At 53.6% G+C, this 57,671-nt stretch carries 44 protein-coding genes (1 of these 44 running past the window's edge); 23 read left to right on the top strand and 21 right to left on the bottom strand.

Going from position 1 to position 57,671, the window contains the following annotated elements; translation table 11 throughout:
- The 3 genes from G497_RS0103030 to G497_RS0103015 form a co-directional block, all read right to left on the bottom strand.
- Positions 1-840: the 5' portion of a branched-chain amino acid ABC transporter permease gene (locus G497_RS0103030; protein WP_027187039.1), read on the bottom strand. It extends 66 nt beyond the left edge of the window; the window shows 840 of its 906 coding nt (coding positions 1-840); it begins with the start codon at positions 838-840; the stop codon falls past the left edge of the window.
- A 260-nt stretch (positions 841-1,100) separates the two neighbouring features.
- Positions 1,101-2,225 (bottom strand): ABC transporter substrate-binding protein, encoded by a 1,125-nt coding sequence (locus G497_RS0103020; protein ID WP_027187038.1) that lies wholly within the window; start codon positions 2,223-2,225, stop codon positions 1,101-1,103.
- Positions 2,226-2,445: 220 nt separating this feature from the next.
- Positions 2,446-3,504, bottom strand: a complete 1,059-nt coding sequence (locus G497_RS0103015) for a CNNM domain-containing protein (protein ID WP_027187037.1) — start codon at positions 3,502-3,504, stop codon at positions 2,446-2,448.
- A gap of 877 nt (positions 3,505-4,381) precedes the next feature.
- Between G497_RS0103015 and G497_RS0103010 the strand changes: the two genes are divergently transcribed.
- From G497_RS0103010 to G497_RS18880, 10 genes are all read left to right on the top strand, one after another.
- A complete protein-coding gene (locus G497_RS0103010; RefSeq protein WP_051257774.1) occupies positions 4,382-5,749 on the top strand; it encodes a peptidase U32 family protein in 1,368 nt (455 codons plus the stop codon).
- A gap of 661 nt (positions 5,750-6,410) precedes the next feature.
- On the top strand, positions 6,411-7,829 hold the full coding sequence (locus tag G497_RS0103005) for a DnaA/Hda family protein (RefSeq protein ID WP_027187035.1): 1,419 nt from the start codon (positions 6,411-6,413) through the stop codon (positions 7,827-7,829).
- Between the two features lie 117 nt (positions 7,830-7,946).
- A complete protein-coding gene (gene dnaN, locus G497_RS0103000) occupies positions 7,947-9,098 on the top strand; it encodes a DNA polymerase III subunit beta (RefSeq protein WP_027187034.1) in 1,152 nt (383 codons plus the stop codon).
- The gene (gene gyrB / locus G497_RS0102995; protein WP_027187033.1) at positions 9,098-11,521 is read left to right on the top strand and encodes a DNA topoisomerase (ATP-hydrolyzing) subunit B; all 2,424 of its coding nucleotides are present in this window, start codon (positions 9,098-9,100) and stop codon (positions 11,519-11,521) included. Before dnaN ends, gyrB begins: the two co-directional genes overlap by 1 nt.
- A gap of 411 nt (positions 11,522-11,932) precedes the next feature.
- A complete protein-coding gene (gene gyrA, locus G497_RS16440; RefSeq protein ID WP_034636367.1) occupies positions 11,933-14,398 on the top strand; it encodes a DNA gyrase subunit A in 2,466 nt (821 codons plus the stop codon).
- A gap of 310 nt (positions 14,399-14,708) precedes the next feature.
- A complete protein-coding gene (locus G497_RS0102980; RefSeq protein ID WP_027187032.1) occupies positions 14,709-15,542 on the top strand; it encodes a tetratricopeptide repeat protein in 834 nt (277 codons plus the stop codon).
- 11 nt (positions 15,543-15,553) lie between these two features.
- Entirely contained in the window at positions 15,554-16,180 is a 627-nt protein-coding gene (locus G497_RS0102975) for an MBL fold metallo-hydrolase (RefSeq protein ID WP_027187031.1), read from the top strand.
- Between the two features lie 152 nt (positions 16,181-16,332).
- Complete coding sequence (locus G497_RS16435; RefSeq protein WP_051257773.1) at positions 16,333-17,082, top strand: flavodoxin family protein; 750 nt, start codon at positions 16,333-16,335, stop codon at positions 17,080-17,082.
- Between the two features lie 4 nt (positions 17,083-17,086).
- Entirely contained in the window at positions 17,087-17,857 is a 771-nt protein-coding gene (locus G497_RS16430) for a ComF family protein (RefSeq protein ID WP_051257772.1), read from the top strand.
- A 331-nt stretch (positions 17,858-18,188) separates the two neighbouring features.
- Positions 18,189-20,888 carry a hybrid sensor histidine kinase/response regulator gene (locus G497_RS18880; RefSeq protein ID WP_051257771.1) on the top strand — a complete coding sequence of 900 codons (2,700 nt, stop codon included), beginning with the start codon at positions 18,189-18,191 and terminating at the stop codon, positions 20,886-20,888.
- Between the two features lie 183 nt (positions 20,889-21,071).
- Here G497_RS18880 and G497_RS16420 read toward each other — a convergent pair whose 3' ends face one another.
- The 4 genes from G497_RS16420 to G497_RS0102930 all read right to left on the bottom strand — a co-directional run bounded on the left by G497_RS16420 (position 21,072) and on the right by G497_RS0102930 (position 26,937).
- The gene (locus G497_RS16420) at positions 21,072-23,690 is read right to left on the bottom strand and encodes a diguanylate cyclase domain-containing protein (protein ID WP_051257770.1); all 2,619 of its coding nucleotides are present in this window, start codon (positions 23,688-23,690) and stop codon (positions 21,072-21,074) included.
- A gap of 91 nt (positions 23,691-23,781) precedes the next feature.
- On the bottom strand, positions 23,782-24,723 hold the full coding sequence (locus G497_RS0102940; protein WP_027187030.1) for a DUF2459 domain-containing protein: 942 nt from the start codon (positions 24,721-24,723) through the stop codon (positions 23,782-23,784).
- Between the two features lie 3 nt (positions 24,724-24,726).
- The gene (gene rfaE1 / locus G497_RS16415) at positions 24,727-25,767 is read right to left on the bottom strand and encodes a D-glycero-beta-D-manno-heptose-7-phosphate kinase (RefSeq protein WP_084515942.1); all 1,041 of its coding nucleotides are present in this window, start codon (positions 25,765-25,767) and stop codon (positions 24,727-24,729) included.
- A gap of 213 nt (positions 25,768-25,980) precedes the next feature.
- Positions 25,981-26,937, bottom strand: coding sequence for a ParB/RepB/Spo0J family partition protein (locus G497_RS0102930; RefSeq protein ID WP_027187029.1), 957 nt, complete (start codon positions 26,935-26,937; stop codon positions 25,981-25,983).
- A 220-nt stretch (positions 26,938-27,157) separates the two neighbouring features.
- On the opposite strand from G497_RS0102930, the gene G497_RS0102925 reads away from it, so the two are divergent.
- A complete protein-coding gene (locus G497_RS0102925) occupies positions 27,158-27,568 on the top strand; it encodes a hypothetical protein (RefSeq protein ID WP_027187028.1) in 411 nt (136 codons plus the stop codon).
- A gap of 249 nt (positions 27,569-27,817) precedes the next feature.
- Here the strand turns inward: G497_RS0102925 and G497_RS0102920 are convergent, their stop codons facing one another.
- From G497_RS0102920 to coaBC, 4 genes are all read right to left on the bottom strand, one after another.
- Complete coding sequence (locus G497_RS0102920; protein WP_027187027.1) at positions 27,818-28,588, bottom strand: ParA family protein; 771 nt, start codon at positions 28,586-28,588, stop codon at positions 27,818-27,820.
- Between the two features lie 202 nt (positions 28,589-28,790).
- Positions 28,791-29,792, bottom strand: a complete 1,002-nt coding sequence (locus G497_RS0102915; RefSeq protein ID WP_027187026.1) for an NAD-dependent epimerase — start codon at positions 29,790-29,792, stop codon at positions 28,791-28,793.
- Positions 29,793-29,796: 4 nt separating this feature from the next.
- Entirely contained in the window at positions 29,797-30,702 is a 906-nt protein-coding gene (locus G497_RS0102910; RefSeq protein WP_156907897.1) for a hypothetical protein, read from the bottom strand.
- A complete protein-coding gene (coaBC, locus tag G497_RS0102905; protein WP_027187024.1) occupies positions 30,684-31,895 on the bottom strand; it encodes a bifunctional phosphopantothenoylcysteine decarboxylase/phosphopantothenate--cysteine ligase CoaBC in 1,212 nt (403 codons plus the stop codon). The genes G497_RS0102910 and coaBC overlap by 19 nt, the downstream gene beginning before the upstream one ends.
- A gap of 365 nt (positions 31,896-32,260) precedes the next feature.
- On the opposite strand from coaBC, the gene G497_RS0102900 reads away from it, so the two are divergent.
- A complete protein-coding gene (locus G497_RS0102900) occupies positions 32,261-33,286 on the top strand; it encodes an SDR family oxidoreductase (protein ID WP_027187023.1) in 1,026 nt (341 codons plus the stop codon).
- A 612-nt stretch (positions 33,287-33,898) separates the two neighbouring features.
- A complete protein-coding gene (locus tag G497_RS0102895) occupies positions 33,899-34,405 on the top strand; it encodes a hypothetical protein (protein WP_027187022.1) in 507 nt (168 codons plus the stop codon).
- 879 nt (positions 34,406-35,284) lie between these two features.
- Here G497_RS0102895 and G497_RS16410 read toward each other — a convergent pair.
- Together G497_RS16410 and G497_RS0102880 are read right to left on the bottom strand one after the other, a co-directional pair.
- A complete protein-coding gene (locus G497_RS16410) occupies positions 35,285-35,761 on the bottom strand; it encodes a (deoxy)nucleoside triphosphate pyrophosphohydrolase (RefSeq protein WP_084515941.1) in 477 nt (158 codons plus the stop codon).
- 279 nt (positions 35,762-36,040) lie between these two features.
- The gene (locus G497_RS0102880; protein WP_027187021.1) at positions 36,041-38,041 is read right to left on the bottom strand and encodes an ABC-F family ATP-binding cassette domain-containing protein; all 2,001 of its coding nucleotides are present in this window, start codon (positions 38,039-38,041) and stop codon (positions 36,041-36,043) included.
- A 535-nt stretch (positions 38,042-38,576) separates the two neighbouring features.
- Here G497_RS0102880 and rfaE2 point away from each other — a divergent pair.
- Positions 38,577-39,092 carry a D-glycero-beta-D-manno-heptose 1-phosphate adenylyltransferase gene (rfaE2, locus tag G497_RS0102870; protein WP_034636323.1) on the top strand — a complete coding sequence of 172 codons (516 nt, stop codon included), beginning with the start codon at positions 38,577-38,579 and terminating at the stop codon, positions 39,090-39,092.
- A 233-nt stretch (positions 39,093-39,325) separates the two neighbouring features.
- Here the strand turns inward: rfaE2 and G497_RS0102865 are convergent, their stop codons facing one another.
- Both G497_RS0102865 and G497_RS16405 read right to left on the bottom strand, forming a co-directional pair.
- Positions 39,326-40,342 (bottom strand): hypothetical protein, encoded by a 1,017-nt coding sequence (locus G497_RS0102865; protein ID WP_027187018.1) that lies wholly within the window; start codon positions 40,340-40,342, stop codon positions 39,326-39,328.
- 1 nt (position 40,343) lies between these two features.
- Entirely contained in the window at positions 40,344-40,916 is a 573-nt protein-coding gene (locus G497_RS16405) for a YajG family lipoprotein (protein WP_051257769.1), read from the bottom strand.
- A 579-nt stretch (positions 40,917-41,495) separates the two neighbouring features.
- On the opposite strand from G497_RS16405, the gene G497_RS0102855 reads away from it, so the two are divergent.
- Positions 41,496-41,801 (top strand): HU family DNA-binding protein, encoded by a 306-nt coding sequence (locus G497_RS0102855; protein WP_281171038.1) that lies wholly within the window; start codon positions 41,496-41,498, stop codon positions 41,799-41,801.
- Positions 41,802-42,033: 232 nt separating this feature from the next.
- Here G497_RS0102855 and G497_RS0102850 read toward each other — a convergent pair whose 3' ends face one another.
- Positions 42,034-42,774: a class I SAM-dependent methyltransferase gene (locus tag G497_RS0102850; RefSeq protein WP_027187016.1), complete on the bottom strand. Its 741-nt coding sequence runs from the start codon at positions 42,772-42,774 to the stop codon at positions 42,034-42,036.
- Between the two features lie 191 nt (positions 42,775-42,965).
- Here G497_RS0102850 and G497_RS0102845 point away from each other — a divergent pair, with 191 nt between their 5' ends.
- From G497_RS0102845 to G497_RS16395, 5 genes are all read left to right on the top strand, one after another.
- Positions 42,966-43,748: a DUF4198 domain-containing protein gene (locus G497_RS0102845; protein ID WP_027187015.1), complete on the top strand. Its 783-nt coding sequence runs from the start codon at positions 42,966-42,968 to the stop codon at positions 43,746-43,748.
- A gap of 272 nt (positions 43,749-44,020) precedes the next feature.
- A complete protein-coding gene (locus G497_RS0102840; protein ID WP_051257768.1) occupies positions 44,021-44,494 on the top strand; it encodes a hypothetical protein in 474 nt (157 codons plus the stop codon).
- Positions 44,495-44,547: 53 nt separating this feature from the next.
- Positions 44,548-45,237, top strand: coding sequence for a cobalt transporter CbiM (gene cbiM / locus G497_RS0102835; protein ID WP_027187013.1), 690 nt, complete (start codon positions 44,548-44,550; stop codon positions 45,235-45,237).
- Positions 45,228-46,007 (top strand): energy-coupling factor transporter transmembrane component T family protein, encoded by a 780-nt coding sequence (locus G497_RS18875; RefSeq protein WP_051257766.1) that lies wholly within the window; start codon positions 45,228-45,230, stop codon positions 46,005-46,007. The genes cbiM and G497_RS18875 overlap by 10 nt, the downstream gene beginning before the upstream one ends.
- Before the next feature lie 20 nt (positions 46,008-46,027).
- Positions 46,028-46,741, top strand: a complete 714-nt coding sequence (locus G497_RS16395; RefSeq protein ID WP_169726961.1) for an energy-coupling factor ABC transporter ATP-binding protein — start codon at positions 46,028-46,030, stop codon at positions 46,739-46,741.
- Between the two features lie 266 nt (positions 46,742-47,007).
- On the opposite strand, the gene G497_RS0102820 is transcribed toward G497_RS16395, so the two are convergent.
- A complete protein-coding gene (locus G497_RS0102820; protein WP_084515937.1) occupies positions 47,008-48,477 on the bottom strand; it encodes an MFS transporter in 1,470 nt (489 codons plus the stop codon).
- Positions 48,478-49,127: 650 nt separating this feature from the next.
- Between G497_RS0102820 and dctA the strand changes: the two genes are divergently transcribed.
- Entirely contained in the window at positions 49,128-50,414 is a 1,287-nt protein-coding gene (dctA, locus tag G497_RS0102815) for a C4-dicarboxylate transporter DctA (protein ID WP_027187011.1), read from the top strand.
- 185 nt (positions 50,415-50,599) lie between these two features.
- Here the strand turns inward: dctA and lepB are convergent, their stop codons facing one another.
- From lepB to G497_RS0102800, 3 genes are all read right to left on the bottom strand, one after another.
- The gene (lepB, locus tag G497_RS0102810) at positions 50,600-51,220 is read right to left on the bottom strand and encodes a signal peptidase I (RefSeq protein ID WP_051257765.1); all 621 of its coding nucleotides are present in this window, start codon (positions 51,218-51,220) and stop codon (positions 50,600-50,602) included.
- The gene (gene lepA / locus G497_RS0102805) at positions 51,220-53,025 is read right to left on the bottom strand and encodes a translation elongation factor 4 (protein WP_027187009.1); all 1,806 of its coding nucleotides are present in this window, start codon (positions 53,023-53,025) and stop codon (positions 51,220-51,222) included. The genes lepB and lepA overlap by 1 nt, the downstream gene beginning before the upstream one ends.
- Positions 53,026-53,476: 451 nt before the next feature.
- Positions 53,477-53,821 carry an Hpt domain-containing protein gene (locus tag G497_RS0102800; RefSeq protein ID WP_169726960.1) on the bottom strand — a complete coding sequence of 115 codons (345 nt, stop codon included), beginning with the start codon at positions 53,819-53,821 and terminating at the stop codon, positions 53,477-53,479.
- 479 nt (positions 53,822-54,300) lie between these two features.
- On the opposite strand from G497_RS0102800, the gene G497_RS16390 reads away from it, so the two are divergent.
- Positions 54,301-54,855 carry an RrF2 family transcriptional regulator gene (locus tag G497_RS16390; RefSeq protein ID WP_084515935.1) on the top strand — a complete coding sequence of 185 codons (555 nt, stop codon included), beginning with the start codon at positions 54,301-54,303 and terminating at the stop codon, positions 54,853-54,855.
- A gap of 415 nt (positions 54,856-55,270) precedes the next feature.
- Here the strand turns inward: G497_RS16390 and G497_RS0102790 are convergent, their stop codons facing one another.
- Positions 55,271-56,785: a flagellar hook protein FlgE gene (locus G497_RS0102790; RefSeq protein WP_027187007.1), complete on the bottom strand. Its 1,515-nt coding sequence runs from the start codon at positions 56,783-56,785 to the stop codon at positions 55,271-55,273.
- Positions 56,786-57,108: 323 nt separating this feature from the next.
- Between G497_RS0102790 and G497_RS19625 the strand changes: the two genes are divergently transcribed.
- Positions 57,109-57,558: a hypothetical protein gene (locus G497_RS19625; protein ID WP_084515930.1), complete on the top strand. Its 450-nt coding sequence runs from the start codon at positions 57,109-57,111 to the stop codon at positions 57,556-57,558.
- Positions 57,559-57,671 lie beyond the last annotated feature (113 nt).

The raw sequence follows: 57,671 nt of genomic DNA, 5'->3' as shown, positions 1-57,671 counted from the left end.
CACCAAAAAGGCGAAGGCGTCTTTCCAGCCCACGGCAAAGTAGGCTGTGCCCAGGGCTTCAATAACCCCCAGCAGCAGGCCCCCCAGCATGGCACCGGGAATGTTGCCAATGCCCCCAAGAATGGCGGCAATAAAGGCTTTCAGTCCATAGTTCAGGCCCATGTCGTGGGTAATTTGCCCGTAATACAGGCCCACCATTACCCCGGCAGCACCGCCAAGGGCAGGGCCAATAAGGAATACCAGGGAGATGATGCGGTTCACATCAATGCCCACCAGTTTTGCCGCGCCCTGGTCAATGGCAACAGCCCGAATGGCTGCCCCCACCCGGGTGCGGTTAATAAACCAGAACAGCAGGAACATGAGCGCCAAAGAAGAGCTGAACAGCAGCACGCGGGTAAAGGGAATTTCCACCCCCATGAGCATGAAGGAAGCCGTGGGCAGCAGGCGCACCGGGTACACCTGCGGGCGTGCGCCATACAGCAGCATCATGGCGTTTTGCAAAAATATGGAAGCCCCAAGGGCGGAAACCACAGCAGAGAGCCTGTCGGAATTGCGCAGGGGGCGGTAGGCGGCGCGTTCCAGCATAACGCCCACAAGGCCCACAAAAATAAGGGCCATAAGCACCAAAAGCCCTGCCCCGGCAAGCCCACCAATAACGCCGGAAAGGCCGAAGGAGGCAAGCAGGGTAAAGCCAAGGTAGGCCCCCAGGGTGAACAGGTCGCCATGGGCAAAGTTAATAAGCCGGAGCACACCGTACACCATGGTGTAGCCCAGGGCGATAAGGGCATAAATACCCCCCACCGCAAGGCCGTTGGTGAGCTGCTGTAAAAATTCTTCCATAACCATTCCTAACAAAAGTAAATTTTATTGGGGGACGCTGTCCCCCAACCCCTGCAAGGGGAATGATTCCCCTTGACCCCCCATTTACGTTTACTTTCCCGCTACGCGGGGAAGTAAACGGTGATGCGGGTTCCAAGGGCATCATGCCCTTGGCGGAGGGGGGTGGGGAGGCAGAGCCTCCCCATTCAAAAGGGGTTGCTCCAGCAGGCCAAAGAGGTTTTGGCATGCTGGAGCAATAAATGCAAGCAGAGCGGTATGAACTATTTCAAGACAAACCTGCCCTGGTTATCCACTTCATACAGGCGGTAAAGGTCGCCTACGCGGTCGCCTTTGGCGTCAAAGGAAATTTTACCTGTGAGGCCGTCATAGTCTTTCAGCTTTGTGTGCAGGAAAGCGGAAACATCTGCGGGCTTGGTGCCCACATTTTTAATGGCTTCTGCCAGCACGTTGAAGGCATCGCCCGCCACCACAGACCAGATGGAACTTGGGGGTGCGCCGTGCTTGGCAATGTAGGCTTCCAGAAAGTTTTTGGCGATGGGGGTGTTCAGGTCGCCGGGCATGGGCGGGGAAATGAAGCGGTAGCCTGCGGCAGCTTCAACACCTGCAATTTTCACAAGGTCAATGTTGTTGGCACCGTCGCCGCCCACCAGGGGCACTTTCCACTTGCTTTCATGCATTTGGCGCAGCAGCATGCCCGCTTCCGGGTAATACCCGGTGAAAAAGATCACGTCGGGGTTTACGCCTTTCAGCTTGGTGAGAATGGCAGTGTAATCGCGCTCGCCGGGTTGCAGGGCATCAAAAAACACCAGGGAAAGGCCCTTGTCTTTTTCAATTTCTGCCTTGGCTTCCTGGGCAAGGCCCTTGGCGTAAGCAGAGTTGTCGTGCAGCACGGCAATTTTTTTAAACCCAAGGCTGTTCAGGGTGGCAACAGCCACGCGGCCCTGTTCGTCGTCGCGCGGGCAGGTGCGGAAAAAGTTGGGCAGCTTTTTAGTGGTAAGGCGCACGGAAGTGGACCCTGTGGCAATTTGCACAGCACCTGCTTCATCATAAATATCTTGTGAAGCTTCGGTCACGGCTGAGCCATAGGTGCCAATAACCAGGTTCACACCCTTGGAAACAAGGCGGTTTGCGGCGTTGGCGGCGGTGCGTGGTTCGCTGCCGTCATCTTCCACCACAATTTCCACAGGGGTGCCGTTAATGCCCCCTTTCTTGTTCAGCTCTTCGGCAAGCAGTTCCACCATGGCGCGCATGTCTTTGCCTTCACTGGCAAAAGCACCGGTAATGGGGGCCATAAGGCCTATTTTGATGGTGCTTGCACTGTGGGCCGTGGGCACGGCAAGGGCCAGGCTGAGTAACACCGTAATGCTGGAAAGAAAGCGCTTCATGTGGACCTCCGGATAGCTTTGGTTGGCAAGACTTTACTGATTTATGGGGAAAATAGCAAACGGGGGGTGGGGGGGAGTATATTTGTAAGAGGGGGGCTTACTAGTTTTGTGCGGCGTGCCGCCCCTTCCGTTTTGGTAAGAGGTGGAAACACGAAGTATTTTGCGGTGTGCCGCTGCGCCAGCTTGTAGTTTCTTTTATTTCATTTCATCCGCTCCGCTCTTATCCTCTCCCTAAACCATCCCCTTTCCCCTTCCACTTTTCCTTGGCATGCGCCTGCAAATCCACCACCGTATCGGTTTCATCCACAATTTCTTCCCCAAGCAACGTCTCAAACACATCTTCCATGGTTACCAGCCCAAGGGTGCTGCCATATTCATCCCCCACCAGGGCAAGGTGTTCCCGGCCTTCAATAAAGGTATGGAACAGGCTGAAAATAGTGCAGTCTTCCAGCACAAAAATCAAATTCCTCTTTATGCTGCTAAGCTGTGTATCTTCTTTACCATCCACTATCAGTTCCAGAATTTCGTCTTTCAGGGCATAGCCCACAATGGAATCGCTGCTGGCTGATTCCAGCAAAGGCACGCGGGAATATGTCAGGCGTTCCTGGGTATCATAAAATTCACGGCAGGTAAGCGTTTGTGGCACGCACAGCAGCACGGGCCGGGGGGTCATCACATCCTTGGCTGTCAATTCTTTAAATTTGAGCAGGTTGTGAATGTAGTCTGCTTCCATTTCATCCAGCTTGCCTTCAGCCTCACCAATTTCTGTCATGGCCAAAAGGTCTGCCCGTGAAAAGACACTCCCGCTGTTTTTGGCCTTGAACAGGTTGGTAACCAGTTGGCACAGCCACACAAGGGGGGCCAGCACCCGCATAAGAATGAACAGGGCATTCACCGTGAACGGCACCAAAGCCCGCCAGTTTTTGGCTGCCAGGGTTTTGGGAATAACTTCCCCCAGCAACAATATAAGAATGGTCATGCTGGCAGGCACCACAAGGCCGGAAATGGTGGGGTAAGAATCGCCCCAAAGGCCCATTGCTGTGCGCCCCACCGCAATAGCACCCACCGTGTTAGCAATGGTGTTCATGGTGAGCAGGGCTGCCAGGGGTTTTTCAATATTCTGGTTGAACTGCTGTAAAATTTGCCCGGTGCGTGTACCTTCTCTTTGAGCAATTTGCATATAGGCCGGGCTAATGCTGAGCAACACTGCCTCCCACATGGAACACAGAAACGAGGCAACAAGGGTGCCTAATACGTACATAACAAGCTCTGTATACATGGGCCTGCTGCCACACGGGCGGGTTAAGGAAACGCTGATTTATTCCGTTTGGCGACTTTCTTCTGCTTGGGCTTCGTTAAAATGAACAGCCAGCAAAGCTGTCTGTTCCCTCCGCCCTCGCTCCACGGCTCGCTACGCTCGCGACTGCCGTTGGCTTTACGTGTTTTTTGAAACAGTCGAGGACAGAAGAGTTGACTCGGCCCGTCCTCGGCCTTCGGCTCCCGCCCTGCGGGCGGTTCCCAATTCCGCTTTCCTGCGGAATTGTCACTCCTGCTTCAAAAAAAGCTTGCGCACAGAGCCTGTGTCCCCGACCTTGCCAAACGAAATAACTGCGCGTTTCCATGATGCGAGTTAATGAGAGCACTTCAAAAATAGACTTTCCCGCAAATAATGCATGACCCCAAGGGAAAATGCAACCTAACCTCAATGGTGAGTACGTGCATATTTGAATTCCCTCTCATTCATAAAAATAAATAATAACAGTTCAGTATAAAGTTACGCACACGTTTTCTACCGTGTTATGCACAATACACAGCCCCTTGCCAATACTTTCCAGTGGCTGTGGAAATGGCTCTTCTCACATGGAAATGGGAAAGAACACCAACTCACATTTTCTATTTAAGTAAATAATATTAGTATAATATAAAGTTATGCACATTTTTTTGCACAATGAAGAAACAATAAAGTAACTCACTACAAACATGTTATGCACACACTTACGCACAATTTTTTTTCAGGGACAAATGGTTGTGCCCGCAGCCGCACTAAAAGCACCTTGCCCTGACCTGTGAAACGTGGGAGAACAGCACACGCCCTTGCGTTATGCACATTTCAAAACCATACAAAAAAACATACTATATCAGCAAAATAGCAAGTTATGCACACTATTAGCAACATACATACGCACACTGTACTGCCCCTGCCGGAACTGCTGGCCCCTGCCGGCAACATGGAAAAATTCCGCACAGCCCTTTTATACGGCGCAAGCGCTGTATACCTTGGGGGCACCGCCTTGAACCTGCGGGCCGCTGCCAATGGCTTTACCATGGCAGAATTGCAAGAAGCTGTGACCCTTGCCAATGCCAGCAATGCCAAGGTGTATTACACCCTTAACGCCATGCCCATGCAGGAACAACTGGCCGCCTTGCCCGGCGTTATTGAACAGGCCGCCCACGCCGGGGTACATGCCTTTATTATTGCAGACCCCGGCGTGCTGCGCCTTGCCCGCACCTATGCCCCTGGTGTGCCCATTCACCTTTCCACCCAGGCCAACACGGTGAATAGTGAAAGCGCCCTGTTCTGGGCCGATTGCGGCGTTACACGGGTGAACCTTGCGCGGGAGCTGACCTGCCGCAATATTCATACCCTAGCCAAAGCAGTAACAGGCAGAATGGAACTGGAAGTGTTTGTGCACGGGGCCATGTGCCTTGCGGTTTCCGGCAAGTGCCTGCTTTCCGCCTGGCTGAACAACCGCCCGGCAAACCTTGGCCAATGCACACACCCCTGCCGCTTTGAATACAAGGCGCTGCACACAGGTGGCTGCGCAGGCCATTGCAGCCCACAGCACACATACGAACAAAGCCACCCCATGGCGGAAGAACCACAACCCTTTGTGACAGTTGCGGAAAAAACACGCCCAAATGAAGCCTTGTGGACGGTGGATGAAAATGAAGGCTATGCCAGCATCTGGTCACCACACGACCTGTGCCTGTTGCCTTACCTGCCATGGTTTGTGCGCCAAAGGGTACATACCCTGAAAATTGAAGGCAGAGTAAAAGGGGCAACCTATGTAGCCCACGTGGTGGACGCCTATAAAACAGCCCTGCTGGCAGCCCATGCAGCCGTTACCACGGGTGCCCCTTTTGTGGCTCAGCCCTTTATGGCAGAACTGGCCTACACCGCCAGCCGCCCTTTAAGCACAGGCTTTTTTGTGCCAGGTGAACGCAAACAGTTTCCCGCCACCGGGGAAGGTGCCCTGGAAAAACCCATTGCTGCCCGCGTGCTGGAAGAAACCAGCCCCGGCACATTTGCTCTAGAACTGAAAGGCACCCTCAGCACCACTACGCCCCTTGAATTTATGCTGCCCGGCATGCAGCGCCCAGAGTTCCAGCCCGGTACGTTTGCCCTGGAAAACAGCAAAGGAGAACGGGTGGCAGCCCTGCATTCCGGCACCAAGGGAGTGTTGCACTGCCCGTGTGCTAATGTTCCTCAGGGTGTTTTTGTGCGTACCGGAGCATTCAAATAATATAGTTATCCTGAACAATGGCCCGGAGAATGCACCCTTGCTTCTACCAATTTGAAATTATTCATAATACTCACAACAGTGCTTTTGGCCCAAGGGAAGGGCACTTTTTTTCACCATGCTCATTTTCACTCTCACCCTGTACACAATAACTAACAGCCAACAGACAAATTTAAGTTATGTTGGCTATCCCCATGCTATTTAACGATAATTTTAAATAATACAATACATAATCTTCTTCCTAAATCTTCACAGCCTGCGTTGTTGTATCTTGCCCCCATTTGTGGTATGATTTTTCTTTAATTCGCAAGGCATGAACGGGTATTGCCAAAGGCCATACCATTTGCCCCGTGTGCATTGAAATACACTCTGGTGAATGCTCATTTTTCCCGCAAAGGACTGCTGCCTTGCTTTCCCGGAAAGCACTGATTGAATAACTTTTGGGGAACCGCTCAGTTTTTTGTTTGGCAAGGCACGAGCTTTTTTTGAAGTTGAAGTGACAATTCCACTTTCCTGCGGAATTGGGAACCGCCCGCAGGGCGGAAGCCGAAGGTCTAGGACAGGCCGAGTCAACTCTTTCTTCCTCGACTGCTTCAAAAAAAGTGAAGTAACGCTGCCAAACGGAAAAATCTGCGTTTCCCTATCCTGGATTTTCCCACTACGTATGACTGCTACCATTCTGAAAAAAAAAATGCGTGACCACCTTGCCCTGTTCTTTCAAGAACAGGCACTTGCCCAATGGTTTGACCCATTGCTGCTTTCCCTGGACACGGAAAACAAGGAACTGCGGGTTTCCTTCCCACATTCTTTTTTCGGGCGCTGGTTTCAGGAATGTATTCGCCCCCAGTTTGAACAGCACGCCGTAGCGGTTATTGCCCCCTTGCACCTTGCCTATGAAGGACAAAATGGCAGCACAGAAGTAAGGGAAAGTACCCAGATACAGCACACAGAAAAAACCAACCAAAAAGCAGGGGAACCGGAAATAACCACCCCCCGTGGGCAAGGCGCAGTTCATTCCGCCCCGGTTACCGGGGAAGAAGGCCAACAACCCGCCCTTTTTGTGGCAGGGCGCATACCCCTGCAAGACCACACCTTTGCTTCTTTTTTGGTCAACAAGAAAAACGACTTTCCCCTGGCAGCCGCCAAAGAAGCGGTTACCAACATCCGCAAGCCCCAATACACCCCTTTTGTGGTGTTCGGGCATAGCGGTTCCGGCAAAACACACCTGCTGGAAGCCATGATAAATGCCATTACCAACGCCTATTCTTCCTTACAGATGTTTTATGGCGACGCAGAAGAATTCATGGCCTTTGCCAAAGCCAATGCAGGGTTAAACACCCCTGGGGGCATTCAAGGGTATTTTATTGACGATGCACAGCGCCTTTTTGATGCCGGAGCCAGCCTGCAAAAACAGGCTGCCAGCTACCTGGACACGCTGTACCGCCACAACAAGGCGGTTACCCTGTGCATGGACGCTTCCCCTGCCGGGCGGGAAAGTATTTTACCCCAGTTGCGCCAGCGCCTTACCAGCGGCCTTGTGGTAAAACTGAAAAAGCCGGATGTGCACGTACGCCGCCTGTATGTGCAGCAAATGAACACTGAATTTCACCTGGGTCTTACCAAAGGGCAAGCCCTTTCCCTGGCCCAGAACGTTACTGATTTTCGCACCATTATCGGCACCCTTACCCGCATTAAGGCTTACAAGCTGCTGGTGGGGGATGAAACCCCCGATATTGAACACATCATAAGCACCCTTGGCTCACAAAACTGCCTTACGCCGCAGGGTATTGTGCGCTGTGTAGCGGAATATTGCGGAACAACGGAACAGCAGGTAACAGGCACGGCCCGCACCCAAAGCGCTTGCACAGCACGGCATTATGCCATGTATTTGTGCCGGGAACTGCTGGGGTTTTCTCTGGTGCAGGTAGGCCGTTTTTTTGGTGGCCGCGACCACTCTTCAGTGGTGTACAGCATTAAAAAAATCAAATCATTACTAGCAAGTAACAATGTTACGCACAATGAGTTGTCAACATTGAAGCAAATGTGCCTTACTCGAGCAGGGGAAATGCAAGAAGACGGGTAACGCACATAGGAACAATGGGAGTGTTCCTGTAATGTTCACTAAAAAATCAATAAAATCAAGCAATAAACTGACTTACGCACAAAGTGTCAGACCCTCTTATTACTACAAGGAGAGTATATGTTAATACAAATACAGAAAGAAGACGTCATCGAGGGTCTTCAAAAGGCTGCCAGCATCATTCCCCAGAAAACAGGAGCAGCCTACCTGCGTTCCATTTGGCTTCGGGCTGAAGGCAACAAATTGGAACTTCTCTCCACTGATTCAAATATTGAATTTAGGGGAAGCTACACAGCCACCGTTAAGCAGGAAGGCCTTTTAGGCGTGCAGGGCAGGGCGTTTGTAGAACTGATTCGCCGTTTGCCTGCAGGTGAAATTACTCTTCGTGCTGATGAAGCCGCTTCAGTGCTGCACATTGAACAGGGTCGCCGCCAATACAAACTGCCCACCAACGACAAAACCTGGTTCCAGAGCTTTTCCGATTTTCCAGAATCCGGCGCTGTTATGTGGTCTGGCGACTTTTTGCAGGAGCTCATTGACCGCGTCAACTTTTGCATTGGTGAAGAAGGCCTGGAAGCTATTGCCTGCATGATTTTAAAGCCCGCTGCCAATGAAAAGATTGAAGCCGCAGGCATGAACGGCCACCAGTTTGCCATGATACGCTTTAGCAACGATGAATTGCGTGGCCTGTTGCCCCCTAACGGCATTCTTATTCAGAAAAAATATTTGAATGAAATGAAAAAGTGGCTGGGCATTGATGAAATTGACGTAAACCTGGATGAAAAGCGGTTGTACCTGCGTACCACGGATAAAAAAGAAAGCCTTAGCCTGCCGCTTTCCGCCTACCAGTACCCGGACTACCACACCTTCCTGGCCCGTTTGGATGCCCCGGAAGTGGCCAGCCTGGAAATTTCCCGCGGGGAAGCACAGGAAGCCTTGCAGCGTATTCTTATTTTTAACACTGAAAGCAACCGCTGCACATACTTCCAGTTGACCCCTACAGAGGTTATTTTAACCGCAGCAGGGCAAGACGTGGGTTCCGCCACGGAAACGCTGGACGTGGCCTACCACGGCGCTGTGGAGCGCATTGCGTTCCCAACCCACAACCTGCTTTCTCTTCTTGACCATTTCAATTCTGCCAAACTTACCCTTTCGCTCACCGGTAGCGAAGGCCCATGCGGCGTGCGTGGGGAAGATGATGCAGAATACCTTGTTATCATCATGCCCATGAAAATTCTGGATGACACCCAGTTCAGTGAGGAACAGGTTTAATGACCCAGGAACCGACTAATACAACCGGCAATTACAATGCAGACAGCATTACCGTTCTTGAAGGCCTTGCCGCAGTACGCAAGCGCCCTGCCATGTACATTGGCAGCACCGATACCCGCGGCCTGCACCACCTGGTGTACGAAGTGGTGGATAACTCCATCGACGAAGCCATGGCAGGGTATTGCACAAAAATTACGGTACGTTTGCACCTTGATGGCAGCTGCTCAGTAGCCGACAACGGCAGGGGTATTCCTGTAGACATTCACCCCAAAGAAGGGGTGCCTGCCCTGCAAGTGGTTTTAACTGTCCTGCACGCAGGCGGTAAATTCGACAACAACAGCTACAAAGTTTCCGGTGGGTTACACGGGGTGGGTGTTTCTTGCGTAAACGCCCTTTCCCAAAAGCTGGAAGTAACAGTACGCCGCGACGGAAAAAAATACTCTCAAAAGTATGCCCGTGGGGTACCACAGGAAACGTTGCAGGAACTTGGCCCGGCCACCGGACACGGCACCACCGTACGCTTTTACCCGGACGAGGAAATATTCGAAACCCTTGAATTTTCCTATGAAGTGCTGCGTAAGCGCCTGGAAGAGCTGGCCTACCTGAACAAAGGGCTGGAAATTGAGTTCGCCGACGAGCGCACCAATGAAACGGAACTGTTCCGCTTTGACGGCGGTATTGAGCAGTTTGTGAAAGACCTTAATGCCGGGGAAGCGTCCATTCACACCCTCATTTACGGGTATGGAGAATCGCAAAATATTGTAGCAGAATTTGCCCTGCAATATAACGCCAGCTACAAGGAAAACACCCTTACCTTTGCCAACAATATTCGTACCAAGGAAGGGGGCACCCACCTTGCCGGGTTTAAAACCGCCCTTACCCGCGCCATTAACAACTACATGAAAAACTCGGACCTGGGAAAGAAGTACAAAATGACTCTTTCCGGCGACGATGTACGTGAAGGGTTAACAGCGGTTATTTCCGTAAAACTGCCCAACCCGCAGTTTGAAGGGCAAACCAAAACCAAGTTGGGGAACAGCGAAGTAGCCGGCCTTGTGGGCGGCATTGTGTACGACAAGCTCTGCACATTCTTTGAGGAAAACCCCAAAGACATCAAGCTGATTATTGAAAAGGCCGTGGACGCAGCCCGTGCGCGTGATGCGGCCCGCAAAGCCAAAGACCTGGTACGGCGCAAAGGGGCCCTTTCCGACAACGCCCTGCCCGGTAAACTGGCAGACTGCCAGAGCAAAGACCCCGCAGAGTCGGAACTGTTCATCGTGGAAGGTGACTCCGCTGGTGGTTCTGCCAAGCAAGGCAGAAACCCCGGCACCCAGGCTATTTTGCCCCTTCGCGGTAAAATATTGAACGTAGAGCGTACCCGCTTCGATAAAATGCTGGCCAACAAGGAAATCAAAGCCCTTATTACTGCTCTTGGGGCAGGGGTTGGCCTTGTGGGCGGCGAATCTGACGTTGACCTGACCAAGTTGCGCTACCACAAAATTGTTATCATGACAGACGCCGACGTGGACGGGGCGCACATTCGCACCCTGCTCCTCACCTTCTTTTTCCGGCAGTATAAAGAACTGGTGGAAAACGGCTATTTGTACATTGCCCAGCCACCACTGTACCGGGCCCATTCTGGTAAATTTGAAAAGTTTATTAAAGACGACCCCACCCTGAACAAGTATTTGCTGGAACGGGTCACCAAAGACACCATTATTCGGGCTGACAACGGTTTTGTGTTTGAAAACGACGGCATTCGCACCCTCACGGCAGACATTTCCTTTATACGCTCCTGTATGCGCGATGCGGAAATGGCCGATATCCCTGAAGGGGTGTTCCTTTCTTTCTTACGCTATGACCGTCTTATTGAGCCTTCCTGGTTTGCTACGGAAACAGCAGAAGCTGCCGCCTTTACTCAATGGGTGGAAACCCAGGGCTTTATGTTGAGCGTTCGTTTTGAAGAAACGGAATTTGAACCCCTGGTACGCCTAGTGTTCGAAGATAAGAAAAGTGGGCACCGCACCCGCATGGCACCAGAGTTTTTCGGTTCACGCATGTACAAGCGCGGCTGGCAGACACGGGCCGATATTGTGAACAACTGCGGCGGCCTGGACTTTGCCCTGGAACGCAAGGAAGGAACCCCCATTCCGGCCAAAGGCCTGTTTGAAGTGGAACGCCTGCTGTTTGAAGAAGCCCGTAAAGGCATCAATATTCAGCGCTACAAAGGCCTGGGTGAAATGAACCCGGAACAACTGTGGGTAACTACCATGAACCCGGAAAACCGCGTGCTGCTGCAAGTGACCATTAACGATGCAGAAGAAGCCGACGACGCCTTTGAAGAACTCATGGGCGACCGCGTGGAAGCACGCCGCGAGTTTATTGAAAGAAATGCCTTGAGTGTTCAGGACTTAGATATCTAGGTGAACTGGGGGAGGGAACCCCAAGGATCCAAACTCCTTGAGTTTCCCTCCCCCAGGAAACACTGATTTTATTCCGTTTGGTGGCGTTGCTCACTTTTTTTGAAAGGGGGCAGGACCGAAGAGTCCAGCCACCCGTTTCAAAAAAAGCTCGCGCCTTGCCAAACGAAAAAACTCAGCGTTTCCACCCTGCAATGATCGACATAATTGCTGCTATAACAGCATGAATATGATAATTTTGCTCCCCATGGCTTCTGGAACCCTTTAAAAATGGGTTCAGGAGGGTGGGGTGCGGGGAGGAAACTCAAGGGCCAAGGGTCCTTGGGGTTCCCTCCCTGCCAAAGCACACAAACCCTTGTTGCTATTACAAAGGGAGGCCCTTTGGATACTGTGAATGACGCCCCGGAAACGGGTTTGGAAACCACCCCTGGGGTGGATATAGAAAAAGAGCTGCGCAAGGCGTACCTGGAATATTCGCTTTCGGTTATTATTGGCCGGGCCATTCCCGACGTGCGCGACGGCTTAAAGCCTGTGCACCGCCGTATTATGTTTGCCCAGCATGAGCTTGGCAACGGCTACAACCGAACCCCCAAGAAATCTGCCAGGGTGGTGGGTGACGTAATTGGTAAGTACCACCCCCATGGCGACACGGCGGTGTATGACGCCCTGGTACGTATGGCGCAGGAATTTTCCATGCGCGACATGCTCATAGACGGGCAAGGTAACTTCGGTAGTATCGATGGCGACTCTGCCGCTGCCATGCGATACACGGAAGTACGTATGTCCCGGCTGGCCGGGGAGTTTCTGGAAGATATTGATAAGGAAACAGTAGCGTTCCGCCCCAACTACGACAACACCCTGGAAGAACCCAGCGTATTGCCCACCAAGGTGCCTAACCTGCTGCTTAACGGTACTTCCGGCATTGCCGTGGGCATGGCTACCAATATTCCCCCGCATAACCTTGGGGAATTGTGCGACGCATTACTGCACATGGTGGAAGAGCCTGAATGTACTGTGCATGACCTCATGGATTTTGTGAAAGGGCCAGACTTCCCTACGGGCGGGTTTGTGTTTTCCGGCAAAGGCCTGGAAGATGCCTATACCACTGGCCGTGGCTCCGTAAAGGTGCGCGGCAAGCTGGAAATAGAGCAGCGTAAAAAGGGCGGGGAAAGCATTGTTATTCGGGAAATTCCTTATGCCCTGAATAAATCCAGCTTGGTGGAAAAAATTGCCTTTTTGGTCAATGAGCGTAAAATTGACGGTGTGACCGATTTGCGCGACGAATCCGACAGACGCGGTATTCGCATTGTGCTGGACTTAAAACGCGGCTCCATACCCGATATTGTCATTAATTCGCTGTATAAATACACCCCGCTGGAAACGTCCTTTGCCTACAACATGATTGCTGTGGTGGGCAACAGGCCGCAACTGCTCAACTTGAAGTCTGCCTTGTTCCATTTTATGGAACACCGGCGGGAAGTGGTTATTCGCCGTACCCGCTACGACCTGAAAAAGTCGGAAGCACGGGCGCATATTCTGGAAGGGCTGCGCATTGCTCTGGATAATATTGACGAAGTGGTGGCACTTATTCGTGCTTCCAAAACGCCGCCAGAAGCTAAAGAACGGTTAATGACCCGCTTCTCGTTTTCCGACGTGCAAGCCCAGGCCATTCTGGACATGCGCTTGCAGCGCCTGACCAACCTGGAACACGAAAAAATTCTTGAAGAATATGCAGAACTCCTGAAGAAAATTGAGTTCTTTAAAAGCATTCTGGAAAATGAAGACGTGCTGCGTAATGAAATTCGCAAAGAAATTCAGGAACTGAAAGATACCTTTGCCACACCACGCCGCACCACCATTGAAATGGATGCGCTTACAGGCATTGATATTGAAGACCTTATCCCCGACGATGATGTGGTGATAACCCTTTCCCGGCGCGGGTACATTAAGCGTACCAGCCTGGATGTGTACCAGCAGCAGCGCCGTGGCGGCAAAGGCATTGCCGGCCTGCAAACAGGTGAGGACGATGTGATTCAAGACTTCCTGACCACTTCCAACCACCAGTATTTGCTGCTGTTTACCAACCGTGGGCGTATGCACCAGTTGAAGGCGCACCAAATTCCGGAAGGCAGCCGCACCGCCAAGGGCGCACACATTGCCAACCTCTTGCCCCTGGAAAAAGACGAGTTTGTGGCCACCGTGCTTACCGTGCGGGAATTTGCCGAAGACAAGTACTTCCTGTTCGTCACCAAAAAAGGCATGGTCAAGCGTTCCAGCGCATCCTTGTACGCCCGCAGCCGCAAAAGCGGTCTTATTGCCGTGGGCCTGCGTGAGGAAGATGAACTCATCACCGTGCGCGAAATATCGGACGATGCCCACATTGTGCTCACAACGGCAGACGGCCTTGCTATTCGCTTCCCCTTGAAGGATGTACGCCCCATGGGCCGTGGCACCTCCGGTGTAAAGGGCATTGCCCTGCGCGGGAACGATAACGTAGTGGCCTGCGTAGTGGTGGCTGAAGGGGCAGACGCCTCTATCATGAGCATTTCGCACAAAGGCTATGGCAAGCGTACAAAAATAGAGCTGTACCGCCTGCAAAGCCGCGGCGGCAAAGGGGTTATCAACTTTAAGACAACTCCCAAAACTGGTCAGGTTATCGGAGCTTTGGAAGTGAGCGACTCCGACGCGCTCATCTTGCTGACCTCAGACAATAAAATAATCCGCATCAGCGTGGGTGAAGTGAATGAAATAGGCCGCGCTACCCAGGGCGTGCGTCTGGTTAGCATGGACGGCAACGCCTTTGTAGCTGCCTTTGACCGCATAGACGAAGGCGCCAATGCCGAAGAAGGCAAAATAGAAGAAGATACTCCCGCTGAATAGTAAGAAATACTATTGGGGAGGCTCTGCCTCCCCAAACCCCTCCGCCAAGGGCATGATGCCCTTGGATCCCGCATCTACGTTTCCTTTTTCCACTTTGCGGAAAAAGGAAACGAAAATGGGGGTCAAGGGGCGTCACGTCCTTTAAGCCGACGGCAGTCGCGAGCGTAGCGAGCCGTAGAGTAAGGGCGAAGGGTGCGGGGAGCTTTGCTGACCCGCACATTTCCCCGAAGCCCGAACGGAGAAGGTCGGTTTGGGAGGCAGAGCCTCCCAATGTAGTTCTCATACCCCATCTTTTTTCCAGGCAACGCGTATGGCTGCACAATCTACATATTTTTCATTAGCACAGGGTACAGGCCGGGTATTGCTTGGGTGTGCTTTGCTGTGCCTGTTGTTTTTTGCCGGGGGGTGTAACCGCACGCCCGAGGTGGAAAACGACTTCCAGCTTGCCGAGGTGGCTTACGAGCATAAAGAAATTGCTGATGCTGAAATGCATTATGAGCGTTTTTTGCGTAAGAATCAGGAAAATGAAAAGCGCTGGTACGTGTGGCAGCGCCTGTTGGACATTGCCCTGAACTTTCGGCAGGAAAAGCGGGTAGCGCATTCCTACCTTGAAATTATGCTGGAAGAATTTGCCAGCGACCCTTTACGCAAGCGCATTATTCAAATTCAGTTGGCCGACGTGGCCGCCAGCCTGAAAGAGTATACCAGGGCCATAACGCTGTGGGAGTTGCTGGTGGCAGAACCCCAAACCCCGGCAGAAGAAAAGGCCGCTGCCTACATCAGCCTTTCTGGTGCGTATTTGCGGCGGCTGGACTTTACCCTGGCTACGGAAGCCCTGGAACTGTGCCTTGAATTGCCGGTAAAGCTGGCCACCAAGGTGGAGTGCCAATATGAACTGGCAACTGCCGAAGCCCTGACAGATAATTTGCCCAAAGCGGAAAAAACCCTGGAAGCGCTTATTTCCATGCCGGAAATAAACGAGGAACACCTGGTGCTGGGGCTTTTTGCCTTGGCCGATGTGTATGAACAACAGGAAAAATTCGCCAAGGCCAAAGCCCTGTACGAAAGCATACGCGATACCTACCCAAACCAGCAGGTTATTGCTATGCGCATTCAGGACTTAGAAAAAAAAGGTAAAAAATAGGAAAACATACCATGCTTTGCATTCACACCTTGCCCCTTGGGCCTTTGCAAACAAACTGTTATGTAGCGCACAACGCCAGCAGCGCTGTGGTGGTAGACCCAGGGGGCGACCCGGCCCCGGTGCTGGCCCTGCTGGAACAACAAGGCGTGAAGTTGACCCACGTGCTGCTTACCCACCTGCATTTTGACCACACTTATGGCGTGGCAAAGCTGGTGGAAGCCACAGGCGCTGCCTGCTATGCCAACGCAGACGATAACTATTTGCTGGGCCTGGAAATTGGCGCTGGCGGGGCATGGGGCTTTCCTAAAGTGCCAGCGTATCAGCCTAAGGCCCTGGCAGAAGGGAGCCTGGAGCTGTGCGGGGAGACATGCCAAATTATTGCCACACCGGGGCACACTCCGGGTGGCTTGTGCTTCTATTTCCCCAAAAGCAGCGTGGTGTTTGTGGGCGACACCCTGTTTGAACGCTCTGTTGGGCGCACAGACCTGGAAGGCGGCAATACAGAAACCTTGCTGGAATCCATCCGCACCAAGCTGTTTACCCTGCCGGAAAACACCACTGCCTACCCCGGCCATGGCGATTCTACCACCATTGGGGATGAGGTGCGCAACAACCCCTATGTGAGTGATTTTGCCTAAGAAAACGCTCATTTTTCCGTTTGGCGGTGTTACTCACTATTTTTGAAACAGTCGAGGACGGAAGAGTCCACTCCTGTTTAAAAAATAGCTCGTGCCTTGCCAAACGAAAAACTGAGCGTTTTCAGTAACATCTCAGCCGGGTAGCTTTGCTCATGCATAAAGTATCTTCCTTGCCGAATGCAGAAATTACCAACGCAGTAGCAACATCTAACCAACTGCCCTTAGTGCTGTGCGGCAGCCCGCGGGCTGGTGGCAATTCTGAAGTTGCCGCCACCCTGTTTGCTGCCACCATGCAGGAAGGTGGGGTGCCGTGCCGGGTAGAAATATTGCGCCAGCACACCATAACTCCCTGCAACGGGTGCGGGGCTTGTGCTGTGGCCGCGGCAAAAGGCACGTTGTTTACACCGGGCCAGGGCTGGCACCCCCTGCTGGGCTGCCCCCTTGCCAAAAACGATGCCAGCGCCCCCTTGCTGCATGCCCTTATGGAAGCGCCATGGGTGTGCATAACTGCCCCTATTTACATGTACCACTTGCCCGCCCTGGCCAAAGGGTTTCTGGACAGGTTACAGCCCTTTTGGAGCCAGTACCTTGCTGCTGAGGCAGGCCAAGTGCTCCCCGTAGTTTGCCCCCCTCGTCCTTTTTTCACCATTCTGGTGGCAGGGCGGGAACGCGGGGCAGAGCTCTTTTCCGGGTCACTACGCACCCTTCGCTGGGCCTTGAAGCCCATGGGCTTCACTTTTGCCAGTGGGCTTGAACTGCGCGGGGTAGATGGGAAAAATGACCTTGCAAGCAAGGCTGAAATTAATGGGCAGGTGCAGGACTTTGCAAGGGCTGCCCAAGCCCTTCTTGCCGGGGTGCATGGGGAAAACGCCTTGCCTGCCATGCAAGAAATAAAAGGGTAAGCATATGCCGGGGCACGGCGTGTGGCACGGGGTATGGGCGGAAAAGCGCTGCGCAGCCTGTTCTGCGCCGTTTGTTCCTTATGGGAGCAGTGGTCATGCCACAAGCCAGTATTTTTGCCCTGCCTGCCTGGAAAAGCTTATTGTGTTGTGTACCGGGTATTGCCCCTTGTGCGGTGAAATAGCCGCTTGGCCCCTATTGCCTCCTGCGCCGTGCGGCAGGTGTGTGCAATCGCCCCCGCCATGGAGCAGCTTTACGTTTTTTGCCCCTTATGAAGGACTGTTGCGCCGTCTTGTGCTTTCCTTCAAGTTTCAGGAAAAACTGGTGCTTGCCAACCCGTTGGCAGGACTAGTGCTGGCCAGGCAGGGGCCTGCCCCTGTGGGGTACACCCGGCTGGTGCCGGTGCCCCTGCATGCCCACCGTTTGCAGCAACGTGGCTATAATCAGGCGTATGAGCTGTGCAAGGCATTATATAGCCAGTGGCCGGAACGAGCTCGGCCTTTGCTCCTTCCTGAAGCGCTGGAACGCACCAGGGCCACCACCCCGCAGGCCCAACTGCCCCGTGCTGCCCGTAAGGAAAACATACAGGGCGTGTTTCATGTGCCGGAAACAAAGCATGTTGCCGGGCACAAGGTGGTACTGGTGGATGATATAAGCACCACAGGGGAGACCCTGCGGGCTGCCACCAAGGCCCTGCTGCGGGCCGGTGCGGTTGAAGTAGCCTGCATGGTGGTGTGCCGTACTTCCGTGCACCAGCGTAAACCTGAGGACCGCTGATTTCCAATACTATTATGAGGTTACTCCTATGGAAAGCTTTTCACGCATTACCGTGCACAAGTGCCTCCTGTTTTTTCAACCCTCATTTTGCATAATAGGCAGCTTTCCTGAGGCAATACCAATAACTATGAATTCATTTTTGAGGCATAGGGGAATGAATTTTATAGCACAATATTGATATTACTGATTTATTTATTTCAAGTTGTTGCCAAACGCCTCGTCTTCGTTTATTTCTTGTTGGACTGTTTTTTTTGGGGTATATTGCTTTGTCCCCAGCGTTTCAAGGGGAATTTGCTCTGCTTTTCCCCGTGTTTTTTAGCCAGAGAGTGCCATGGCCCTTTTTTCCTCCTTACGCCCCTTTCGCATACGCATTGGATTTTTCAATGCGTTTTGCCTGCTTTTGCTCCTTGCCGTAGTGCTTGGGGCTTATTTTGCGGGCATGCGTCATATAACTGCCATTGAAAAGAACGCTTCTTCCATTGAAGAAGAACGTATGCCCGTGCTTATGGAAAGCCAGCGCGACCTTATTACCTTAAGTGCGTTGCGCCGCATTGCTGAAGTGCTGAACCATTCTCCCAGTATTTCCCAGCGCAAAGAATTGCGCCTTACTGCCCAAGATTTGGTGAAGCGTAACTCCCGCGCCAGCGACAGCACTTTTTCTGCCATGCTTGTACAAACCATGGCAGATATTAATAGCCTTGCTGATTCCCTTGACGACCTGGACAAGCAATGGAACCAGGTGGCGGAACTGGAAAAAACGTACCACAAGGCTGTGCTTGTGCTTGGCAATGAAGCCATGAACAGGGACGACATCAATTTCCTGTTCCAAATAAGCTCCCGCGGGGTAATGTTTACCATTGCCCACCGCCAGTTTAACCTGGAGGAAGAAAACAGCCAAACCCAAACTCTGGTACAGGGGTTGCGCCGTGTTTTCAACAATATTGTGTCCACAAGCCCTGGGCTGGAAGTTGCATTAAAACCCCAACTGAGTGAAGCTGTATATGCCATCCAGGCCAGGATAGAACTACTGGCAAAAATTGGTGAACAAGCGCAACTTGCCCAGGATTTTTGGGAAACTGTTGACGAAAAACTCGTACTTTTGCGGGAAAATATTGCTGGTGGTACTGAAAGTTCCATTATTACGCTGTTGCGCTCTATTATAGACGCCGGGGAAGAACTGCGGTTTTTCTCCATGTGGTTCCTTGGGGCCACTGCGGTTGTTTTTCTGCTGTATTATTTTCTGGTTACCGGGCTTGTAACGGTGCCGGTGCGCTGGACTTCGCAAAAACTTGCGGCCCTGCGGGAAGGCAAGGAATGTGCCCCTGCACCCCATGTGTATATTCAGGAAATTGCCCTTGTGGTGCAATTGCTTGATACCTTCAGCACCCATTTGGCGGAACTGTATAACCGCACCAACCAAATGGAAGAAGGGCTGGAGCAAAAGCGTAACCTTGAAGCGGTTATGCATGCGGTTTTCCGCCTTTCCCTGGACGGGTATGTGGTGTGGAAGGAAAATTCCATTATTTCGGTGAGCGAAGGTGCCGTTGCCCTGCTTGGCCTTGGTTCGGAAGAAGAGGCCCTGCGCAACAGCCATTTACATACCCTGCTGTTATTGCAGGCCGGGGCTGTTCAGGAACGCATTCACCGCAATGGGGTATGGCGGGAAGAAGTTATGTTCATAACCCCGCAGGGTACGCATATTCCCTGTGAATTGACCCACGTGGCTATTCAGTATAGCGGGCAGGAATGCCTGCTCAGCTACGTGCGCGACATGCGTGAACAGCGCCGCCATGAACGGGCCCTGCTTGCAGCCAAGGAGCAGGCAGAAGCCGCTTCCCAGGCAAAAAGCGAGTTTTTTGCCCGCATGAGCCATGAAATTCGTACCCCTATGAATGGCATTCTCGGCTTTGTGAAGCGAGCCCTAGAATCTTCCCCCACAGAGAATATTCAGCCAGTGCTGCACAAAATTCAGGTTTCCGCCGATATTTTGCTGCAAATTATTAACGACCTGTTCGATTTTTCTGAAATGGAGCAAGGCAGGGTAACCCTTACCCCCCGGCCATTTACTGCCATGCAGGCCTTTACTGTAGTGGCTGGAGTGGTGGAAGCAAGCGCCAACGAAAAAGGTTTGGTATTTACTGCCAAAGTTGACGAACAGGTGCAGCACTTGCCCTTGTTGCTGGGGGACATTAGACGCTTCAGCCAGATTTTGTTGAACCTTTGCAGCAATGCCGTGAAATTTACCGACCAGGGGTTTGTGCGCCTGAGCATGAATGTGCTGCATAGCACTACGCAGGAAGTGACCCTTGCCATTATGGTGCAAGATTCCGGCGTTGGCATAAGCCAAGAGCAGCAAAGCGTTCTTTTCCAGTCCTTTGCCCAGGCAGATAGCAGCCTTACCCGCCGCCATGGGGGCATTGGCCTTGGGCTTATGCTGGCCAAAATGCTTACAGAGCATATGGGGGGCACCATTCAGCTTTCCAGTGCTCCTGGCAAGGGCAGTACGTTTCATGTGCAGGTGACTTTTCCATTGGTGCAACAGGCGCCCGCTGGCCCAGCCAAGGCGTTAACCGCAGCCGTGCCTGCCGCTGCCAATGGTGTTGCCAGTGCTGCGCCCAATGCTTCGATTTCAGCTCCGGCTGCGCCTACTTATGCAGGTAAGCGGGTGCTTGTGGTGGAAGATAATGAAGTGAACCAGGAAATCATTATGGCTTTTCTGGAAGATGAAGGCATTGTACCCACTTTGGCTGTGAATGGAGCAGAGGGGGTAGCCACATGGGAACATGGACAGTTTGACCTAATTTTGATGGACATTCAAATGCCTGTAATGGATGGCCTGAGTGCCGCCAAAGAACTGCGCCAGCGCGGCTGCACCTTGCCCATTATTGCCATGACAGCCCACGCCCAGGTAGAAGACCAGGAAAAAAGTTTTGCCGCTGGCATGAACCTGCACCTGACAAAACCCATTGATTATGTGAAATTGCAGGCATGTTTGGGGCATTTTTTACTTGGCAACCCCGTAACATTGTAATTTTTCCATGGTACTTACAAAAAGCCCCTGCACGTTGGTGCAGGGGCTTTTTTGGTATTTTTTTGCTTTCCCGCTGTGCCTGAAAGCAAATGCTGCTGTGGGTTCCAAGGGCATAATGCCCTTGGTGCAGGGGGTTGGGGAGGCTCTGCCTCCCCAATAGTTTCTCAGTATTTTTTTTCTCTCCTACAACCGTTCGGCCTGAAGTTGGGCTTCGCGCGCTTCTGGCAGGCTTCCCAGGGCTTCTAGGGCGCGGGCCAGTTCCAGCCAGCCAGTTTTCAACTCCGGCCTTAAGGAAACGCTTTGCCGTGCGAAGGAGGCCGCAAGGTCCGGGTCTTCCCCTGCATCCAGGTAAAGCCCGGCCAGCAGTTGCATGGCAAAGGCGTCTTGCGGGTTGGCCAGCAGTGCTTCATGCAGGTGTTCGCGGGCTTCGTCGGGGTTGCCTTCATTCCTGCACAGGCGGGCAAAGTGGCGGCGGGTTATGCCTGTGCCGTCGGGCTGGGCGGCTGCGGCTTCATACAGGGCCCGTGCCTGGTAAAAGTCGCCAGCGTTTTCCGCTATTTGCCCAAGGCGTATCAAGGCATACAGGTGGCCAGGGTCTTTGTTCAGGCAACGCACATACAGGTTCACGGCATCTTCCACATTGCCCTGTAGTTGCCTTACAAAGGCCAGGTTGTACAGGGTCATGGGTTCTTCCGGTGCGTGGTGCAAGGCCTTGGAAAAGTGGTGTTCCGCTTCGCAGTGGCGGCCAATGCTGGCAAGGCAAATGCCCAGGGAATTCCAGGCCATGCTGTTGCTTTCATCTGCCATAAGGGCATTCTGGTATTCCTGAATGGCTCCAAAAATGTTGCCTTGGCTGTACATTCTGTCGGCACTCACGTTGAGGGCCAGGGAGTCGAGTATGCCAACATGGGGTTCTTGCAACAGAATGGCGTATTCCAGGGCTTTTTGGCAGTTTTCCAGGGTGTCTGCCTTGCGGTATTCCAAAAAGGGAAAATGAGCAATGCCTGTGACTGTGGTCACGGGAAGGCGCTTTTGCAATGTTTCTGCCAGGGTTTTGTACAGTGGCTCCAGCGCTTCCGGTGTTGTGTGGGGGTGAAAGTAGAGCAGGCTTGTAAGGCCGTAACGCCCCCCAAGTGCGGGGCCAAGCTCTTCCTGGCACAGTCTTGCCACTTCTGCCATCAGTTCTTCCGGGTTATGCCACAGGGCCGCTTCCCCTGCGTCTTCAACCTGGGGGCGCGGGGTTACGCGCAAGAGCACCAGCCCAAATTCCCGGCATGTTTCACGCTGTTTGGCATAGGCTGCCAGGAAATCGGCATGGCGCAGCAGCCCGGTAATGGGGTCTGGCCCATGCATGGCATTGTCTGCGCGTGAATATTGCTGGTCCTGGCTCAGGCGCAGGCAGTCGCCTGGGGCCACCTGCCATGAAGGGTCCCCCACGTGAATAATTTCGGCAAGGGAGGCGTTTTCCTGCACCTGCATAAGTACCAGTTCCCCCTTATACAGCGGGGGGAGTGGGCTGGTGCTGCGTTCCCCTTGTACGGGGTAGTTGGTTGACCACACGGAAAAGCGCATGCCTTCACGGGCGTGCATGTTGCTGCCAAGGCTGACCACTGCTCTGGAAAGTGGCAGAATTTCGCGTACCCGCCCTCCTTCCGCCAGAATGCGGCTAAAGCCCATAACCCGTTCCCCTTCTTCCGGGGTAGAGGCAAGGCTGTGTTGCTCATCAGCCAGGGCTGCCGCCAGCCGGGCTTGGCGCAGCAGTATGGCGGCCTGGTCGTGTGGGGTGCGCAAGGCGAGGGATGCATCGGAATCTTGTGGGAACAGGGCATAGCCAATGCTTGTAGCAAGCCCCACGCGGTTGCGGCGCAAGGGGTGTTCAATAGTAACTTTTCGTAAATTTTGCGCAAGGTTAACGGAAAGTTTCCGGCAGCCCTTTTGGGTGGTGGCAGGCAGCAACACCGCAAACTCCATATCGCCTGTGCGGGTGGCCAGGGCCTGTTCCGGCACATTGGCTTGCAGGGTGTCTGCCAGTTCAACCACCAGGGTGTCGGCAAACTGGTAGCCAAATTCCCGCACCACATCGCGCAGGCCGGAAAAACGCACTGTGATAATACCAAGGCACCCCTGGGCTGTGAACGCAGTACCCAGGTTTTCCGTGCGCAGCAGGCCAGTTTCAGCGGGCAGGGGGGCAGTTGGCTGTTCCGTACCCATTTCTTTGGTATTTTCCAGACCATTTTGCAGGTGTGCTGTTTCCGGCGGGGTGGCGTTCCCTTTACTGGCGGTAACACTCTCCCGTTTTTGGGCTTTTGCCCCTGCCCGGGCTTCCTGCTTTGTTTCTGTCAACGCTTCGGTTCGGGCAGGGCCGCTGGCCCCTTCGCGGAACGATTCAATGCCAGCGCACAGCCGTTGCATTAAATAATGGCGGCTGTAAAGGCCTGTGGCTTGGTCGCACAGGCTTTGCTTATACAGCAGCAAGTTTTCCAACATCAGGGGGGCAAGGTTGGGCCATTGTTCCACCAGGCTGGCAGCACCGTGTGGTTCCACCCTACGTGCCAGAAACACCCCAAGGGTGCCTCCTTCCACTGCTGGCAGGGGGAGCAGTATTTTTTGCTCTTCTTCAAGCCAAACTGGTTGCTGGTGGCTATGTTCCCTGGGGAACAGCACACTGTGTGACCTGAAGGTGATGAATTGGCGCAGCATACCAAGCAGGCGTTGCTCAAAGGCCAAAAGGTCACGGCGGGTAAGCTTGGCGCGGTGGGTGGGGCTTTGTGTTTGTGTCAGCATGGTGGTGAACTGGCTCATAGCCTTAGCTGGAGCAACCGCACAGCGCAATTGCTTGGTGAATGGTAGCGATTTTTATTGGGGAGGCAGCGCCCCCCAGTAAAAACTACCCCTACGGCAGGTGGTGCATGGCAAGGCCAGCCACGGGAGTCCACACGGAAGTAGGGGCGTTAATGGTGTGCAGGCCTTCCACCACCCAGTTTACGCCGTTATGCCATGGGGCAAAGCGTTCCTTGCCTTTAAAGAAGCTGTCTACATCGGCGTAGCCTTTGATGAGCATGGGCACCGGGGCACCTGCGCCGTCTTTGGCAACACTTTGTTGAATATAGCGGCACAGGGTAATGTATTCGGCTTCTGTAAGGTACAAGCGCCGAATGTTCTGGCTGGGGGCCATGGGGCCTTCCCAAATATCCACATGCAGGGCAGCCGTGCTACCCACCAGGGAGGTGAGCATGGCAAGTGCTGGCATGGTATGCCATATACCTTGTGTTCCATACAGTTCTGGCTGCCCCCAACCCACAAGGCACCACAGGGAATTACTTACCAGGGCCTGGCGGTTTGCTTCCAGTGGCGGGGTAGGGGGGCTGGCAGGGGAGCTTGGCACGGGGGCCAGGGGGGAAGCGGTGGTGGCTGTGTTCCCAGCATCAAAGGGAAAATCAGGAAACGACCAGGCCACAGGCAGGCGGGAGGGTTTGGGTAAAATAAACTCATAGCCGAAGTATTTGCCCCAGTCTATGGCAAAGCGGCCTTCCGGCGCTGTGACCACGGCATAGGCGGGCAGGGCAAAATCAAGGCGGGAGCCAGTTTGCACCACATACACGGGAATGTGGGCTGCGGTATCTTTCAGCCGGGGGTCTGCTTCACGCAGGGCCCACAGGGCCTTGGTTGATTCCCCTGCCATAAGGTGGTGCAGTGGGCTTGGCAAAAGGCCCAGCAGCACTACAGCCACACCCCCAATAACCACGGCATAGGCCAGCCATTTGGCGAGCGCCTTGTATAGACCACGGTTTTGTGGTGGGCGGGAAGAAAGGGAAAACCTGGAATAATCACCCATAGGCTACTCCCATGCTTGTGGCGGCGTAAAGGGCAATGCAGTAAGGGCATGGGCAATGCCCTGCACAGTGGCTGTTGCTGCCCCTACGTGCCCTACAACAATGCCTGCCGCATAATTGGCTATGATGCATGATTCAATCAGGGAATAGCCAGCAGCCAGCCCAAGGCTGAGTGTTGCTATAACGGTATCCCCTGCACCTGTCACATCAAAAACGCTTTGGGCGGTGGTGGGAATGTGGTGCACGGTGTTTGTATCGCTGAACACCGCCATGCCTTCCGGCCCAAGGGTTATAACAAGCTGTGGGCACCCTAGCTGCTGCATGAGGGCTTTGCCCGTGGCAAAAATTTCTTCCCTGGTTTCCGTGCGCATTCCGGCCAGGGCTGCGGCTTCTTTTTTATTGGGGGTAAGCAGCGTTACCCCGGCATACAGGGGCATGTGCTGCGGTTTTGGGTCTACTAAAATAGGAATGACCCGCTTTTGCTGGGCCACAAGGGCATGCAGCCCCTGCATAAAGCCTGCGGTAATAACGCCTTTGCCGTAATCGGAAAGCACTATGGCCTGTATTTCCGGCAGGTGCAGAGCCACTTTTTGCAGCAGTTGGCGGGTGTGTTCCTCATGTATTGGCTGGGGCACTTCTTTATCAATGCGCAGCATTTGCTGGCCTGCTGCCAGTACCCGTGTTTTTACTGTAGTGGGGCGCTCTGCGGTAATAATAAAGTCGGCAGTGCTGCCGGTTTCTTCAAGCATGGTTTGCACGGCCGTGCCTGCGGTGTCGTTGCCACGGCAGCTTACCAGCACGGCCTTGCCCCCCAGGGAGCAAATGTTCTTAGCTACATTGCCCGCCCCGCCAAGCACCGCATTTTCTTCAGAAATAAGCACAATGGGCACAGGGGCTTCCGGTGAAATACGCTCTGCCGTGCCGTAAAGGTACTCATCCAGCATACTGTCGCCCACAATAAGAACGCGGCCTGTGTGCAGCGTTTCACAGTGCTTGGCAAGGCTGGCAGGAGAGAGTACGGGTGTGTGTTTCTGGTGTGCTTTCATGGTGCCTCAAAAATCAATGGAGAGTGGTTCAGGGCTAGAGCATTTCAACTTTGAAAAGCTCTGTGGACGCGCAGCGGACACTCGCCAAGGGTGTCATTGTATTGAGTCCTTATAAAACGTTGTATGAAGTACTTCATGTCTGCTCGGCATAAAGGAATACGACGTTTCAAAGGTAAAATGCGCTAGAGGGTGTGCTGGCTATGGCGTGGAACCTTATTCCGCGCTGCGTGCTTTTTGCTGTTCAAACGTTGCCAGCACAGCTTCCAGTTCTTCCTTGGAATTGTAGGCAATGGTGATTTTGCCTTTTTCTTCTTTGCCCGAAATTTTCACGGCAAAGGTAAGGGCTTGCCCAAGGCGGGTTTGGGCGGCAAGCAGCACAGCGCTTTGCGGGCGTACAGTGGCCTTGGGGGCTGGGGCCTGTGTTGCAGTGGTTTGTGTTGCCCCAGGGGCAGCAGGCCTAGCGGTGGTGGGCACTGCCAGGGTGCCAGTTTCTTTCCACAGGGCAGCAAGGCCTTCAGCTTCCCGCACGGTAAGCTCGTTGTTCAGAATAAGGGTATGCAGTGCAGCCTGGGCAGCAGGTTCCGTTATGCTGAGCAGGGCACGGGCATGGCCGGAGGTGAGTTTGCCTGCGGCAACATCGGCCCGAATACACTGCGGCAAGGAGAGCATTCGCAGGCTGTTGGCAATGGCAGAACGGCTTTTGCCAAGGTTTGCTGCCAGTTCTTCCTGGCTCAGGGAAAAGTCGGTTTTCAGGCTGTTCAGGGCCTCCGCTTCTTCCATGGGGTTCAGGTTTTCCCGCTGAATATTTTCTACCAGGGCGGCTGCTAGGCATTCTTTGTCGGTAAATGAGCGCACAATAACGGGTACTTCTACCAGCCCGGCCTGCTTGGAAGCACGCCAGCGGCGTTCACCCGCCACAATTTCATATTTTGGTAGGCCAGCTTCCGTAGCCAACGGGCGCACCAGAATGGGCTGGAGCAAGCCTTGTTCCCGTATGGAAACAGCCAGCTCTTGCAATGCCTGCTCGGAAAAGGTGCGGCGCGGTTGGTTGGGGTTTGGGGTAATATCTTTGAGCAGCAGGGTGCGTACATCTTCTGGCTGGGCCGTGATGCTTGTTTCGCGAATAAGTGCGCCCAGGCCTTTACCAAGGCCGTGTGTTCCTGTTTTCATAATAACTCCTTAAAAATCTTCATAGAAAGCCAGCGCGGCTTTCCCCTTGACATATTTTCCCATAACCTCCACCCTAGAGTAATTAACGAATGAAATGCGCTGATTGCTCTGCAAGGGTTTGAAATATCCTTGCCACCACACTTTCGCTGAGAGCGAAAGTGGACGGGGGAACAACGGGGCACCGTTGCAAGTGTTACGTCTCTAGAAAAAAGGAAGTGCCATGGGAAAATCACGTCATGTACTGCCGCTGTATGATGCCGAAGGTGCCTTGCACGGCATTTTGCTGAGCCCTGAGCTGTGGCGGGTGGCAGGGCCGCGCCTGGAACCAGTACTGAAGGCCGCCCTTGCCCAGCTTGAACCACAGCCTGAATTGCAGGAACCCCTGGAAGCTTGGGAGAGTTTTTTGCAATACTGGGATTTCAAGTACCCGGTGGAAGCTTCAGTTAGTTGTAAAAATTGTGGCGCCAGTACCGAAAACTGGCAGGAAGACCCGCAGCACCCCTTTGTGTTGAAAAGTGCCCAGCTTGGGGGCCTTGTGGTATTTTTGTGTAAATCGTGCGGGGCTATTGTGCGGAAAAAGCATTTTAAGGACCATGTGTGTTTTGAAGCTACTCCCCGCACTGCCAGTTAGTTGCTTTGCCGGGGAATGAGCTGGTTTACCTGCCCTTAGTGTGTGCATGCTGCGCATACTGGGGGTGAAATGGTGGTTCAGGTGTTTACTTAAGGCATGTGGCGTTATTTGGCCATGTGCCTTTTTTTCTGGCGCTGTTCAAACTCGCCACAGCCACGCGCAAACGCTCATTTTCTTTTTCCGTATTGCTGTGTTTACGTAGCCCAATAGGGCTTGTGCCAACATATAATGAAGGCTATGCGGTACGCGCTAGCCTTCTTTCTTGGGTTTGCGTAACACCACTTCTTTTGCCAGGGCAAGGTACGCTTCCGCCCCTTTGGACTTGATGTCGTAATGGATAATGGACTTGCCGTGGCTTGGCGCTTCAGAAAGGCGCACGTTGCGCGGCACGACGGTTTCAAACAAGTGGTCAGGGAAGCAGCGGCGCACTTCATTCTTTACTTGCTTCGTCAATTTGTTGCGAATGTCGTACATGGTAAGCACAACACCCAGCAGGGAAATGTCCGGGTTCAGGCGTTTTTTTACCAGCTCAAAGGTGTGTAGCAATTTAACAATACCTTCAAGAGCAAAAAATTCGCACTGTAAGGGCACAAGCAGTTCTTTTGCTGCACACAGGGCATTTAAGGTAAGCAAGCCGAGTGAAGGCGGGCAGTCAAATATAATGTAGTCATAGGCGTGTTCTACGCTTTTCACCACTTCTGCCAGGTAATATTCACGGCCAATTTTATCTACCAGTTCCATTTCCACAGCCACAAGGTCTGTGGTTGCAGGCAGTACTGAAAGGAATGGGCTGTGCGTTTTGCGTATGGCTTTTTCGGTAAGTTCTGGCTGAAAAAAACACGGGTAAAGGGAGTATTCCCCCACCTGCACGTCCAACCCACTGGTGCTGTTTGCTTGCGGGTCACAGTCAACAAGCAGCACCCTTTTTTCCATAACAGCGAGTGAGGCTGCCAGGTTAATAGACGTAGTTGTTTTGCCAACGCCGCCTTTTTGGTTTGCTATTGCAATTAATCGAGCCACAGTTGCCCCCAATATGTTGGTTTTGTCGGGTCACTGACCATTTGCTACGATTTGCTTGTACGTGAGAATGCGCGTAGCGTCAATGTGTTTTCCTTTGTTTCACGTGAAACATGATGTATTACTGGAACAAAAAAAGCTCATGTTTCACGTGAAACATGAGCTTTTTAGCAGTTGAAAGCATGAAGTTGTTCTGCCGGAATGCTTAAATCGTATGGTACTCCCTGTACCAGCGTACAAATTCAGGAATACCTTTTTCCAGTGTCGTGCTAGGGGTGAACCCCGTTACTTTTTGCAAGTGGGTTATGTCTGCATAGGTGGCTTCCACGTCGCCATTCTGCATAGGCAGGTAGGTGATTTCTGCTTTTTTGCCCAGGGCATCTTCAAGAACTTCAATGAAGCGTCCAAGGGGCTCTGCATTGTTATTGCCAATGTTGAACACGGTAAACGGAGCCGTGCTGCACGCCGGGGTAAGGGGGGTGCCTTGGGGGGCAGGGGTGGGAATAACCCCCATAACACGCACAACGCCTTCAATAATGTCGTCAATGTAGGTGAAGTCGCGCTGCATGTTGCCGTGGTTGAATACGGGAATGGGCTTGCCTTCCAGTATGGCCTTGGTGAAAATATACAGGGCCATGTCTGGCCTGCCCCAGGGGCCATATACCGTGAAAAAGCGAAGCCCTGTGGTGGGCAGCCGGTACAAATGGCTGTAGGAGTGGGCCATAAGTTCGTTACTCTTTTTGGTGGCTGCATACAAAGAAACAGGGTGGTCTACGCTGTCTTCCACAGCAAAGGGCACTTTTTTGTTCATGCCGTAAACGGAACTGGAAGAGGCATACACAAGGTGTTGCACGCCTGAGTGGCGGCACCCTTCCAGAATGTTGCCAAAACCCACAAGGTTTGCCTGAATATAAGAAAGGGGGTTTTCAAGGCTGTAGCGCACCCCGGCCTGGGCCGCCAGGTTGACCACGTGGGTAAACGCATTGTTGCTAAACAGTGCTTGCATGGCCGGGGTATTGGCCATGTCCATGTGCTCAAAGGAAAAATTGGGGAAGGGGCGCAGCAGGGCAAGGCGGCTTTCCTTCAGGGCAGGGGAGTAGTAGTCGTTGAGGTTGTCAATGCCAACAACGGTGTGCCCTTCCTGCAGCAGGCAGCGGGAAAGATGGAATCCAATAAAACCAGCAGCACCAGTAACAAGCACATGCATACGATTAACCTTTGGTAAAAAAGAGTGAAGGAATGGATGCAAACTGGGCCCGCAGGAAGGCGGCGGCGCGGGCTTTGGCAGCGGCATCAGCAATAAGGGTTTCCGTTTCAGGCAGCAGCAAAAACATCTTGCCCCCAAGAACTTGCTGGGTGAACGGGAAGGAAAGGGTAAGGGCAAAGCCGGAAAGTGGCAAAGCTGAGGCCCCCATAAACACCACAACCTGCGGCGCAAGGCGGGTTATAGCCCCAGCAAAGGCTGCGGGCATGTGGCAGGTGCCGCTGTCCTGGTGGGCTGTAAGAGGCCAAAAGGCACTGGAACCTTTGGGTAGGGCCAGGCTGCCAATAAGCCCGCGCATAAGCTGAGAGCGTTCCGGGCTGCCTTGCCCGGCAAGGTCTTGGGAAAGTGCCGGGTAAGACCACACAATGGAAGCAGGCCGGGTGCGCTGCCATAACGCTTGCCAGGACTCTGGCCAGGTGTGCAGCTCTGTATTGGGGGCAGGCAAGGCTTGTGCTGCGGGGTGCGCGGTGTCGGGGGTGGCTTCCACCTGCCCTGGGGCGTTCAGCCTGCTGCTTGCACCGTGCCCTTGGGGCTGCTGCCCACGGCTGGCTGGCTGGGGGGGCAACAGGTGGCTGGGAATAGGGCGTCCTTCCTTGGCATTGGCCGGGGGGGAAGGGGTGGGGGAAGTGGGAGCAAGCCCAGGTGGGGTATGTTCAATACCCACAGGGCTAACCGGGCCAGCGGCAGGAACCAAGTGCCCCGCAGGGCCAGCCTCAAGGGCCTGGGGCTGCTCTTGGGCCTCAAGTTCTTCGGGGGTGGGGTCGCCGGGTTCGGGCAGGGCCAGCAGGTGTGTTATACCTGCGCCGCGCCAGGGCCGAAGCAGCTCCATAAGTGTTACAGAGTTAAGAGCCAATCTAACAGCCTCCAGGCAATGTCTGCCTTGCTCGTGTTTTCCCAGTGCTCTTCCTTGCCGTTGGCGTCTACCACAAACATGGTGTTTGTGGCGCTGCCAAAGCCGGAGCCGGGTTCCCCAACGGTGTTGCCTGCCATAAGGTGGGCCTTTTTGGCGTGCAGTTTACCGCGTGTGCGCTCTTCCAGGTTTTCCGTTTCTGCCGCAAAGCCCAGCACTTTCTGGGACGAATTTTTGGCAAGGCTAAGCGTGGCCAGAATGTCTTTGTTGGGGGTAAACTGCACGGTAAGGTCTTGCCCTGCCGTGGCCTTTTTAAACTTGGAAGGCCCAAAGGGAACGGGGGAAAAGTCTGCCACTGCGGCAGTGAATATGCCTATGTCTGCCTTGTGCCAGTGGGCTTCAGCCGCTTCAAGCATTTCCTTGGCCGAGGTTACGGGCACGGTGTGAATGCCCTTGGGCAGGGCAGGGGTGCCGGGGCCAGCCACAGCCACAACGCTTGCCCCGCGCAGCCAGGCCGCAAGGGCCAGCACGCCACCCATGTGCCCGGTGGAAGGGTTGCTCCAAAAGCGCACGCCGTCCCATTGTTCCCTGGTGGGGCCAAGGGTAACCAGCACTGTTTTGCCTGCAAGGTTTTGGGGGGCAAGGGCCTTTAGGGTGTGTAAAAAAATGGTGTGAATGTCTTCCAGCTTGCCCACCCCTTCTTCCCCGCAGGCCACGTTGCCCCCGGCAGGGCCAACCAGCGTGGCACCACGCTGGTGCAGCAAGGCCACATTGGCCTGGGTGGCGGGGTGGGCCCACATGCGCGGGTTCATGGCGGGGGCCAGCACCAGCGGGCCATGGAAGGCAAGGCACTGGGCTGCCAGCATGGTTTCTGCCATGCCAGTGGCAAGGCGGGCCAAGGTGGTGGCGCTGGCCGGGGCAAGAACGAACACGTCTGCCATAAACCCGGGGTCCAAATGGGAAAAACAAGAGTTTTGTGTATCGTCAAACATTTTGGTATACACCGGGGAAGCCCCAATGCCTTCAAAGGTCAGGGGGCTTATGAACTGGCACGCGGCATCCGTAAGGGTGCAGGAAACGAACATATCAGCCTTTTGGAACAGCCGGGCCAGTTCAACGGCTTTATAGGCGGCCACAGAGCCGCACACCCCAAGGTGAACCCGGCGCCCTGCAAAATGGGAGAAAGTGGCTTGCATGAAAAAACTCCTGTACCCGGCAACGTGTGCATAAAACACTTGCTCTTGTAGCCCACTGCGAGTATGCAGAACACACAGCGCCCTGCGGGGCATGCCCCATGCCGTAATGCGGTACATAAGGCCAAGCTGTGTGCTGGTTGAAATGGATTGTAGCACAATTTTATAGCACTGTGCTGTGCTTGTCAAAATAGAACTCCTGAATTGCCTGGATACCAGGGTAGCCAAACATGAAAAGCCAGGAACGTTGCCTTTGTAGCGGCAAGTAACACGCTAGGCGAGGCGCTTTTGCAAGCGCACTTATTGCGTGCTGTGCTTTTTCAACTACCCGTCGTAAACGAACTCCAACCCAACCGAAAGAGGGTGTTATGTCTGTGTATGCCTCAACACTAAAGCGTCTTGCAACGTCCCCCAAAACATGGCTTGTTACTGGTGCCGCAGGCTTTATTGGTTCAAACCTTGTGGAAACATTGCTGCGGGCCGGGCAAACGGTGCGCGGGCTGGACAACTTGTGCACAGGCTACCGCAAAAACTTGGTCATGGTGGAAGCTGCCGTGGGGGCCGAAGCGTTCAGCCGTTTTACCTTTATTGAAGGCGACATTCGCGACCTGGAAACATGCCACGCTGCCTGCAAAGGGGTGGACTATGTGCTGCATGAAGCGGCCATTGGTTCTGTGCCGCGTTCCATTGATGAACCCATTTTCACCAATGCCAATAACATTGACGGCTTCCTGAACATGCTGGTAGCTGCCCGCGACGCCAAGGTGAAGAACTTTGTGTATGCTGCCTCCAGTTCCACCTACGGCGACGAACCCACCCTGCCCAAACAGGAACACCGCATTGGCAAGCCCCTTTCGCCCTATGCCGTTACCAAGTATGTGAATGAACTGTATGCCGACGTGTTCGCTACCACCTATGGCATGAACAGCATTGGCCTGCGCTATTTCAACATTTTCGGGCAGCGCCAAGACCCGGCAGGGGCCTATGCCGCGGTCATTCCCCTGTGGTTTGACGCCATTTTGAAAGGTGTGCAGGTGTACATTAATGGCGACGGCGAAACTTCCCGCGATTTCTGCTTTATTGATAACTGCGTGCAGGCCAACATTCTGGCTGCCTGTGCGGAAAATCCTGAAGCGTTGAACAAGGTGTACAACGTGGCTGTGGGCGAGCGCACCACCCTGAATGAACTGTTTGCCCTGCTGCGCACGGAAGCTGCCCGCCACAACCCGGCGGTGGCAGGTGCCAAGCCGGAATACCGCGAATTCCGCCAGGGCGACGTACGCCACTCCCTGGCAGACATAACCCTGGCCCGCACCCTGCTGGGCTTTGAACCGGAATTTACGGTGGAACAAGGTATGTTGCAGGCCGGGGCGTGGTACGCCAAGAATTTGTAGCAGAGCAATTGCCGTTTGAATGGAAACATGTTCCAACGTGTGATAGTGCAACGTTCTTGTGTATTATAAGGAACTACTGATTAAAGGACTTTTTGGGAGCAAGCAGTTATTCGTTTCCATAAGTACCAATCCCGCCCTGAGGCGGTTCCAGGCTATGCATCCTGCTGTTCAGTGTTCTGAACGGCAGGATTTTTTTATTACACAAAGGGTTTATTCCTGGGGTGCTTCAAATCGAACCAGTAGTGTCAAATTTACTGCCGTGGAAACAGTGCCATAACCAATTGAGAGAACAGTATCTTTTTTGATAGCAGTATAGTCAATTTGTATTTCTAACACAGTATTTTTATTGTTTATCCTTGCCAAAGTAAATTATCATGGTAAGTATATACTATAACTCATGCATTTCTTGGTGCTGTAAAGCATACAGGGTATGGGTCAGCAATGGTTCAGAAAAAACATACCTGCCACTGCGGGTATTGTATGCCAGTTCAAGGAAATATAGCGGGATAAACAACAGTATTCACGCTGTGACACAACGTAATTTTTGTTTGTAGTAAGTGGTGAATGCGCGAAATGGTGCACACTGTTTGGTCTACATTCCAGGAGTTTTGTATGGGTCCACGCAATGATCAGCCCCCGGCTGAAAATAATATCCAGACTGAATTAGTCGAAAATTCGCTCCCTTCCATAGCAGCATGGAATGCTCTGACAGAATTATTAGAGTATACGCCCCTCACCCTGAGCCTGCCAGTGGCCGGGGTACACGTTGGCTTTCAAAGCCCGGCTGAAGGGGGCCTGCATCTTGACTTTGAGGCACAGGCGGCCCGGTTTTCCCGGCAGGGGGACAACCTGTTTATTGAATCAGAAGACGGGGGCAGGGTGACCATGGGGGCGTATTTTGCAGGCAACGAAATTGGAGAATTGCCGCACTTTGTTCTTGCAGACGGAACCGTGGTGGCAGGCGAAGAATTTTTGCTGGAGCAAAGCCCAACCATGAACATTGCCACCACTGCTGCGCCCCACGAACTCCGTGTCAGGCCTTCCGGCAAAATGCATGAAGCTGACAGCCTGCTGCATGGGGTAAAGGCGGTATTACTACAGGTGACCTGTTTGCTATAACGCCGCCCGTAATGGCCCCATGCCTATGGGCAGTTTTGCTGCACCTGATGACGTTCATACGTACAGAATTGCCCAGGCAACACAGGTTTGCATGAGGGTAATGGCATTTTTTACGTTGTACAAAGAACAAAGTGAAGGCCACACTCAAAAACAGCCGGGAATGGGCATTTCCGGCTGTTTTGCTGTTTTATGACGTAAGGTAAGGAGACTTGCCTAAAAATAGCCCATACGAACCTTGCCGCGGGCTGTGTTTTGGCTGTGTATGTGGGGGAAATGTGAACAGTGGGGCGGCAGGGCGCAGAATAAAAAAAAGCAGCGGAAGGGGGTCCGCTGCTTTTTTTGAGGAGAGCACTGGCCACGTGTTGAGGAACGCGCGTTGTGTCCAGTGCAGATGCGCTTGTGCGCTGGGCCGGAGAAAGCCTCCGGCTGGGGAATGAAGGAGCAACGGCAAGTAAGGGGGAGGCGTTGTTCCTTCTGCCTGATTTGTGCAGCCATAAAGGCTTGCGTGCCGGGTTGCTTCTGGAAAAGACGCTGCCACACTTTCTTTCCCAGCTTTCACCATTAGGGCATCAGGCTCTGTATAAAACTTGGCATGTGAAGGAGCCGCTCTGCTACACCCGAAATTGGGTGGGCAACCTATCAAGACGATTCCGCGGGGAGGGGCGGTGCCTTGCCTTTGGGGGCACTGAGGAAACGTTGCCCGGCAGAGCGGCGGTATGCGCTATGGTGACTATAAAGCATACTTCGTGCCAAACGTGTAAATGCAGGAACCACAAGGAAATTATTCAAAGTGCAATGCAGGGTATGTGCAAAAAATGCACATTTGTGCAAACTCATACAAGGGATACTGTGCAAATTAACGCAGTTTTGCACAGGGTGTTACGGAGTGGTTTTCTTGGTGCAGGCACACGGGTTAGCCCGTGGTTGTTCTCCAGGGCACTGTGCATTGTGTTCCTTTGGGGGGTGCAAGCCCGGCAGCAGGGCTAGGTCAGCAGGCAAGAAGGGCAGTACCATGGCTTCAGCCACGGTCACCCAGCGCAGCTCCTGGCCTTCACGGGGGGTGGGTTCCCCGGCAAAGTTTTGCACATGCACAAAATGCAGGCGTACATGAATTTCCGGGTAGCGGTGTTCCACGCATTGCCACAGTGCACACGCCAGGGGCGTTATGCCCAGCTCTTCCTGTAATTCACGGGTAAGGGCCTGGTGCAGGGTTTCACCAGGGGCAAACTTGCCGCCGGGAAATTCCCAAAAACCAGCCCGTGGCTTGCCCGCCGGCCGGCAGGCCGCCAAAAAACGGTCGCCGCGCCACACAATGCCTGCGGCTACATCAAGAATGGGAAGGGGAGTATTTTGCATAATTTTTGGATATGATTGAGTTGACTTGGGGAGGCTCTGCCTCCCCAACCCCCTCCGCCAAGGGCATGATTGACTCGGCCCGTCCTGGGCCTCGGCCTATGGCTCCCGCACTGCGTGCGGTTCCTAATTGTGCTTCCTGCACAATTGTCCTCTTGGAACCCCTATCCACGCTTGCCTAACCGCTTTGCGGGAAGGCAAGCGCAAATATGGGGGTCAAGGGGCGTCACGTCCCTTGCTGGGGGCCTGGGGGACAGCGTCCCCCAGAAAAATCAGCCTTTCCTACAAGTCGTTGCTTTCGTCGGAACCTAAGGCCTTGCGCTGTTCTTCGTAAGGAGCCAGGGCTTGTTCTGCTGCTTCCAGGGCCAGCATGGCGGCTTCCACCTTGGTTTGCACCTCGTGGAATTCTTTGAGCAGGGCGCCTGCGCGTGGGCCGTCGGCATACACTGCCGGGTCTGCCAGGGTTTTTTCCAGGGTGTCTTGCTGGGTAAGGAGTTGGTCCAGGGCGGCTTCTGCCTTTTGGGCCTTTTGCTGTAAGGGCTTCATAATGGCGGAGAGTTTTTTGCGTGCTTCGGCCTGGTCGCGTTTTTGTTGCTTCAGTTCCTCGCGGGTAAGGCCTGTGGTGCGGCGTACTGCGCCCCGTCTTTCGTCCAGTTCCTTTTCAGCCGAAAGCTGGCGCTGGCGGCGGCGAACCACGTCGTAATCGGCAAAGCCGTGCACATAGGTGGTGAAGCCTGTGGGGCCAAGTTCCCAAATTTCATCGGCTGCTTCTGCCAGCAGGTGGCGGTCGTGGGCCACCATAAGCAGGGTGCCTTCAAAATTGGTCAGGGCTTCCACCAGGGCTTCGCGGCTTTCCAGGTCCAGGTGGTTGGTGGGCTCGTCCAGTACCAGGAAATTGCTGCGGGAAAGGAACAGGGTTGCCAGCATCAGGCGGGAACGTTCCCCCCCGGAAAGCGAATTGACCTGCCGCTCAAAAAAGTTCTGCCCAAGCTGGAACAGGCCCATAACGCTCATAAGCTCTTCTTCGGTCATACGCGGGTCGCTTAAGCGGCGAATTTCCGAAAGGGCAGAACCGCTAGCGTTAAGGGTGTCTAGCTGGTGCTGGCTGAAGTAGCCAAAGCGCACCATTTGCCCGAATACTATGTTGCCTGCATCTTTTTCCAGCCTGCCAGCCAAAAGGCGCAAAAGGGTCGATTTGCCACACCCGTTTGGCCCCACCAGCCCTATTTTTTGCCCCCGGTACAAGGAAAAGGACAAGGGCGACCACATGCGCTTGCCGTCGGGGAAGGAAAAGGCCAGGTCTGCCACGGAAAGTACGGTGCGGTCTGCTTGGGGCGGGGTGGGCCAGCTAAAGGAAAGGTTTCTGCGTTTTGATTCCGGCTGTAGGCCTTCCAGTTCTTTTTCCAGGCGCTTGGCCATTTTCTGCTTGGAACCAGCTTGGCGGGCCTTGCTGGCCTTGGCCTTGAAACGCCGTACAAAGTCCATTTTTTTCTGGATTTCATCTTGCAGCCGGGCAGCTTCCCGTGCGCGCTGTTCCCCCATTTCTTCCTGCAAGGCAATAAAATGGGTAAAGTTGCCGCGCCGGAACGCTGGCTTGCCGTTGCCGGAAAAGCACAGAATATGGGTGCTTATTTTATCCATAAACACCCTGTCGTGGGCTACAAACACCAGGGTGCCTTCGTAGTCCAGCAAAAAGGCTTCCAGCCATTCCACGGCGTCCAAATCAAGGTGGTTGGTGGGCTCGTCCAGCAGCAGCACATCGGCCCCTTGGGTAAGCACACGGGCCAGTTTGGCGCGTTCACGCCACCCGCCGGAAAGTTCCTGCAAGGTGCGGTGCCACTTGTGCTGGGCAAACCCCAGGCCGGAAAGCACCGCCTTGGCCCGGTGTTCCGGGTTGTAGCCGTATATGCCCTCCAGCTCTGCCTGGCGTTGCCCCAGCCGGGCCAACGTGTCAGTATCTTCCGCGTCCGTCGCCTTTTCCCATTCTTCCCAAAAGCTGCTCCAGTCTGGCAGCACTTCCAGCACGTAGGCAAGCAGGGTTTTTTGCAGGCTGTGGGAGTCTAGTTCCTGCTCCACATAGCCAAGGCGGCAGTCCTTTTGCAGGGTAATTTTGCCGCCGTCCGGCTGCTCCTTCCCTGCTAAAATTTTAATAAGGGTCGACTTGCCGCTGCCGTTGTAACCACACAGGCAGAGCCTTGCACCAGAAGGAATTTCCAGCGAAAAGTCGTTCAAAATAGCGTTGCCGCCAAAAGACTTGGAAAGATTTTGCAGGCTTATGCGCATAGTACCAACAGGGCTAAACGGTGTGAGTTTTTGGAGAGCCATTCATGGCAGTGTAATGCTGTTATCACACAACATACATGCATGGCGCTGGAGAGGTGAACTGGCACAAAGGCACGCTTTGTAGCCAGAAGCAGTGTATGCCACGTTGGGCATTTTCACAACTGTACTGCGCACTGCCCCCGGCACAGTTGTGCATTACTCAAGAGAGCCAATGCCCATTCAGTGAGTTTGGGCAACCACAACGAACCTTCCTTCTTGCGCCTGGAAGGTTTCACCGCTAAAGTAAGCCCCGGCTTCTTGGCATGGGGGAGTGTTTTTCTGTGCCTGTGCCCCTGGAGCCTGAATGATTTTCTTTGCTTCTGTTTAAGCCAGGTTTATTACCCCGCACACAATGCCCCTTCCTGGGCAGAGCGTACAAAGCATTGCCAAACACAAGTAGGGGGCAAGGGGCGTAACGCCCTTTGCAGGGTGTGTGGGGGGCAGAGTCCCCCAGCATAGCGCTACCACCAATGGATTTTGCAGAAAGGAACACACCATGCTTTCATCCCAGCCCCCAGACCAGTTACTGGCCCACCCCCACGTACTGGAGCTGCCAGCCCTGCTTGCCGCCCTTGCCCCCTTGCGGGCCGCAGGTAAACGCATTGTGTTTACCAACGGCTGTTTCGATATTGTTCACCCAGGGCATGTGGACCTTTTGGCCCGTGCCAGGGCCCAGGGCGACGTGCTGGTGCTGGGGCTGAACAGCGACGATTCTGTCAAACGCCAGAACAAGGGGCCGGAACGCCCATTCAACCCTTACCCGGCCAGGGCCTTTGTGCTGGCCCACCTGGCAGCGGTGGACTTTGTTACGGGCTTTGATGAAGACACCCCCCTGCACCTTATTACTGCCATCCGCCCCCATGTGCTCATAAAAGGTGGAGACTGGGACATAACCCGCATTGTGGGGCGTGAAGTGGTGGAAGCTGAAGGCGGCACCGTGCTTTCCCTGCCCCTTATTCCCGGTTACTCCACCACTGCCTTGGCTGAGCGCATTCGCAACGGTGCGCCCTAAAGAAACGAGTACGGGAACAGTAATACAAACAAAAACCGCCAGCAGGCATACGTCTGCTGGCGGTTTTCTTGTTATTATCTGTGGAAATCAAAAGCAGAAAGCGTGTTTAAAACGCTCATTTTTTCCGTTTGGCGGCGTTGCTTGCATTTTTGCAACGGAGGCAGGGCAGAAGAGCCCAGCCCGCCCTTGCAAAAACACTTCGTGCCTTGCCAAACGAAAAAACTGAGCGTTTTCTATTGACTACATTTGCCAATGGTGCGCGCCCACTCAAGCCCTTCGCAGTCGCGCAGGGCGCAGGCGGCGTGCAGGTCTGCGCACATGGCCTCAATTTCCTCTTGCACCAGGTTGGCAGAGGCCCTGTGCATAAAATACGGGGCATGGTACGGCGCGTTGGCAATGGCCTGCCCAAAGGCGGCCACCGCAAGGGCTGGCAGGCGCTGGGCCAGCAAGGCAGCCCCTTTTACATCATGCGCCCTGGAAAAATTGGGTAGCGCGGCCAGGGCGTCTGCGGCTAGGCGTTGGGCTTCAGAAGATTTGCCCGCCTGCAACGCAAGTTCTGCCTGGGCCACCAGAATAAGGGGGTTGCCCGGGTCCAGGGTTGCGGCTTTCTGTAACGCTACCCCGGTGCCCTGGGGGTCTGCCCAGGTGGTGCCAAGGCGGGGCAACAGGTCCAGGTACAGCAGTGTGCCCCGCATACCGCGCACGGCCCGTTGCACGGCCAACAGCCGTTCTTGCCCGGCAAACTCGCTGGCCATAATGGCAAGGGCAGCAGGGGCCGTTTCATCATAGGTTTTCAGGTGGGTACGCAGCTTGTGCACAACAAGGGTGTATAGCACGCTTATTTCCGGCTGTTCCAGGGCACTGGTAAGCCTTTCCCTGAAGTCTGGTGCCTGGGTAAAGGCCAGTTCCACCACAGCTTCAAGGTTCGGGGGAACCCCTTGGGCCCCTTCCGCAGCAATTTTTATGGTAAACAATTGCAGCACAAGCCCTTCCAGTGGGGGCACCCGCAAGGGCGTTTCCTGGTACTGGCGGGCAATAAACTGCATGTCTGGTGTGGCGGCTAGCTTGCGGCTGGCTGCTTCCACCACGGCGAGCAAGGCAGCCACGTGGGCAGCATCTTTCGCCAGGTCGCGGCGCACAAGCCCTTTGAAGGGGCGCACAGCGCGGGCGCTTTCCCCCTGTGCGTGTGCCCAGGGTAGGCACAAATACAGGGCCAGCACCCAGGCAGTGCATACCGCAGCAAACCGCATATTACTGGCTTATTTTTTGGCGAATAGCCAAGGTCATGGGGGTTACAAGGTCACGCAGGGTTTCAGCCAGTACTTCCTTGGGAACGCTGGAGAGGGGCACCACGCGCCGGGTAAGGGAACTGTTGAAGGTATTCTTCATCAACTGGAGCTGGTTTTTGTGCAACTGTACAGAAGCACGCATGCGTCCTTCGTAGGAGGTGCTGGAAACTTCCGTCAGCCACACTTCCTCCACTTTGCCCGTAACCACATAGGTTGCCCCGCTTTTTTTGGCCTGGGCTTGTGTGGGGGCAAAGGTCACCACATAGCCAAGTCGGGTAAGTTCTGTGGCCAGTGCCTGGCTTACCCAGTCTGCCACGGGGGCGTCTGCAGTAAAGGCTGTGCCGTCGCTACGAATGCCAATAGCTGTTTCCGTTCTGCCATCCGTAAAGGTGACCACGCTAATGGTAGGTGCCCCGGCAATGGGAATTACTTCTTCCCCGCTGGGAGCATAGGTAAGGGGCACTGCACTTGTTGCGCACCCCGAAAGAAACGCCATTAACAGCCCCAGCCAAAAAAATTGTACTCGCTTCAACATGAACCCTCCTGCAGTGCAACGACGCCCACAATGCGTATGGCGCATTATACCCTTGTGTACCAACAAATAATCGGCATTTGCCTTTATCAATCCATATGCACAGTATACCCCTTCTTCTGAAAAACCACAAGAACGCTTACAGTAGCAGGAGAAGCAAGGGGAACATTTTACCAAAATTGTAATGTTCTCCGGCTTATTTGTTTGACCGTATTTGTTAAATTTTTATAGTAAAATTAAACATATAGCGTGTCGTTTGTTTAAAAAATCATCTCTTTATGCCTCTTGGTTTAATGAAACGCTTGGCTGAGAACAAAAAGATAGCCGGGCTGTATTGCAAAAATCCCAATGCTGTCCGGGCTCTTTCCCGGACAGCATTGGTGCAATTTTGCTAGCAAAATTGCACGCGTAGCGTGTCGTTTGTTTAAAAAATCATCTCTTTATGTCTCTTGGTTTAATGAAACGCTTGGCTGAGAACAAAAAGATAGCCGGGCTGTATTGCAAAAATCTATTGACTTTTTTTAGCCAGTCTGTAAAAGCAGGCTACTAACTAAGCAACAGAACGGCTTTGCGCAGTTCCGCGTGAAACCAAACCACTTGCTGGAGACTGTAATGACAAAAGCAGAACTTGTGAGCAAAATTCACGAACAATCCGGCCTGGCAACCAAAGCACAAGCTGAAGCTGCCCTGGACGCGCTGGTAAACATTCTGACAACAGCCATGAAAGACGGCAACTCCGTTACCTTCACCGGCTTTGGCAGCTTTAAAGTTATTGAGCGCGCCGCCCGCAAGGGTCGTAACCCCCGCACTGGCATGGAAATCAACATTCCTGCCGGGAAAGCTGTGAAGTTTACCCCTGGTAAAGCCCTGAAAGACACTGTGAAGTAGTCTGCCAAGGAAAGGCATGGCCCCGGCCTTGTCCAGTTTGCGAAGAAAGCCCGCCTACGCGGGCTTTCTTCGTTTTTAGCATGTCAAAGTGATAATACGGCATTGGGGAAACGCGTAGTTATTTCGTTTGGCAAGGCATGAGCTTTTTTTGAAGCAGGAGTGGACTCTTTCGTCCTCGACTGTTTCAAAAAAAGTGAAACAACGCAGCCAAACGGAATAAATCAGCGTTTTCCTAGGCAACCTTGCGGGCAAGGTAAAACACATACCCATAATATTTACTGTATTTTTCGTACAGGGCCATTTCCTGTGCCATTTCTTGCAGCACGGCGTGGGCTTCTGGGCTGTTGTTGTGTTCGGCCAGAAACGCTTCCCGGTTGGCCAGGAGCGGGCCGTAATACCCTTCCAGCCAGGCACTTTCCGGCAGCACAAAATAGCCGAAGGGGGCATAGCCACAGCTTTCAATCTGGGCGATTTTGGCGGATATAAAATCGATGCCCGCATACTGTTCTTTCCAGTAGGTTTCCAGTTCCGCCGGAATATCCCTGCGCAGCCAGGAAATTTCAGAGGCCACCAAAAAACCGCCGGGCTTTACTAAGCGCCGCCAGTCTTGAATGCCTTTTTCAAACCCCGCAATATAAATGGCCCCTTCCGACCATATTACATCAAAGGTGTTGTCTGGAAAGGCCAGGTCAAACATGGAACCCAGCATGGGGGTAATTTTGCGTTGTAGCCCAAGCTCGCTAATTTTCTGGCGCAATTCATCCAAAAAACACTGGTTGCAGTCCAGGGCCACAATGTTTCCGTTCACCTGGTTAGCCAAAGCCAGGGTTTGCGCCCCTGCCCCGCAGCCAATGTCCAGAATGTGAAGCTGAGGGGGCAATTCCCCCAGCATGCGCAGCGCCTGGGCGGTGCTGGCATCGTTTCCTGGCCCCTGGCGGGGCACACGCGTGTGCAAATCAAGAAACAGCTCCATAAGCTCCCTCACGTATAAAATTATCGGTTCGTTCAGCGCGACTATACTGAAAAGCCTCAGCCCCGTCTATGCGTTGGTACCCGCCTTGACTTCATGCCGGGCAAGGGGTACATCCACTAGTAACACGTTTTGCAGAATCATGTTACCGGGGGGATTTTGCAGTGTAACTTCCCACATTCTTGGAGGAACGTATGAAAACACCCTTGCTATGGTGCTTGCTGTGCGCCCTGTGCCTTGTGCCTGGCGCTGCCTTTGGGCATGAATTTATTGTAAAGCCACAGGGCAGTACCGCCTTAAAGCAGGGGCAGAATGCCACAGGCCAGGTGCAGGCTGCCCATATTTTTATGGTAAGTGAAGAGGCGGAACGCATTGCGGAATCGCCCTTGCACATTGTGGGGGAAAGCCCTGTTGCCGTTACGGTGGAAGCCCCACAAGGCAAGCCCTGGCTTGCCTATTCTTTTGCTGCCCCTACAGGTGGCCCCTTTATGCTGGTGGGCTGGCGCAAGCCACAGGTGTGGAGCCTGACCACACAGGGCATTATGGAAGGAGACCGCGAAACCCTGAAAAAGCAGGGGAAAAGCGTGGCGAGTGTGGGGAAGTACGAGAAATTTGCCAAGACGCTGTACAACCTTGCCCCCAACGCCCCCCTATTTACCACCCCAGTGGGGCAACGGCTGGAAATTGTGCCTGTGGGCGATGTTTCCCAAGCGAAAGGCAACGGCCAGCCCATTGGCTTTACGGTACTGCTTGACGGAAAGCGCGCAAACCTGCCCCTGCACGCCACGTATGACGGCTTCAGCAAGGAACAGGAAGAGTATGCCTTCACATTGACCCCGGACAAAGAGAATGTGAGCCACGTTCCCTTCAGCCGCTCCGGCCTATGGCTGCTGCAAACCCAGACCGTGCTGAAAGAAAACGTGCAAGGCGCAGACACGCATAGCCTGAAGGCTACCCTGGTGCTTCAAGTTCCCTAGGGAAACGCTGATTTATTCCGTTTGGCTGTGTTACTTCTCTTTTTTTGAAACAGTCGAGGACGGAAGAGTTGACTCGGCCCGTCCTGGGCCTCGGCCTTCGGTTCTTGCCCTGTGGGCAATTCCCAATTGTGCTTTCAGCACAATTGTCCTCTTGGAACCCGCATCAGCGTTCACCTTTCCGCATTGCGGAAAGGTGAACGCAACTGGGGGTCAAGGGGCGTCACGCCCCTTGCAGGGGGGGGACAGCGTCCCCCAATATAAAAAGGAAAATCATGCGCATAGTTCTTCTTACCTGCCTGCTGCTGGCGGGCTGGGGCAGCCCGGTGCAGGCCCACGGCCTTGGCTGGCAAAGCGACCCTGCCCCTGCCATGGTGGTGCTGTTTACCTATGCCGGGGGCGAACCCATGGCCTATGCCAGCATCAAGGTGTTTGCCCCTAACGAGGCAGAAGTAGAATACCAGAACGCCCACACAGACAAAACCGGGCGTTTTGCCATTGTACCGGGGGCGGCAGGCCCATGGCGCATTGTGGCAGATGACGGCATGGGGCACCGCCAGGAAGCGGTGTTGGATGTTGCCGCGCCACAAGCGGCCTCTGGTGCTTCCGCCAACATGACAACACCCCCGCAGACCTCAAGCACGGGCACCTCTTTTGTGCTGCGCCTGGCCCTGGGCCTGAGCGTGCTGGGCAATATTTTCTGTGGGTTGTATGGACTGCGCAAACGCAAGAACGAAGTGCTACAGTAAACCAATGACCGTCAAAAGTGCTCCTTAAACCGACGGAACCGCGAGCTATCCTTATGCACATCCATGAAGGAGTCCTCCACCCCGCCGTGCTTGCTGCGGGGTGGGCCATAACCGCCGGGGGGCTCAGCCTTGGCCTGAAGCGCCTGCCCACTGAGCGCATTATGCATGCCGCCCTGCTGGCAGCAGGTTTTTTTGTGGCCTCCTTCATCCATTTTTCTGTGGGCGCTGTGAACATTCACCTTACCCTTAACGCACTTGTGGGGCTGTTTTTGGGGTGGGGGGCGTTTCCTGTAATTTTTACAGGCCTGTTGCTGCAAGCCCTGCTGTTTAACTATGGCGGCCTTACGGTGCTGGGGGTAAACACAGCGGTTATGGCCATGCCTGCCGTGCTGTTTGGCCTGGCTCTGCACCGCTGGCTTGCGGCGCGCAACACGCCAGCTACAGTCGCCCTTGCAGCGCAGGAAGCACCGTCACCCTCAGCCCCTTCTGCACGGCCTTGCATTACTGTGCCAGCGCTGCCTGTGGTGGTGGCTGTGGTGGCAACGCTGCTGTGTTCCAACCTGCTGTATGTGTTGGCCCTTGCTGCCAGCGGTAAAGAATTTTACCCCATTGCCCGTGTTGCTTTTGTAGCCTCCCTCCCCCTTATGGCGGTGGAAGCCCCCATAACCTTGCTTGTGCTGCGTAGCATAGCCAAAGCACGGCCTGCGGCCTTTACCCTGGGCAAGCAAACACCATGTCTGTAAACCCCACCACAGCCCCCCTGAAACCAACTGCCACCGTGGCAGGGTCCCCGGCCAGAATCCACCCCGCTGTGCACGTTGCGGGGTTGTTTGTGTGCAGTCTGGCCCTTTCCTTTACCCACACCCTGTGGGCCGCGGCCTATGCCCTGGCTGTGAGCCTGCCCCTGCCCTTTCTGAAAGGGCTGCCCTGGCGCACGGTGCTGGGCCGCATGGCCCTTGGCAACCTGTTTGTGCTGTTCATATGGTTGACCATGCCCTTTACCCTTGGGCAGCACCCTGTGGCCACTTTGCCCTTTGGGCTTGCGGTATACGCCGAAGGCCTGACCAAAAGCCTGCTGCTTACCCTGAAAATTAATTGCCTGCTGGCCTTGGGCCTTGCGTTTTTACACACCGCTTCGGTGCATGAAACGGCAAAAGCCCTTGCCACCCTTGGGGTGCCGCATAAGCTCACCCTGTTGCTTTTGCTTACCGCACGCCACATGCACAGCCTGTGGGCCAGTTACCGCACCGTGTGTAATGCCGCCGCCCTGCGGGGGTTTACCCCTTGCCTGCGGCTGCGCAAATTGCCAAAATTTGCCGCCCTTGTTACGTTTGTGTTGCTCAAAAGCCTGGAACGGGCAGACAATGTTGATGCTGCCATGCGCCTGCGCGGGTTCACGGGCGCTTTCCCTGCCCCCCTGTTTGCCCCTGCAAAACAACACGTGGTCCGTGGCGTGGTGGCTTATGGCCTGGCCCTGGTAGGGTTGTTGGTTATTGAACACCTGGCACCATGAATACCGTAAGGAATACCCCCATGCACATGCCCAATTGCCATGGCACCTCCCTAATGCCCCCACTTTTGCGGGTGGAAGGCTTGCACTTTGCGTACCCTGGGGAGCCTGCCCTGTTGTGTAATGCATGCTTCAGCCTGGATGCCGGGCAGAAACTTGGTTTGCTGGGGGACAACGCCGCAGGCAAAAGCACGTTGTTCCACCTGATAACAGGCCTGCTGGCCCCCACAGCAGGCACAGTGGCCCTGCATGGCACACCATGCACCACCAATGCCCATGTGGCTGCTGTGCGGCGTACCGTGGGCTATTTGCTGCAAAATTCCGACGAACAGCTTTTTTGTGAATCTGTGCTGGAAGATGTCGCCTTTGCCCCGCAAAATTATGGCCTGCCCCCGGCCCAGGCTGTGGAAAAAGCACAGCAGGCCTTAGAGGCCTGCGGCATTGCCCACTTACAGGACAAAAGCGTGTACGCCCTTTCCGGCGGGGAAAAAAAACTGGTGGCCTTGGCAGGTATTCTGGCCCAGGAACCAGAGGCCCTGCTCCTGGACGAACCCACCAACATGCTGGACACCCGCACCCGCCAACGCCTGATAGACATTCTGCACACCCTGCCCCAGGCCATGCTGGTTGTTTCCCACGACACGCCCTTCCTGCACGCCCTGTGCAGCGGCTTCCTTAGCCTGGAAAACGGCCAAACCACCACTATGCCCCCGTTCCACCAGCACCAACTGGCATAACCGCAGTTCTTGCCTACCAATTTCGAATACATAACCGCCCCCTGCGTGCCGAGGCACACAGGGGGCGGTTATTATAGTCGGAATGAATTCTATTGATTTATTGGGGGACGCTGTCCCCCAGCCCCTGCAAGGGACGTGACGCCCCTTGACCCCCATTAGCGCTCAGCCTTCCGCTTTGCGGAAAGCTGAGCGCAAAGGAGGGGTTCCAAGGGCATCATGCTCTTGGCGGTGGGGTTTGGGGAGGCAGAGCCTCCCTTAAAGAAATCCTATTTAATATCTTCAAGGCTGCGCCCCCCAGTCCGTTCACCCATAAAGGCAATAATCAGGATGGGAGCAGCGAACAGCACGGCGGCGGAGTTGAACAGGGCCGGAATATCGTAGTTTATGCCGTTAACCGCACCGCCAAATGTGGCAAGGATGGTGGGAATGAGCAAGTTGGAGCCGGAAACGGAAAGCCGGGCAACGGCGTTGTGTGTGCCTGTGGCGGTGTTGCGCATACGGGTGGGGTACGATTCCGCCGTGTAGCTGAACACCATGAAGCTGATTGCCATGTTGAACACGCTGAGTAAAAAGCCACACAGGGCCACAAAGTACACATGCTCTGCAAACACGCCAAACAGGTAGGCACATAGGGCAGAAAGACCCAAGCAACACATGATGGGTATTTTGCGCCCCCCTTTGTCGGCAATAACAGAAGCAAGGTAGCACCCTGCGGGTACACCACAGCTGATAATGGTCATAATGGTGAGCATGGTGGCCTGGTCGTACACCATCAGGGCTTTGCCTGCTGCGTCTGCCATGGGGGCTTTGGTAATGGGGTCAAGCTGGGGAATGGAAGCCAGAAGTTTGCCTGTCCAACTGGTAAACATGAAGCCCGCAGGCACAGTGGTAACAAACACCATAAATAAGACAACGGTGCGCTTGATATAGGCAGGGGAAAGCATGTCCAGCATGTTGCGCCCCGCGTTGGTGGGGGCAGGCACATTTTTAGCCATGGCTGAAAGGTCAATGTTCTGGTGGGTTACGCGCTGTACCACGGCTTCCGCTTCTGCCAGGCGACCCTGGGCCACAAGCCAGCGGGGGGATTCCGGTAAATATTTAAGGGCCAGGAAAAAGCCGAACATGCCGGTGCCGCCAATGTAGAAAATTAACCGCCATGCTTGCGGGGAAAGGGGCACAATAATGCGGCACAAAAAGGCAATAACAGGTACAGCCATAAAGCCCACAGCCGCAACAAGCCCCTGCCATTTGCCGCGCGATTCTGCCGGGGACATTTCCGCAATGTAGGCCTGGGAGCACACCATAAGGCAGAATACCCCAAACCCTGTTAGGGCACGGCTTGCCACAAACAGCTCGAAGCTGGCAATGGGCAGCCCGTTAATAACGGAACAGGAGGAGAACATGACAATGGCAATAAGGAACGTTTTGCGCCGCCCGATAATGTCGGAAATAATGCCGCCCAGGAACCCGCCGGAAGTCATGCCAATGAAGTACCAGAAGATAATGGAGGCCATGGCCTGGTTGGAAGCGGCCTTGTCCAGCCCCCAGGAAGCAAATACGGCTGGGGCAATAAAGCCGAAGTTCCAGTTGTCCATTTGTTCAAAAAAGTACGCCAGCATGAGAATAAAGAACACTGCCTTGTGCATGCCTGTAACGGCAAGACCATCGAAATAATTATTTGGCTTCCTTCCTGCGGCTGTGGCAGAACCCACAGCGCCATTTTCCATGGTAGACATAATGCCTCCTTACTGCAAAACATGGTGCGCGTTCCCTGGACCAAAGTCACTTTGAGTATACCCATTCTCAAAGTGTAAGCCGCGCGTACTTCGGCGCTTAACAGCGCAAATAAAGTGCGCTTACGCTTACGTAGCGGGTAGATGCTTCCGCATTTACCAGAGCATTTTTACCTTTGAACAATGCTCTTTCCAGGCTGCCAGGGCAACAGGTTTAATTATTCACAAGCGTCCTCCATGTGCCATAAAAATACTGTCACTTTTGTAACATTTTTTGCATTGGGTCATAAACTAGAAACAACAGGGGCTAGACATTTTTGTCTGGCTCCCCTCACGTTATGGAAGAGTATTGCACAATTGAAATTTTTGCACGTTGCAAGGCAACAAAATATAGTGAAGTGTCCAGATATGGTCAGTAATGCCCTAATACGGTCATATGGCCCTTCGTAATCAATGGTGAATGTGGATGAAATTTGAATATATATCTAGGCCGACAGTCGTGGCATATTAATTGCAAGTTATTTTTTTAACTTAACATTTTTCTTGGAATTAATTTTTACACGGGGGGTGTTTTGGTGTACTAAGCTTGTCCTATATTCTAAACAGGTGATTAAATTCTGTTAACCTGTAACTCTTTAGTCAGCAAGGGTATTGTGCGTAAGAAAGCATTTTATAGCACTTTGTACTTTCAGGTTATTGTAGGTTTGATGTTGGGTGTTCTCGTTGGCTATATCAATCCTGCGTTGGGGATATCTCTTAAGCCATTGGGCGACGGCTTCATCAATCTTATTAAGATGATCATTACCCCTGTGATATTTTGCACAGTCTCTGTTGGCATTGCTGGCATGGAAAACCTGAAGGCGGTTGGCCGGGTTGGTGGCAAAACGTTGCTGTATTTTGAAGTTATCACAACGCTGGCTCTTGTTATCGGCTTGGTGGTAGTGAATGTTGTTCAGCCTGGTGCTGGCATCAATGCTGATCCAGCGTCCATGGATATGGGGAGTATTGCGAACTACACAAGTGTGAAGTCGCAGACCACCATGGAATTCATCATGGGCATTATCCCCAAGAGTGCAGTTGGTGCCTTCGCTGATGGTAACCTATTACAAGTGCTGCTTTTTTCTGTTCTTTTTGGTGTTAGCATGTCTGCTATGGGTGAGAAGGGCAAACCAATTCTGGCGACCCTTGAACGCTTTGGACAAGCCCTGCTGGGAATTGTCAACCTGGTAATGAAGCTTGCCCCCATTGGCGCTTTCGGTGCCATCGGCTTTACCATAGGGAAATACGGTATTGGTACGTTGTCCCAACTGGCCCAGCTTGTTGCCTGTTTTTATCTCACCAGCATTCTTTTTATCATCGTTGTCCTGGGTTCTGTTTGTTGGTGGTCAGGAATTAGCCTTTGGAAACTGCTTCGTTATATCAAGGAAGAAATCCTCATCACTTTAGGCACTGCCAGCACTGAATCTGTTTTGCCCCATATGATGGAAAAGCTTGAAGCATTAGGCTGCACCCGACCCATCGTCGGGCTGGTCCTGCCCACGGGGTATTCATTTAACCTGGACGGTGCGGCGATTTACCTGACAATGTCATCAATGTTCATTGCCCAAGCTATGAATATCCACATTGACTTAGAACACCAACTGCTACTTCTTGGCATCTTGCTGCTCACCTCCAAGGGCGGAGCGGGCGTTGCTGGTGCGGCCTTAATTGCATTGACTGCCACGTTGCAGGCCCACCCGGTTATTCCTGTGGCTGGTGTAACGCTGGTAATTGGCATTGACCGCATAATGAATGAAGTGCGCGCCGTGACCAACCTTATTGGCAATACCGTGGCTACCGTGGCCATAGCCAAATGGGAAGGCGTGCTCGACATTGACCGTGCCCACCGTGTATTAAACGGCGAAATTGATGTTGAAGCGCAACTGGAAGGCAACCAGTAGTAGCATTCGCCCTTATTCGCTATTCTGTGGCTGCTTGATAATGCCCGTGATATTGTTTGAACAGTATCACGGGCGTTTTGAGTGAGAAGAAAGCACTACCCCCTGCTGCCTCCCTCTTACAAACAAAAAAAGGCCACCGCATTCCTGCGGTGGCCTTCCTTATTTCCGTGCTTTTATAAAAGCAACTAATACAAACTCTTTCCAATTCTATTCCAGCGGATATCAAACCAGTTCTGGCTGGACCAGAAAATCATTTGGGCTTTGCCGCGAATGACGGATTTCTCTACAAACCCCCATTCCCGCGAATCTGCCGAGTTGTCCCGGTTGTCGCCCATAACAAACACGTGGCCTTCCGGCACAGTGACCGGGGCCATGTTGTCGCGCCAGCCCGGAATAATATTGGGGTCGCCGTGGCGAATGTAGCTTTCCAGCACAGGCTTGCCGTTACGTAAAAGTTGCTTGTTGCGCACTTCCATTACATCGCCTGGCAAACCCACCACGCGCTTGATGTAATCAAGGTCGGGGTCTTTGGGGTACGGGAAAACAATAATGTCGCCCAGTTCCGGCTGCCCGGTGCTCACCAGTTCTTTTTCCACAAAGGGCACATGAATACCGTAGCTGTATTTGGTGACAAAAATGCGGTCACCCACCTGCAATGTGCTCAGCATGGATTCAGAGGGAATGATGTATGGCTGTACCACGAAGGTGCGTATAACCAGCGCAATAAGCAGGGCCACCCCAATAATCTTGAAAAATTCCAAAAATGTCTGGAATGGTGTTTGATAAAGCCCGTTGCCTTCACCCATTAATCATCTCCTACAGTAAGGGCTGCCAAGAACGCTTCCTGCGGCAATTCCACGTTGCCCATGCGTTTCATGCGTTTTTTCCCTTCCTTCTGTTTTTCCAGCAGTTTACGTTTTCTGGTAATGTCACCGCCATAGCATTTTGCGGTGACGTTTTTGCCAAGGGGCGCGTTGCGTTCCCTGGCAATAACTTTGTTGCCAATGGCGGCCTGAATAATTACCTCAAACAGTTGGCGCGGAATGGTGCGCTTAAGCTTCAGGGCAATGGAGCGCCCCAGGGAGTAGGCCTTGTCGCGGTGAACAATAACCGCCAGGGCGTCTACCGGGTCGCTATTAATGAGCATGTCCAGCTTCACCAGGTTGGCGGGCTGGTAGTCAATAAATTCGTAATCCATTGAGGCATAGCCCTTGGTGGAAGACTTGAGCCTGTCGAAAAAGTCATACACAATTTCGGCAAAGGGCAGTTCATAAGTCAAAATTACCCGTGTTGCTGTTAAATAGCGTATGTCTTTCTGGCTGCCGCGTTTTTCGTCGCACAGGCGCATAACGTTGCCCACATACTCGTTGGGTACATGCACTTCCATGCGCACATAGGGCTCATAAAATTCTGTAATGCGGCCTGGGTCTGGCAGTTTTGCCGGGTTGGCCACATGGTGTGTTTTGCCGTCTGTGGTGACCACCCGGTAAATAACAGAAGGGGCCGTGGCAATAAGTTCCATTTGGAACTCGCGCTCCAGGCGTTCCTGAATAATTTCCATGTGCAACAAGCCCAGAAAACCGCAGCGAAAGCCAAACCCAAGAGCCTGGGAGGTTTCCGGCTCGTAGGAAAAAGCCGCATCGTTGAGCTGCAATTTTTCCAGGGCCGCCTTCAGGCCTTCATAGTCGGAACTGTCTGTGGGGTACAACCCGCAGAACACCATGGCCTGCACGTCTTTAAACCCGTCCACGGCAGAGCTTGCCGGGCGGGCGGCATGGGTAATGGTGTCGCCCACGCGGGCGTCGCCCAGGCTTTTAATGTTGCCGCAAAAAAAGCCCACCTCGCCTGCGCTTAGCTGGTCAATGTCCAAAGCATCCGGGGAAAAAACACCAAGGCGCAGCACGTCATGCTCTACCCCGGTGGAAAACAGGCGAATTTTATCGCCCTTTTTGATGGTGCCGTCCATAATGCGGAACAACACCATAACCCCTTGGTAACTGTCGTACCAGGAGTCAAAAATAAGGGCTTTCAAGGGGGCTTCGGGGTCACCTTCCGGGGCGGGCAGGCGCGCCACAATGGCTTCCAGCACGGCAGGCACCCCAAGGCCGGTTTTGGCGCTAATGGGCAGTGCGTCGGTGCAGTCCAGGCCAATACATTCCTCAATTTCCGTCTTAACCTTTTCCACGTCGGCGCTGGCTAAATCCACCTTGTTCAAAATGGGAATAATTTCGTGGTTGTGGTCCAGGGCAAGGTATACGTTGGCCAGGGTCTGGGCTTCCACCCCCTGGGAGGCATCCACCACCAGCAAGGCACCTTCACAGGCAGCAAGGGAGCGGGAAACTTCGTAGTTGAAGTCCACGTGGCCAGGGGTGTCGATAAGGTTGAGCACATACTCCTTGCCATTGTCTGCCGTGTAAGGAATGCGCACTGTTTGGGCTTTAATGGTAATGCCCCGCTCACGCTCAATGTCCATACGGTCCAGGTACTGGGCACGCTTGTCTCTTTCGTTCACAAGCTTGGTGCATTCCAGTATTCTGTCTGCAAGGGTAGACTTGCCATGGTCAATGTGGGCTATGATGCTGAAATTACGTATGTGTTCCTGCCTGGGCATGAAAATTCCTTGCAATAACAACGCGACTGGCGCGGGAAAGGGGGGTGCATGTGCGGCCTTTTTTTCATGGGCACGCTTGGTACGCGTACAAAATAAAGACTATTGCAAAAAAGTCTTTATGCGGCTTCCCGCAGGGAAGACGCTCCAAAAAGCACGAATAAGGGAATTTCATTTTCCCTGTAAAATGAGTGCTTTTTGTGACTTTGGTCATACTTCTCTCTGCGCGGCAAAGGGGAATATGCCGAAAAAGCACGCAAAACGCAGTTTTGCCATGGCCTTAAATAGACAAAAACAGCCTAAAAGTCCAGTAACGCCAAAGAGCCCATAACAGGGCTATGCACATGCGCCTTGGAACGTATTGAAATACAATGCTATCCGGGCCAGACAGTATTGATCGGAATACTCGAAGCTTCGTTCTTTCGCAGGGAAGAACCGGGCCGCAGCCAAAATGCTATTCAGCAAGAAGCGCGTCTATGGCCTTTTGTGCGGTGGCAAGTTCCTGGCGTGCCGTGGCAAACAGCCCAGGCAGCGCTTCTGTGTTGCCCTGCCTGCAGGCCGCTTCCAGTTCTGCACAGGCAGCACGGGCAATTTCTGCCCCAACAGTGGCAGCACTTCCCTTAAAGGAATGGGCCATGCGGGTGGCTTCTTCCATGCTGCCCTTTTCCAGGGCTTCGGCCAGGGCAGCCACATCCGGCACTACCCTTTCAGAAAAATAGCGGGCAATTTCAAGGTAAATTTCTTTATCGCCCATACGCTCCACAGCAGAAGCAACATCAAGAACAGGAGAGTCAACCATGCACCACCACACCATTTTCAATTAAATTTTTATCCAGCAAAATACCTTTCGGCAAGGTACCTTTTTTGGCCTGCTTCCCAAGCCCAGGCCAACAAACACAACAGCTAACACCCGGCCTAGCTATCTCAAAAAGAAATAGCAATATTACTACTTTTTGAGTATGATTTAAGTAAGTGTATATAAGAGCAGGGGAGCAAGGGAAGAGCTAGGCTACATTAATTTATTTATACTCGCCTTCCAAAACAATAGCAATGGCCCATTTTTCTTGCATAAAGAGCTTGTGATAATTGTTGCAAGCTAGCTAAAATGACGCTATATGAAGCACTAAGACAGTCCACATGGGCTGTTTTCATGAAAGACAGAAGTTTTGGCCTATTTTGGCGAATGTGCCTGCTTACTTTTATGACATGTAACATACCATACGTTTGGGCACGCCCAAGGCCATAACACTAGGGCTTGCCTTTGTTGAGGAGGATGCAATGAAACTTTCTGCCAGGGCACGTTATGCCGCCAGGATATTGCTGGAACTTGCCCGTAATGCACCAAAGAATGAACCACTTTCTGCTTCCACCCTTTCCTACCAAACGGGTGTTTCTGTGCAGTTTGTGGAGCAAATTTTAAAGCCCCTGAAGCAAAAGGGCCTTACCATGAGTGTGCGCGGCGCAGCCGGTGGCCACAAACTGGCAAAGCCTGCTTCAGACATTTCTTTAGGTGAAGTTGTGCGCATTATGGAAGATGGCATTCAGTTAACAGTATGCTGCGGTGAAAAAGCCAATTCCTGCCCGCGCAAGTCTGGCTGCCTTACTCGTAAGGCCTGGCTGCATGTTTCCCGCACCCTGGAGCAAGAACTGGATGCCATTAGCATTGAGCGCCTGCTGCATGAGGACGCCATATGCCTGAATGACAACGACCCCCCCGCCAAAGCCAAGCGCAGTGCTGCCCGTGCCATTCCGGCGGTGCAAAGCGCCCCCAAGCGCGTTCCGGCAAAAACGGGCCTGCGTAAAGTGAAGGGGTTGGCCCGGGCTGCCCGGTAAACCACAGTATTCTTCTCTTGTGGATTCTTTGGGTTCTCGCGCCCAGTATGCCATGCAGTGCCTTCACCGTGTGGTCTTTCTCCGCTCCTGTGGCAGGGGATATGCTTCGGTGGCGTAACTACCTGCGCCCTCGCTCCACGGCTCGCTACGCTTGCGACTGCCGTCTACCTTTTTCCGTTCGGGCTGCGTGGAAATGCACAGTCAGCAAAGCTGCCTGTGGCCTGCGCCCTCGCTCCACGGCTTGCTACGCTTGCGACTGGCGTTAGGGTAGTGAACATACGTCATATAAAAAGTGCTGAATTTTTTTCGTTTGGCAAGGCGCAAACGTATTTTACGGGAGGGCTGGACTCTTCAGTCCTGCCCTCCCGTAAAATACGTGCAGCAACGCCGCCAAACAAAAAAAGACAGCACTTTTTTAGCGTTTGAGCTCAAGCGCCTTCTGAATCATCTGATCAGAGGTCGTCACTATCTTGCTGTTCATTTGGAAGCCGCGCTGGGTAATAATCATTTGGGTAAACTCCCGCGCATAGTCCACGTTGGACTGTTCAATGCTGCGCTGGGCCAGGGTGCCGTAGTTTTCTTTGCCAGGAATGCCTTCCTGCGCCTCACCGGAGTCTTCGGTGGCTGCAAAGTGGTTGCCCCCCTCCTTGCGCAGGCCATCCTGGCTGGTAAAGCGGTACAGCACCAATCTGGCAAGTTCCAGGGTCTGGTTGTTGCTATACACACCTTTTACCATGCCGTCTTCGCCAATGGTCACATCGCGCAGGTAGCCTTCACCAAAGCCGTCGGTGTTTTGGCTACGGCTTGCCGGGCTGTTGCCCCAGGCTGTGGTTACCATTTGCTGGCGTGTGGCCCCGTTAATGGGGGTAGCAAGTTTGCTGGCATTGGTGGCGGCATCCGCAGCAGAGGCAAGCCCTTGTGAGGCGTTACCCGGCAAACGTAAGCCAAAATCCAGCCCCACGCGTTGCTCACCGGCATCTTTAACGTTGGCAGAAAATTCGGGCATGCCGTTTTTTACGCCAGCGGGCAACCATGCCGCAAGGTCAGCCGGGCTACCCCCTGCTGGCGGGGTGAAGGCTGAAAGGCCCTGCATAGTGCCACCAGAATCAAACGTGATGGTGCCTGCCATAAGCAGCCCGGCGCTTTCAGTGCCAGCGCGGGAAGAGCCATCCAGGGCAGGGTCCATGGCAATCATATATTCCACAATATTCATGCCATCTACGGTGTCTGCTCTATCGTAATAAATGGTGGCTTTCTGGCGGTTGCCTGCGGCATCATAAAATTCTATGGGTTCAGAATAGCTGAACTGCCCAACACCCAGGGGTGGGTTGCTGGTGCCGTTCCATGAAGCGGCCATGGCAAAAAATGGATTGCCTGCTTGCTGGGCTTTGTCTTGCAAGCCGCCAAGCTGGGAAACGCTTTGTACCCAGGAACTGGCCTGCCCCGGCGTGTAACCAATGCCCCCTGTACTATTGCTGAAATCCAGCGTGATGGGAGAAGCGGAGCCTGCTTCATTGCCATTTTTATCAATGGTTCTGCCAAGTACTGTCCAGCCGCTGGGGTCTACCAGCTCGCCTTCCATGGTGAAGCGAAAGTTGCCAGCCCGGGTGTATTCGGTTTTGCCATCTTTGGAGACACCGAAAAACCCTTTGCCCTGAATGGCCACGTCTGTGTTGGCGCTGCCAGGCTGGAACGCCCCTTGGGTAAACAGGGTACGGTCCATGCTAATGGCACTGCCCATGCCCTTTTGCGAAATATTGGTTATGTTGTTGGAATCTGCCGTAACAAACGAACTCACCAGGTCTTGGTACAAGGCCATGGATTGCTTAAACCCAATGGTGTTGACGTTGGAAAGGTTGTTTCCCACAACACCCATACCTTCCCCAAACGCCTTCATGCCTGTGGCGCCGATAAACATTGAACTCATCATAACGAATAAACCCCCTCGGTTTATAGCCATTTGCCATGAACGCACTGTACGTTGCACAAAACGCATGTGCCGTGCCCGCGCAGCGCTGCCAGCAGGAAAAAAATTCCCTGCACCTCTGGTTAAGCAGAAAACGTGCCATGGCAAACCCTTCCGGCGTACAGCCCGTGTGCAATTTCTTGCACACTTGTGCAAAAATAGACATCACACGCCGTGTATGTTTCAAATTGCCCTTTATTTTATTCACTTTATTAAATGGCACGCTTTTCGCTTATACGGTGTATGGTGTATGTCTCATTCAAAAATCATGTAAGGAGCCTACAGAAATGATGAAAAACAAATCGCTTATTTTTGCCCTTGGCCTGCTTGTGCTTGCCTTAGCTGTGCCTGCCCTGGCAGCAGAAACCAAAGCCCCTGCCACTGAAGAAGCGCGCCAGCAGCGCTATGAAGAACTGTATGCCGAATATGAGCGTGCCGTTATGCCCCTGCACGACAAATTTATTGCCAAAACACAAGAATTTCAGGCTATCAAGCAGCTTCCTAATACCACCAAGGAAGACATTGCCAAAGTGCTGGAAGAAACCACTGCCCTGAAAGGCCAAATGCGTGAGGCAGCTCAGGCATTTTCTGCCAAGCTGGAAAAAGAAGGCTTTGGCGCTTACCGTGGCTTCCATGGTGGCATGAAGCAATCCCGCCGGGGCGGTTGCCCACAGGCTGATGCTGCCCCTTGCGAGGGGTATAGGGGTGGGCATGGTGCCCCATGTGGCAACTATTAAACCGTTCGGGCGTCGTATAAATGCACAGTCAGCAAAGCTGCCTTGTGCCCTCCGCCCTCACTCCACGGCTCGCTACGCTCGCGACTGCCGTCTACCTTTTCCGTTCGGGCTGC

Origin of the sequence: Desulfovibrio cuneatus DSM 11391, from assembly GCF_000430005.1 — a bacterium.
Classification (GTDB): Bacteria; Desulfobacterota; Desulfovibrionia; order Desulfovibrionales; family Desulfovibrionaceae; genus Frigididesulfovibrio; species Frigididesulfovibrio cuneatus.
The sequence above is the reverse complement of the archived record's forward strand: the minus strand, read 5'-3'. Positions and strand labels throughout refer to the sequence as shown.

Bases quoted from the DNA above. Each gene is read 5' to 3' on its own strand.
- lepA (WP_027187009.1), bottom strand. From the start codon at position 53,025: ATGCCCAGGCAGGAACACATACGTAATTTCAGCATCATAGCCCACATT.
- G497_RS0102915 (WP_027187026.1), bottom strand. From the start codon at position 29,792: ATGCATGTGCTTGTTACTGGTGCTGCTGGTTTTATTGGATTCCATCTT.
- G497_RS0102930 (WP_027187029.1), bottom strand. From the start codon at position 26,937: ATGAAAACAGGAACACACGGCCTTGGTAAAGGCCTGGGCGCACTTATT.
- G497_RS0102820 (WP_084515937.1), bottom strand. From the start codon at position 48,477: ATGTCTACCATGGAAAATGGCGCTGTGGGTTCTGCCACAGCCGCAGGA.
- G497_RS0102925 (WP_027187028.1), top strand. From the start codon at position 27,158: ATGGGAAAATCACGTCATGTACTGCCGCTGTATGATGCCGAAGGTGCC.
- G497_RS0102975 (WP_027187031.1), top strand. From the start codon at position 15,554: ATGCTTTGCATTCACACCTTGCCCCTTGGGCCTTTGCAAACAAACTGT.
- G497_RS0103015 (WP_027187037.1), bottom strand. From the start codon at position 3,504: ATGTATACAGAGCTTGTTATGTACGTATTAGGCACCCTTGTTGCCTCG.
- G497_RS0102940 (WP_027187030.1), bottom strand. From the start codon at position 24,723: ATGGGTGATTATTCCAGGTTTTCCCTTTCTTCCCGCCCACCACAAAAC.
- G497_RS0102865 (WP_027187018.1), bottom strand. From the start codon at position 40,342: ATGCGGTTTGCTGCGGTATGCACTGCCTGGGTGCTGGCCCTGTATTTG.
- gyrB (WP_027187033.1), top strand. From the start codon at position 9,098: ATGACCCAGGAACCGACTAATACAACCGGCAATTACAATGCAGACAGC.
- G497_RS0102900 (WP_027187023.1), top strand. From the start codon at position 32,261: ATGTCTGTGTATGCCTCAACACTAAAGCGTCTTGCAACGTCCCCCAAA.
- G497_RS19625 (WP_084515930.1), top strand. From the start codon at position 57,109: ATGATGAAAAACAAATCGCTTATTTTTGCCCTTGGCCTGCTTGTGCTT.
- cbiM (WP_027187013.1), top strand. From the start codon at position 44,548: ATGCACATCCATGAAGGAGTCCTCCACCCCGCCGTGCTTGCTGCGGGG.
- G497_RS0102845 (WP_027187015.1), top strand. From the start codon at position 42,966: ATGAAAACACCCTTGCTATGGTGCTTGCTGTGCGCCCTGTGCCTTGTG.
- lepB (WP_051257765.1), bottom strand. From the start codon at position 51,220: ATGGGTGAAGGCAACGGGCTTTATCAAACACCATTCCAGACATTTTTG.
- G497_RS0103010 (WP_051257774.1), top strand. From the start codon at position 4,382: ATGCACACTATTAGCAACATACATACGCACACTGTACTGCCCCTGCCG.
- G497_RS18880 (WP_051257771.1), top strand. From the start codon at position 18,189: ATGGCCCTTTTTTCCTCCTTACGCCCCTTTCGCATACGCATTGGATTT.
- G497_RS0103005 (WP_027187035.1), top strand. From the start codon at position 6,411: ATGACTGCTACCATTCTGAAAAAAAAAATGCGTGACCACCTTGCCCTG.
- G497_RS18875 (WP_051257766.1), top strand. From the start codon at position 45,228: ATGTCTGTAAACCCCACCACAGCCCCCCTGAAACCAACTGCCACCGTG.
- G497_RS0103020 (WP_027187038.1), bottom strand. From the start codon at position 2,225: ATGAAGCGCTTTCTTTCCAGCATTACGGTGTTACTCAGCCTGGCCCTT.
- G497_RS0102800 (WP_169726960.1), bottom strand. From the start codon at position 53,821: ATGGTTGACTCTCCTGTTCTTGATGTTGCTTCTGCTGTGGAGCGTATG.
- G497_RS0102880 (WP_027187021.1), bottom strand. From the start codon at position 38,041: ATGCGCATAAGCCTGCAAAATCTTTCCAAGTCTTTTGGCGGCAACGCT.
- coaBC (WP_027187024.1), bottom strand. From the start codon at position 31,895: ATGCAAGCCACTTTCTCCCATTTTGCAGGGCGCCGGGTTCACCTTGGG.
- G497_RS0102850 (WP_027187016.1), bottom strand. From the start codon at position 42,774: ATGGAGCTGTTTCTTGATTTGCACACGCGTGTGCCCCGCCAGGGGCCA.
- G497_RS16405 (WP_051257769.1), bottom strand. From the start codon at position 40,916: ATGTTGAAGCGAGTACAATTTTTTTGGCTGGGGCTGTTAATGGCGTTT.
- G497_RS16390 (WP_084515935.1), top strand. From the start codon at position 54,301: ATGAAACTTTCTGCCAGGGCACGTTATGCCGCCAGGATATTGCTGGAA.
- dnaN (WP_027187034.1), top strand. From the start codon at position 7,947: ATGTTAATACAAATACAGAAAGAAGACGTCATCGAGGGTCTTCAAAAG.
- G497_RS16410 (WP_084515941.1), bottom strand. From the start codon at position 35,761: ATGCAAAATACTCCCCTTCCCATTCTTGATGTAGCCGCAGGCATTGTG.
- G497_RS0102980 (WP_027187032.1), top strand. From the start codon at position 14,709: ATGGCTGCACAATCTACATATTTTTCATTAGCACAGGGTACAGGCCGG.
- G497_RS16420 (WP_051257770.1), bottom strand. From the start codon at position 23,690: ATGAGCCAGTTCACCACCATGCTGACACAAACACAAAGCCCCACCCAC.
- G497_RS0102895 (WP_027187022.1), top strand. From the start codon at position 33,899: ATGGGTCCACGCAATGATCAGCCCCCGGCTGAAAATAATATCCAGACT.
- G497_RS0102790 (WP_027187007.1), bottom strand. From the start codon at position 56,785: ATGATGAGTTCAATGTTTATCGGCGCCACAGGCATGAAGGCGTTTGGG.
- rfaE1 (WP_084515942.1), bottom strand. From the start codon at position 25,767: ATGAAAGCACACCAGAAACACACACCCGTACTCTCTCCTGCCAGCCTT.
- G497_RS16435 (WP_051257773.1), top strand. From the start codon at position 16,333: ATGCATAAAGTATCTTCCTTGCCGAATGCAGAAATTACCAACGCAGTA.
- G497_RS0102840 (WP_051257768.1), top strand. From the start codon at position 44,021: ATGCGCATAGTTCTTCTTACCTGCCTGCTGCTGGCGGGCTGGGGCAGC.
- rfaE2 (WP_034636323.1), top strand. From the start codon at position 38,577: ATGCTTTCATCCCAGCCCCCAGACCAGTTACTGGCCCACCCCCACGTA.
- G497_RS16430 (WP_051257772.1), top strand. From the start codon at position 17,087: ATGCCGGGGCACGGCGTGTGGCACGGGGTATGGGCGGAAAAGCGCTGC.
- G497_RS16395 (WP_169726961.1), top strand. From the start codon at position 46,028: ATGCACATGCCCAATTGCCATGGCACCTCCCTAATGCCCCCACTTTTG.